Annotated in this window: 40 protein-coding genes; 21 read left to right on the top strand and 19 right to left on the bottom strand. The window is 69.6% G+C overall.

All coding sequences use genetic code 11. The features are described from left to right. From tap to JS521_RS09585, 10 genes are all read left to right on the top strand, one after another. Positions 1-1,932: telomere-associated protein Tap (gene tap / locus JS521_RS09630; protein ID WP_239487016.1), on the top strand; the 1,932-nt coding region annotated here is incomplete at its 5' end. 3 nt (positions 1,933-1,935) lie between these two features. Further along, the gene (tpg, locus tag JS521_RS09625; RefSeq protein WP_205082295.1) at positions 1,936-2,493 is read left to right on the top strand and encodes a telomere-protecting terminal protein Tpg; all 558 of its coding nucleotides are present in this window, start codon (positions 1,936-1,938) and stop codon (positions 2,491-2,493) included. A gap of 143 nt (positions 2,494-2,636) precedes the next feature. Beyond that, positions 2,637-3,413, top strand: a complete 777-nt coding sequence (locus JS521_RS09620) for a TnsA-like heteromeric transposase endonuclease subunit (RefSeq protein WP_239487015.1) — start codon at positions 2,637-2,639, stop codon at positions 3,411-3,413. After that, a complete protein-coding gene (locus tag JS521_RS09615; protein ID WP_205082293.1) occupies positions 3,410-5,662 on the top strand; it encodes a TnsB C-terminal domain-containing protein in 2,253 nt (750 codons plus the stop codon). Before JS521_RS09620 ends, JS521_RS09615 begins: the two co-directional genes overlap by 4 nt. Continuing rightward, positions 5,656-6,690, top strand: a complete 1,035-nt coding sequence (locus JS521_RS09610) for a TniB family NTP-binding protein (RefSeq protein WP_205082292.1) — start codon at positions 5,656-5,658, stop codon at positions 6,688-6,690. Before JS521_RS09615 ends, JS521_RS09610 begins: the two co-directional genes overlap by 7 nt. A gap of 110 nt (positions 6,691-6,800) precedes the next feature. Beyond that, positions 6,801-10,031: a helicase associated domain-containing protein gene (locus tag JS521_RS09605; RefSeq protein WP_239487014.1), complete on the top strand. Its 3,231-nt coding sequence runs from the start codon at positions 6,801-6,803 to the stop codon at positions 10,029-10,031. A 45-nt stretch (positions 10,032-10,076) separates the two neighbouring features. Further along, positions 10,077-10,307: a hypothetical protein gene (locus JS521_RS09600; RefSeq protein ID WP_134664173.1), complete on the top strand. Its 231-nt coding sequence runs from the start codon at positions 10,077-10,079 to the stop codon at positions 10,305-10,307. After that, entirely contained in the window at positions 10,304-11,281 is a 978-nt protein-coding gene (locus JS521_RS09595) for a hypothetical protein (protein WP_205082291.1), read from the top strand. The genes JS521_RS09600 and JS521_RS09595 overlap by 4 nt, the downstream gene beginning before the upstream one ends. A 227-nt stretch (positions 11,282-11,508) precedes the next feature. Further along, positions 11,509-12,210 carry a helicase associated domain-containing protein gene (locus JS521_RS09590; protein ID WP_443732176.1) on the top strand — a complete coding sequence of 234 codons (702 nt, stop codon included), beginning with the start codon at positions 11,509-11,511 and terminating at the stop codon, positions 12,208-12,210. Continuing rightward, entirely contained in the window at positions 12,210-12,599 is a 390-nt protein-coding gene (locus JS521_RS09585) for a hypothetical protein (protein WP_205082290.1), read from the top strand. The genes JS521_RS09590 and JS521_RS09585 overlap by 1 nt, the downstream gene beginning before the upstream one ends. A gap of 193 nt (positions 12,600-12,792) precedes the next feature. Here the strand turns inward: JS521_RS09585 and JS521_RS09580 are convergent, their stop codons facing one another. Continuing rightward, the gene (locus tag JS521_RS09580) at positions 12,793-13,617 is read right to left on the bottom strand and encodes a hypothetical protein (RefSeq protein ID WP_205082289.1); all 825 of its coding nucleotides are present in this window, start codon (positions 13,615-13,617) and stop codon (positions 12,793-12,795) included. A gap of 421 nt (positions 13,618-14,038) precedes the next feature. Here JS521_RS09580 and JS521_RS09575 point away from each other — a divergent pair, with 421 nt between their 5' ends. Further along, positions 14,039-14,434, top strand: a complete 396-nt coding sequence (locus JS521_RS09575) for a hypothetical protein (RefSeq protein ID WP_239487013.1) — start codon at positions 14,039-14,041, stop codon at positions 14,432-14,434. A 110-nt stretch (positions 14,435-14,544) separates the two neighbouring features. Here the strand turns inward: JS521_RS09575 and JS521_RS09570 are convergent, their stop codons facing one another. The 6 genes from JS521_RS09570 to JS521_RS09545 all read right to left on the bottom strand — a co-directional run bounded on the left by JS521_RS09570 (position 14,545) and on the right by JS521_RS09545 (position 18,946). Next, positions 14,545-14,943 carry a restriction endonuclease gene (locus JS521_RS09570; RefSeq protein ID WP_205082287.1) on the bottom strand — a complete coding sequence of 133 codons (399 nt, stop codon included), beginning with the start codon at positions 14,941-14,943 and terminating at the stop codon, positions 14,545-14,547. After that, positions 14,940-15,125: a hypothetical protein gene (locus JS521_RS09565; RefSeq protein WP_205082286.1), complete on the bottom strand. Its 186-nt coding sequence runs from the start codon at positions 15,123-15,125 to the stop codon at positions 14,940-14,942. Before JS521_RS09565 ends, JS521_RS09570 begins: the two co-directional genes overlap by 4 nt. Before the next feature lie 96 nt (positions 15,126-15,221). After that, positions 15,222-16,073 (bottom strand): helix-turn-helix domain-containing protein, encoded by an 852-nt coding sequence (locus JS521_RS09560; protein ID WP_205082285.1) that lies wholly within the window; start codon positions 16,071-16,073, stop codon positions 15,222-15,224. Positions 16,074-16,103: 30 nt separating this feature from the next. After that, positions 16,104-16,631 carry a DUF6879 family protein gene (locus JS521_RS09555; protein ID WP_205082284.1) on the bottom strand — a complete coding sequence of 176 codons (528 nt, stop codon included), beginning with the start codon at positions 16,629-16,631 and terminating at the stop codon, positions 16,104-16,106. After that, positions 16,600-16,791 carry a hypothetical protein gene (locus JS521_RS09550; RefSeq protein WP_239487012.1) on the bottom strand — a complete coding sequence of 64 codons (192 nt, stop codon included), beginning with the start codon at positions 16,789-16,791 and terminating at the stop codon, positions 16,600-16,602. The genes JS521_RS09555 and JS521_RS09550 overlap by 32 nt, the downstream gene beginning before the upstream one ends. Positions 16,792-16,975: 184 nt before the next feature. Beyond that, complete coding sequence (locus tag JS521_RS09545; RefSeq protein ID WP_205082282.1) at positions 16,976-18,946, bottom strand: AAA family ATPase; 1,971 nt, start codon at positions 18,944-18,946, stop codon at positions 16,976-16,978. Positions 18,947-19,207: 261 nt separating this feature from the next. On the opposite strand from JS521_RS09545, the gene JS521_RS09540 reads away from it, so the two are divergent. Together JS521_RS09540 and JS521_RS09535 are read left to right on the top strand one after the other, a co-directional pair. After that, positions 19,208-19,471, top strand: a complete 264-nt coding sequence (locus JS521_RS09540; protein ID WP_205082281.1) for a hypothetical protein — start codon at positions 19,208-19,210, stop codon at positions 19,469-19,471. 93 nt (positions 19,472-19,564) lie between these two features. Continuing rightward, a complete protein-coding gene (locus JS521_RS09535) occupies positions 19,565-20,062 on the top strand; it encodes a hypothetical protein (protein WP_205082280.1) in 498 nt (165 codons plus the stop codon). A 159-nt stretch (positions 20,063-20,221) separates the two neighbouring features. Here the strand turns inward: JS521_RS09535 and JS521_RS09530 are convergent, their stop codons facing one another. Together JS521_RS09530 and JS521_RS09525 are read right to left on the bottom strand one after the other, a co-directional pair. Next, positions 20,222-21,034, bottom strand: coding sequence for a P-loop NTPase family protein (locus JS521_RS09530; protein ID WP_205082279.1), 813 nt, complete (start codon positions 21,032-21,034; stop codon positions 20,222-20,224). Positions 21,035-21,137: 103 nt separating this feature from the next. Continuing rightward, positions 21,138-23,054: a pRL2-11 gene (locus JS521_RS09525; RefSeq protein WP_205082278.1), complete on the bottom strand. Its 1,917-nt coding sequence runs from the start codon at positions 23,052-23,054 to the stop codon at positions 21,138-21,140. A gap of 314 nt (positions 23,055-23,368) precedes the next feature. Between JS521_RS09525 and JS521_RS09520 the strand changes: the two genes are divergently transcribed. Beyond that, complete coding sequence (locus JS521_RS09520) at positions 23,369-24,463, top strand: hypothetical protein (protein ID WP_307847819.1); 1,095 nt, start codon at positions 23,369-23,371, stop codon at positions 24,461-24,463. A 14-nt stretch (positions 24,464-24,477) separates the two neighbouring features. Here the strand turns inward: JS521_RS09520 and JS521_RS09515 are convergent, their stop codons facing one another. From JS521_RS09515 to JS521_RS09505, 3 genes are all read right to left on the bottom strand, one after another. Next, on the bottom strand, positions 24,478-25,131 hold the full coding sequence (locus tag JS521_RS09515; RefSeq protein WP_205082276.1) for a hypothetical protein: 654 nt from the start codon (positions 25,129-25,131) through the stop codon (positions 24,478-24,480). Between the two features lie 333 nt (positions 25,132-25,464). After that, complete coding sequence (locus JS521_RS09510) at positions 25,465-26,472, bottom strand: recombinase family protein (protein ID WP_205082275.1); 1,008 nt, start codon at positions 26,470-26,472, stop codon at positions 25,465-25,467. 257 nt (positions 26,473-26,729) lie between these two features. Further along, a complete protein-coding gene (locus tag JS521_RS09505) occupies positions 26,730-27,347 on the bottom strand; it encodes an ABATE domain-containing protein (protein ID WP_372448568.1) in 618 nt (205 codons plus the stop codon). 84 nt (positions 27,348-27,431) lie between these two features. Here JS521_RS09505 and JS521_RS09500 point away from each other — a divergent pair, with 84 nt between their 5' ends. After that, positions 27,432-28,220, top strand: coding sequence for an MBL fold metallo-hydrolase (locus JS521_RS09500; protein WP_205082296.1), 789 nt, complete (start codon positions 27,432-27,434; stop codon positions 28,218-28,220). Positions 28,221-28,354: 134 nt separating this feature from the next. Beyond that, positions 28,355-28,771: an ester cyclase gene (locus JS521_RS09495; protein ID WP_205082273.1), complete on the top strand. Its 417-nt coding sequence runs from the start codon at positions 28,355-28,357 to the stop codon at positions 28,769-28,771. Positions 28,772-28,899: 128 nt separating this feature from the next. On the opposite strand, the gene JS521_RS09490 is transcribed toward JS521_RS09495, so the two are convergent. Then, a complete protein-coding gene (locus tag JS521_RS09490) occupies positions 28,900-32,031 on the bottom strand; it encodes a Tn3 family transposase (protein WP_205082272.1) in 3,132 nt (1,043 codons plus the stop codon). A gap of 146 nt (positions 32,032-32,177) precedes the next feature. Here JS521_RS09490 and JS521_RS09485 point away from each other — a divergent pair, with 146 nt between their 5' ends. Next, positions 32,178-33,011, top strand: a complete 834-nt coding sequence (locus tag JS521_RS09485; protein WP_205082271.1) for a hypothetical protein — start codon at positions 32,178-32,180, stop codon at positions 33,009-33,011. Positions 33,012-33,196: 185 nt separating this feature from the next. Here the strand turns inward: JS521_RS09485 and JS521_RS09480 are convergent, their stop codons facing one another. Beyond that, entirely contained in the window at positions 33,197-33,808 is a 612-nt protein-coding gene (locus JS521_RS09480) for a hypothetical protein (protein WP_205082270.1), read from the bottom strand. 87 nt (positions 33,809-33,895) lie between these two features. Between JS521_RS09480 and JS521_RS09475 the strand changes: the two genes are divergently transcribed. After that, positions 33,896-34,102 carry a hypothetical protein gene (locus JS521_RS09475; RefSeq protein WP_205082269.1) on the top strand — a complete coding sequence of 69 codons (207 nt, stop codon included), beginning with the start codon at positions 33,896-33,898 and terminating at the stop codon, positions 34,100-34,102. Between the two features lie 267 nt (positions 34,103-34,369). On the opposite strand, the gene JS521_RS09470 is transcribed toward JS521_RS09475, so the two are convergent. The 4 genes from JS521_RS09470 to mobF all read right to left on the bottom strand — a co-directional run bounded on the left by JS521_RS09470 (position 34,370) and on the right by mobF (position 39,007). Beyond that, complete coding sequence (locus JS521_RS09470) at positions 34,370-35,194, bottom strand: hypothetical protein (RefSeq protein WP_205082268.1); 825 nt, start codon at positions 35,192-35,194, stop codon at positions 34,370-34,372. Further along, positions 35,191-36,096 carry a sigma-70 family RNA polymerase sigma factor gene (locus JS521_RS09465; protein WP_205082267.1) on the bottom strand — a complete coding sequence of 302 codons (906 nt, stop codon included), beginning with the start codon at positions 36,094-36,096 and terminating at the stop codon, positions 35,191-35,193. The genes JS521_RS09470 and JS521_RS09465 overlap by 4 nt, the downstream gene beginning before the upstream one ends. Next, on the bottom strand, positions 36,093-36,317 hold the full coding sequence (locus JS521_RS09460; RefSeq protein WP_032769849.1) for a hypothetical protein: 225 nt from the start codon (positions 36,315-36,317) through the stop codon (positions 36,093-36,095). Before JS521_RS09460 ends, JS521_RS09465 begins: the two co-directional genes overlap by 4 nt. Positions 36,318-37,105: 788 nt before the next feature. After that, positions 37,106-39,007, bottom strand: coding sequence for a MobF family relaxase (gene mobF / locus JS521_RS09455; RefSeq protein ID WP_205082266.1), 1,902 nt, complete (start codon positions 39,005-39,007; stop codon positions 37,106-37,108). 1,035 nt (positions 39,008-40,042) lie between these two features. On the opposite strand from mobF, the gene JS521_RS09450 reads away from it, so the two are divergent. Then, positions 40,043-40,774, top strand: coding sequence for an HNH endonuclease family protein (locus JS521_RS09450; RefSeq protein ID WP_205082265.1), 732 nt, complete (start codon positions 40,043-40,045; stop codon positions 40,772-40,774). A 209-nt stretch (positions 40,775-40,983) separates the two neighbouring features. Here JS521_RS09450 and JS521_RS09445 read toward each other — a convergent pair whose 3' ends face one another. Further along, the gene (locus JS521_RS09445) at positions 40,984-41,796 is read right to left on the bottom strand and encodes a hypothetical protein (RefSeq protein WP_205082264.1); all 813 of its coding nucleotides are present in this window, start codon (positions 41,794-41,796) and stop codon (positions 40,984-40,986) included. Positions 41,797-42,293: 497 nt separating this feature from the next. Here JS521_RS09445 and ku point away from each other — a divergent pair, with 497 nt between their 5' ends. Further along, positions 42,294-43,229 (top strand): non-homologous end joining protein Ku, encoded by a 936-nt coding sequence (ku, locus tag JS521_RS09440; protein WP_205082263.1) that lies wholly within the window; start codon positions 42,294-42,296, stop codon positions 43,227-43,229. A 46-nt stretch (positions 43,230-43,275) separates the two neighbouring features. Further along, positions 43,276-43,995 (top strand): ATP-dependent DNA ligase (locus tag JS521_RS09435; protein ID WP_205082262.1); only part of this gene is annotated, 720 nt, incomplete at its 3' end.

Below are 43,995 nucleotides of genomic sequence, written 5' to 3'. Positions count from 1 at the left end.
CCGAAGTCGCCGCGCCTGGAGGCTTACCAGCGGCTCCTGAAGGGGTGGGCAGCGAAGTACCCCGCGCACACTTCCTCGGCCGCGCCCGCACCGGTCGTCGCGCCGCAGCCGGAGGTGCCCGAGACGTTCACCGGCTCGGCCGCCCCGGAGCAGGCGGAGGTTGCCGCGCCGGTTCAGGCCCCGGCCGCCCTGGCGGCGCCCGAACGTCCCGCACGTTCGGCGACGTCACGGCGTGCGGCGGCCAAGAAGGCTGCCGCGCCCGCCGTCGACCCGCGCTTCCCCCACGGCCCGCTCGCCGTGCTGGACGGCGACGGCTCCGCGTACGGCGCGGGCGGGATCGTGCTGGACTGCCCGGCGACCACGATCCCGGAGCTGGTGGAGTGGACGCTGCGCGAGTCCGGCCTCGGTACCGCGAAGCTGAACCGGTACGGCAAGGACTCCGACCCGCTGATCGTTCTCACCGCGGCCGCCGCCGTGAAGCTCGGACTGCCCGAGCGCCTGGAGGGCCACGAACAGCGCCGCTCCCTGCGCCTCCCGGAGGACCACCCCGTCGTCAAGCAGGTCGCCAAGGCGAAGTGGCAGCTGACCCAGCGGGGCTTCGGACCGTGGGCGCGGATCTACCGCAAGGCGCAGGGCCGCGAGCGGCAGTGCGTGCAACTGGCGATCCTGTCGTGGGACGCCCTCGATGAGCGGTCCTGGCCCGGTGTTGCCGAGATGGAGCCGGCCGACATCGCCCGTGTCCTGGGCGTGTACGCGATGCGGGTCATCACGCCGCGCGGCTCCACGGCCGTGTCCGGGCTGGAGCTGATGACGGCGCTGCGCCCGCCGACGAAGGCCGTGCGGGACGAAGAGACCGGGAACTGGATGTCCGGCCACAACGCGGGCTCGCTGGGCACCGAGCCGATGGACCCGGCGCCGCCGGAGGCCACCCCGGAACACCCCGTCGTGATTAACTCGGGCTGGACCGGCGGGTTCCTGAACGAAGAGGCCTACCAGTGGGTTCGGTCGGTGGAGACGCTGTCCGATGAGGAGTGCACACTGCCCTTCGCGGTCGGCCTCGACCTCAACACCGCGTTCCTCGCCGCCGCGGCCCGTCTGGTTGTCGGCCTCTCGGCCCCGGACCACTTCCACGCCCCGAAGTTCAATCCGAAGATCCCCGGGAGCTGGCTGGCCGACCTCAGCCACATCGAGCTGGACCCGCGCCTGCCCTCCCCGTTCACACCCGAGGGCACCCGCCCGGCGGGGGGGGCCTGGTACCAGACGCACACCCTCGCCTACGCTCAGGAGCTCGGGCACGACGTGCACCCGATCGAGGCGTACCTGCGCAGGGAGACCGGGGCGTACCTGGACCCGTGGCACGACCGGCTGAAGAACGCCTACGTCGACACCCTCGCCGACCTCGGCGTCACCAAGGACCTCACCGACGTGGAGTTCCTGGCGGCGATGGAGCAGCACAAGCAGAACGACCCGGCGCTGGCCGCTGTCCTGTCCGCGATCAAGGCCACGGTGAAGGGCGGCGTCGGGAAGCTCCGCGAGCGCCCGCAGGGCAAGTCCTACAAGGAGGGCGAGACGTGGCCGGCCCTGGCCCGGCCGACGTGGCGCCCCGACATCCGGGCCGCCGTCATCAGCAAGGCCCGGGTCAACATGCACCGCAAGCTCAACAACATGGTCAAGATGACCGGCCTGTACCCGCTGGCCGTGCTCTCCGACTGCGTCGTCTACCCCTCGCCGGGCGAGAGGCCGCTCGACTTCCTCCCCTACGCCGCCTCGGGCAAGCCGCAGCCCGGCGGGTTCCGCCTCGGGCCCACCCCGGGCCTGGCGAAGCTGGAGGGCGTCCAGTCGATGCTGTGGGCCGTCGACCTCATGGAGCAAGGCCTCAACCCGGCCCGCCACATCAAGGGCGGCGACGCCGTCCTGGACGAAGGAGAGTAACCGGTGGGGGAGATCGAGGACGCCATCGAGCGGGTTGACCGGGAGAGCTTCACTCGCCAGCCGCCCAAGACCCTCAAGGGCCAGGTCGGCTATCTGCTCAAGCAGATGGGCAGCGCCAAGGCCGTCGCCCAGGAGCTCGGTGTCACCGCCGACTCCGTCAACCGCTACCGGCGCGGCGCCCGCAAGCACGCCCGCGCCGACGTCGCCGCGAAGATCAACGACTCCGTACGGCAGCGCTGGCAGCCCATGGTGCGCAAGCGCCGGCAGAAGCAGGCCGCCGCATCCGGTGGGATCACGGTGGAGACCCGGGCCCGGTTCGGCTACACCTCGTCCGCCGGATCGACCGACGACGGCCGCTTCCGCCGCCTCACCGTGAAGCTCCCCGCCACGTACGCGCAGCGCCTCTTCGACGCTCGCAAGGCCGGTGCCAGCGACCAGGAGATGCGCGGCATCATCGCCGAGGGATTCAAAGAGATCTACTTCCAGGACGGCGGAGGTCGCGCCGCAGGACTCTCCGACGTCACCCTCAACGACATCGACTACCTCGACCTCGACTACTGACCTTTCGCTTGCATCCTGGCGTCAGCAGCTCGACGGATTGGACAGCCATCTCATGATGGCAATGGGCGGCCGTCCAAGACGTGCGGGATATTTCTGTCAACTTGGCAGCGGCGAAGTGGACTTGGGTTGGCTTGACTGTCTGCATGCGGGCAACGGATGGTGCTGTTCGAGGCGGAGGCGATACAGCCGTAGATGCCAGCCGGATCGACGTGTGCTTTCGAGACCCGTTGGAGCGCGCGCACCAGGTCCCGTGGTTCGAGGCTGCGCAGGACACTGTCTTCGAGGACTGTCCTGCCGTGCGGCCGTTTCCTGTCCGGTATGGGCGGCGCGTGGCTCCGGGCTGGTGGTGGTCGTCGACCAGCGGGCGGCTGGTGGCGTACGGGTCTGGTGTCATGCGGACCCAGCTCATGCTGTTGGACCGGGATTCGGCGGTGGTGGCGCTGGCCTGTCGGCCGGTGGAGCTGGTGTGGCGCCAGGGCGGCAAGGTCGTCCGGCATGCACCTCAGTTGATGGCCAGACTGGAGAACGGCAGTGGCCTGCTGGTCGACTGCGCAGGGCGTGGCGGGCCCTCTGCTCGGTTGGCTGAGCGGGCACGGGTGGTGGCAGGTGCTGCGGAGGCGGTGGGCTGGTGTTACCGGCTCGCGGAGCCGCCGGACCCGGTATTGACGGCCAATGTGCGGTGGCTGGCGGGCTACCGGCACCCCCGGCACGCAGCGGGGTCGTGGATGTCGGCTCTGGTGGAGGCCTTCAGCAGTCCACGGCCGGCGGTGGAGGTAGTGCGGGAGCTGGGTGACCCGATCGCCGTCTGGCCTGTGGTTTTTCACGCGTTGTGGACCGGTGTGCTGAGTGTGCGGTTGGACGAACCGCTGCACGAGCGTGCCGTCGTCTCGGCTGCACGGCGGGAGGCCGGAGCGGCGTGACGCGTGCGGTTGTCGAGGTCGGGGCGCGCGTTCGCTACGACGGGCGGGTGTGGACGGTCGTTGTGCTGAAAGGTGCTCGGGTCACGCTGGTGACCGACGAGGGTGCCTCGGCGGTGGTGCTGCTGCCGTATCTTCTCGCAGATCCGTCCTTTGAGGTGGAGGGCGGGTGTGCGCCGGGGAGGGTGCCGCCGTTCGGGCTGCTGGAGTCACTGCCGGTGGAGCTGCGGGAGCGGGCTCTGGCGTGGCAACGGCATCTGCGTGAGGTGGAGACCGGCTTTCCTGGTGCGGTCGGGCAGGGCGCCCCGCGTGAGCAGTTCGATCCGGCGACGCGGAGCCTGGCGCAGCGGGAGCGGGCGAAGGCCGAGGAGTTGACGGCGGCGGGCTGGGCGGCGAGTACGGCGACGGTGCGCCGGATGCGGGCGCGCTACCGCAGCGAGGGCTTGTGGGGGCTGGTGGACGGCCGGGCGGTGAGGGAGCGGTCGGCGGTGGGGCGGGCCGATGAGCGGGTGGTCGCAGCGGTCAGGAAGGTGTTGGAGGGGCAGCGGGAGCGGTCGACGGGCACGCTGGTGCGACTGCGCCGCCGGGTGGGGTGGCTGCTGGAGGAGGAGTACGGCGCGGGGGTGGTGGCTCTGCCGCCGGCGTCGACGTTCAACCGGCTGGTCCACGCGGTGGCCGACGGGCAGGGGCTGCTGGGGACAGCGGCGCAGCGGCGGTGGCATGCGTCGCGGCCGGCACCTCCGTTCATACCGACGGTGGCACTGCGGCCCGGCGAGCTGGTGATGCTGGACAGTACGCCGCTGGACGTTATGGCGGTGCTGGACGACGGTGTGACCGGCCGTCTTGAGCTCAGCATCGCGCTGGACGTGGCGACGCGCAGCATCTGCGCAGCAGTGCTGCGTCCGGTAGGCACAACGTCGGTGGACGCGGCGATGCTGCTGGCGCAGATGGTGGTGCCGACGGTGATGCGGCCGGGCTGGGACGCGGCACTGTCCATGCAGCGGTCGGTCATCCCGTATGAGCGGCTGGTGGCGTTGGACGCGCGGCTTGAGCAGGCGGCTGCCCGGCCGGTGATCATGCCGGAGACGGTGGTGGTGGACCAGGGCCGGGTGTACGTGTCGGCTTCGTTCGTGTCGGCGTGCGAGGGCTTGGGGGTGTCGGTGCAGCCTGTGCCGCCGGCGAACGGGCCGGCGAAGGGAAACGTGGAGCGGACCTTCCGCGCGATTGCCGACGGGTTCAGCCAGTACCTGCCGGGCCACACCGGTTCGGATGTCTCCCAGCGGGGCGCGGCCGCAGAACAGGATGCCTGCTGGAGTCTGGCGCAGCTTCAGGAGCTGTTGGACGAGTGGGTCATCTGTGGGTGGCAGGAGCGCGCGCATGAGGCGCTGCGGCACCCGATGATGCCGCGGGTCGCCGTCTCACCCAACGAGATGTGGGCGGCTCTGGTGGCGGTGACGGGGCATGTACCGGTGCCCTTGTCGGCCGACGACTACGTTGAGCTGCTGCCGGTACGGTGGCAGGCCGTCAACGACTACGGCATCCGCTTCGGCTACCGCACCTATGACCACCCCGGCCTGAACCCCTACCGGCGCCGCCGCTCCCCGCGGGCGGACAAGAATGGACGGTGGGAGGTCCACCACAACCCCTATGACCCTAACCGGGTGTGGGTGCGCCTGCCCGAGGGCTGGCTGGAAGTCCCGTGGGTCCACGCGGCGGCGGTCAGGCGCCCGTTCACCGCGTTCACCTTCGACCACGTCCGCCGCACCGTGGAACGCCGGCATGGCCGTGAAGACCACGAGGCGGTGATCGCCCAGGCACTCGATGCGCTGCTGCGCCGTGCCAGCCAGGGACTGGGCAGCAGGCGAGAGCGGACGGTAGCCGCTCGGGCCCAGGCTGCCGCGCAGATGACCGATCCCTCCCCCGCCACCGCCCCGCAGCAGTGGCCTGCGCCTCTCGCGCCGGGGGCCTCGTTCGGGCTGCCCGGCTCCTTCACCGTCCCGCTTCAGGATGCCGACGGCTGGGACACCGACGACAGCCTGGACGACATCGAGGACAACCAGGACGACGAGGACTACCTTCTCGCCGCCCTCACCGACGGCCAGGACACCGCGGCAGGCCACGCGGATGAGGCCGAAGTATCCGAGCCGACGGCCGAAACGGCCCGGGAGCAGGCCGCTGAGCAGACGCTGGACGCTGCCAGGGCGCGCAGCATGCGCATCTATGACCCGTACCAGGAGGCCCAGGCATGGTGACGACAATCCATACCGCCACCGCGCAGCACAGCACTTTCCATCCTCTGACCACGTGGGACGGGTGGCAGCAGTTCGTCGACACACCCCCCGACCCGATGCTGGACGTTGGCGACCAGGAGTGGACCATGGAGCAACGGGAGGACTACCACGCGCGGTTCGTGGTGCTGAAGACTCCCGCGATGGACGCCATCTCCACCGCGGTACGCCGTCTGCTGCTGCTCAACCGCGGCCAGCAAGGCGGAGCCAGGCGCGGCCTGATCATCTCCGGGCCGGCGACCACCGGGAAGACCACCGCGATGCAGCAGCTCGGGCGCACCGTCGAACTGGCCGACCGGCACCGCCACCCGAACCGGGAAGGGCGGCTGCCGGTTTTGTTCATCACCGTGCCGCCGTCCTCCACCCCGAAGATGCTCATCAGCGAGTTCGCCCGCTTCCTGGGCCTGCCGACGTTGGAGCGGATGAATCAGATCCAGATCACCAACGCTGTGTGCGAGCTGCTGTGCGAGATGGGCACCCAGCTGGTCCTGGTCGACGACGTGCACCTGATGGACACCCGCAGCCGGGCCGGCGCAGAAACTTCCGACCAGCTGAAGTACCTCGGCGAGCGGATCCCGGCGACCTTCGTCTACTCCGGCATCGACGTCGAATCCTCGCCGCTGCTGACCGGGGTACGCGGCTCCCAGCTCGCCGGCCGCTTCAAGATCGTGCGCAACCAGCCCCTGCGCTACGGCAGCGCCGCGGACAAGCAGATCTGGCAGGACCTCGTGCACGGTATGGACAGCGCCCTGCGGCTACGCCACCACCGGCCCGGCACCCTGGTCACGCACGCCGCCTACCTGCACGCCCGCACCGGCGGCCGCATGGGCAGCCTCTCCCACCTCATCCGCGAAGCCGCCCTGGTGTCCCTGCTGGACGGCACCGAGAAAATCACCAAGAAGCTGCTCGAAGAGATCGAGCTCGACACCGCCGCCGAACAACGGGCCCGGGCACCGCACCACCGCCGGACGCCCCCGCAACGCCAGCCCTAACCGGCCGCACCTGCATCAACCGTCCCCGTCGTCTCGCTCCCGCGCCCCCGTTTGGCCGCTGCCCGGATGCCGGTACATCCGAGCCCGTCAGAAACGACCTCATCTCCCTGATGCACGACTTTCCTCCACCACAGCCGCAGCCGCAGCCGCAACGTACGGCTGCGGCACGTTCGGGGCGGGTACGGCTCGCGCCGCTGCAGGGCGAGACGAATCTGTCGTACCTGGACCGGCTGGCCGACCGCTACCGGCTCGGTGTTAGAGACCTCATCCCCGCACTCCTCCAGGTCGGCGGAGGTCTGTTCAAGGGCTACCGCACGGACGGCGAGATATACCTCAATGCCGAAGCCCGCGCCCGCATCTCCGCGTTCTGCCGCGTGCCCGAGGAGATCCTGCAGCGGGCCCTGCCCGCCTGGACCGCGCAGGAACCTCTCTCTTCGGGCGGGGCGGGCGCAGCCGGGCGGTTCCGCTTCGGGGCCGTGGTGCCAGCCGCGGGAGAAGGCTGCCGGCCGTGCACGGCCGCACGCACCGGACGGGCCAAGCCCGCCCGGCTCTACCTGAAACCGCACACCCGCATCTGCCCGCGCCACCGGCGCTGGATGCTCGGAACCCACTGGATCGACGGTGCACCAGCCGAGACCGAGCAGGTCGACCTGGCGGGACTGCCGCAGATGGTCGCGGCGCACCGGCGGCATCTGGATCTGCTGCGCCATCGGCCGGACGCCGCCCGCGCGTTCGAGGTCGCGCACGCCGTGATCGTCTCCTGGTGGGCGCAGCAATGGCCCGAGGAGGAGCAGTGGCCTCACCGGGTACGCCAGCTCACGCCGCAGGGGGCCGATCCCGGCTGGTGGCGGCTGCTGGCCAGGGACGTGGTCACCTACCCGGAGACCGTTGCCCTCGCCTCGGTGCTCACCGATGAACGCACCAGGCAGCGGCTGCTCGCCGACACCGGCGGGCATCTGCCTCACACGCTCGCTCACGTGCCTGGTCTGGTCGGCGAACTGGCGCGGGTCACGGGGCGGCCGTGGCTCGTTGAGCGGATCGCCTCGACCTCAGCCGGTCCCTTGCTGCTCTGGGCGCAGCACTGCGTACGGGCCGATGCGTCCACAGCCGTCACCGACCGGCTGTGGACGCTGCACATGGCGCACCGGCCCCGCCCCATCGCCCGCGAACTCACCGCCTACCGCGACGCCGCACAACAGCCGGAGAAGACGGCGGGCGGTACGCGGCTGCACCTGGGGCTCCGGCACAGATCGGATCAGGCGTTCACAACGGGGCTGGCACACGCCCGTGCCTACGCCGCGGTACACGGCCATCTCGCCGCCCCGATCCACAGCCGGTTCGACGGCTTTGCCCTGGGCCGATGGCTGTCGAATCATCGGAAGTTCCCGGCGATGCCGCCCGAACACGTCGCGGAACTCGAGGCGCTGGATCCGTGGTGGCGACCACCGTGGACGGTGATGTGGCAGCGCTTCTACTACCAGGCCCGTGACCACGTCCGCGCCCGCGGACCCTTGCGGCCCGACCGCGGCTTCCCCGCTACCAGCTTCGGCCTGGGCGAATGGCTGTACAGCCAGTGCACCGGCTACGACAGCCTGCACCCCGCACAGCAGCGCCTCCTGGCCGACATCGGCCTCACCCCCGAGGCTGTACGGGCGGCCAGGCCCCGCCGCAAGAACATGGCCACCCACTTCCAGCGGGCCCTCGCCTGCGCCAGCACCTACGCCGGCACGCACGGCACGCTGGTGACCGCGACCACCGACACCGTCCAGGACGGGCTGAAGCTGGGACAGTGGCTGGCCAACCAGCGCAGCAAAGACCGCGCCCACCTGCACCGCCACGGCACTCCCTCGCCCCGGGCCCAGGCGCTGTCGGCGATCGACCCCTGGTGGAACCCACCCTGGACACTGGAATGGCAGCGCTCCTGGCACCAGGCACACACCCGCGTTGAGGGCGGTCACCTCCTGGACGCCGCAGCCGGGTTCCCCGGCACCACCCGCGCACTCGCCACGTGGCTAACCACCCAGTGCGCCCAGTTCGACACCCTCCAGCCCGACCAGCAGGATCTGCTCGCCCGCATCGGCATCACCGCGGACCGGGCCCGCGGCGCGGCCGCACGGCCCGCCGAGAACGAGGCCGACTTCGCCACCGCCCTGGGCTACGCCCGCTCCTACCACGCGGCACACGGCACCCTCGCTGCCGCGATCAGCACCGTCCACGACAGGTTCCACCTCGGACGGTGGCTGCGACGGCAACGCCAGCACGCCCGTACCGACGCCGGCCGGGGCACGCCTCCATCCGCCCAGACGAAGGCCCTGTCCGCGGTCGATCCGTGGTGGTGTCCGCCCTGGAACCTGGCGTGGCAGCGGGCTTGGCAGCACATCCACGACCAGGTCCGGGCCGGCCACCGGCTCGACGCCGACCACCACTTCCGCAGCTTCGCCCCCACCCAGCGCGCCTGGCTACGCTTCCAGCGCACCCACTACGACGACCTCCACCCCGACCAGCAGCGCCTCCTGGCCGACATCGGCCTCACCCGCGAGAGGGCCCGCACCCGGCCCATCGCTCCCTACGCCGAAACCGCCCTCGCCCACGCCCGTGCCTACGCTGCCGCCCACCACACCCTGGCTGTGGCCTACTCCACCGTCCACGACGGTTTCCCCCTCGGCCACTGGCTCAACGACCAGCGCCAACAAGCCCGACGCGACACCACCCCCAACGCCCGCCACCAGGCCCTCACCGCGATCGACCCGTGGTGGAACCCGCCCTGGGACCTGGCCTGGCAACGCGCCTACACCCGCACCGCACAAGCCCGCCCCGGGGGCCCGCCGGCCGACGTACGCACGTGGATCACCGCACAGCGCACGGCCTGGGATCGTCTACGCCCCGAGCAGCAGAAGCTCCTGACCGAGGCGGGTATCACGTCCGGCAGCGAGAACGCCGCTGGCCAGCGGTGCAGGACCAGCCGCGTCTATCCGCCGAGTCCCGGACTCGACCACGCACGCACCTACGCCCTGGCCCACGGCCACCTTTCCCCCAGCGCCGACACCCACCACGACGGCTTCCCTCTGGGCCGCTGGCTGGTAGAAACACGCCGCAAAGCCCGACAAGGACAACTCGCCCTCACCACAAGTCGGGCCCTTGAGGACCTCGATGCCTGGTGGAACCCACCCTGGCCCCACACCTGGCAACGCACCTACCAGCAAGCCCGCGCGCACCACGACACCGGCCAGGACCACTCCCCCACCCTCCATCGATGGACCGAACGCCAACACACCCGCTGGACCACCCTCCACCCCCAGCAACAACACCTCCTCACCACCATCGGCATCGTTCCCGTATGAACCGACAACACCACCGCTGTCAGACCCATACGGAACAATCCCGCCATGGGCGAATCCCTCACGACACAGTTCCTCAGCGCGGACCTCGATACGGCCTGCCCCGCCTGCGGCTACCTGATGTGGGTCCGCTACTCAGAGGTCGTAGCCCAGACCGCCGTGACCTGCCCCTGCTGCTACACCCACATCTGGCTGATCGACGAGACCGGCAGCGCACAGAACGCAGGCGACGCCATCCAGCAGCAGATCACACAAGCTCTGAAAGGCCTCTTCCGGTGAAATACCAGCAGCGCCTCCAGGTCGCCGTACGCGAACGCCTACGCAAACTCATGACCGCTCCCTACATCAGTGCCGGCCACGAAGTCCATCTCGCCGTCACCTGGATCAACAGCCAACCCGCCCTTCGAGGCATCCTCGAAGAGGCGTCCCGAGCAGAGCCAGGCGTCGACCGAGACCGGTTCCGTACCGGGCTTACCGGCAACGCCCCGTTCATCTGGCCCAGCAGGACCGAAGAAGGGCGCGCGACACTCATCTGGGACCTGATGCAGGCCATAGCAAAAGCAGACGCAGACGACCCATCCGCCGGGTGGCGGACAGCGAGCGCGTACAGCAGCGAAAGACGCCACCAGGACAGCTGGCGGGAGTTCGCCGAGGATGTCCTGCAGCCTCTGTTCGACTTCCTCAGTGAACGCGTCGGTGCCGAGAGCAGCATCCTGCACACCCTCGAGCGCTACCGCACACGCATCGAATGGTTCGACCGCGAGGAGCTATACACGCGCTTCACCGCCGACACCGCCAACGGCGAAGAGGTCTACAACCTCGACCTGCAGCGCTTCCTCTTCCTCGAAGGCGACCACATCACCCACGCCAAACCGCGCTCAGCCTCCGGCGAAGCCGACCTCGTCGGGGACCTACACGGCCGTGACCCCCTGGTCTGCGACGGCAAAATCTTCGACGGAAAGAGCCGCGGCAAGAGCTACCTCGTCAAAGGCGTGCACCAGATCATCAAGTACGCCCACGACTACGGGCAGCACACCGCCTACCTCGTCATCTACAACATCACCGACAAACTCCTCGAGCTGCCCACCGACGGCACCCCCGGCGCATGGCCCCCATACACCGAACTATCCGGTGTCCGCGTCCACTTCATCCACGCCCGCGTCGCGCCACCCGCCACCACCGCCAGCAAAGCCGGCAAAGCCACCCGCGTCACCCTCACCCGAGACGACCTCACCAACCCCGACACCACCTGAGCCGTCCCATCAAGTAGCAGCTCACTGAAACTGCACGCCGCTCGATCAACCTGCGCACCCACGTACGCAACAGGCCAGGAGGACACCGACCCGCCCAGCCCCACAATCCGAGCACCCCAGGCACACGAACATCACCCACAAGAACTGAGAAACCCCAGCTCACAGCCACAGCAACAACTCAGAAAAACTAGGCGACGACACGCGCGCAGCGGCTGGAGAAGCTGGGCATGGTCTGGAATCTGGCCGATGAGCGGTTCCAGGAGAACCTGGAGGCCGCGAAGGCGTACCACGCGGACCATTGGACCCTCTGCGCTCCGAGGTCCGCCGCTGCTCTCGACAGGCCGGTAGGGCAGTGGTTGAGCAATTTGCGCCGCCCCGGTGCGCTGGAGGACCACCCCGAGTGGAAGACCGCGCTGGAGGCCGTGGACGCGCACTGGAACCCGGCGTGGCCGGCGGAGTGGCAGAGGCACTACGCCGCGCTGCGGGAGCTGCTGACGGATGAGGACGACCGCTCCGAGGTCCTGCCCGGCTTCACCGTCCACGGCATGGACGTGGGGAAGTGGCTGGCGAAGCAGCGTCAGCACGCGGTCTGGGCGGGGCTGATGGAGGAGCAGCGCGAGCTCCTGGCGGCGGTCGGCGTCGTACCGCTGCCCCCGGAGCAGGCGGAGCCCGCCAAGGCCCCCAAGAAGGCTGTGAGCGCCTTCGAGAAGGGCGTGGCGGCCCTAGAGCAGTACAAGGCCCGCGAAGGCTCTCTGAGCGTCCCCAGAGGCCACGAGGAACGGATCGTGGTCGGCGGCCAGGAGCACGTCGTGAAGCTCGGAGTGTTCCTCAGCAACAGCAAGAGCCGCCGGGCCAAGCTCACCGCCGACAAGCTCCAGGCGCTCGCCGCGGTCGGGCTGGAGTGGGCCGTGACGGAGGTGGCGGCGTGATGACCGCAGCCGGGAAAGATCAGCGGGTGCAGGAAGCTGTACGGCGGCACGTCCGCACCAGGGCCTTCGCGGACGCTGAGAACGTCTTCACGGCGGTGCTGTCCGACCCGGGGGTGCGGGAGGCGCGGGACCGGCTCGAGGCGGCGGAGACGGAGCTGGGCCCGGAGCTGGGCGCCCGTCTCCAGCCGTTCCAGGACCGCTACGACCAGGCCGTGGCGGAGGGTGACGCGAACGGGCTCGCCGGGCTCTGTGGGTGCAAGCACGGCCGCTGGGGGCGGATCTGCGTGCTGCCCGACGGGCACGAGACCTCGATGGAGGAACCGCACTGGGGCCGCAACAGCGAGGGCCGGCCAATCGCATGGGTGGGCAGCGCACCCGACGACTGGTAGGCAGCGGCGGTGAGACCGACGACAGGACCCCGGGGCGCAGGGCGGCCCGGGGTCCTTCGCTGTCCGGGGTCGGGGTCCCGGATCCAGGCTCTACACGCACTGAGGTGCGATGCCCGAGGGTTCTGACCTGCGGCATCGAACTGGAGTGCGTGTAGAGCCTGGGACTTGGGCTGCTCCCCCTGCCGCTAGGAGCTCAGCTCCAGAAGCTTTCGATCTTGTCCGTGCGGCAGAACTCACGGCTCTCTCGGGGCGTGAGTTCGTGCGGGAGTGCTGCGGCTTTGATGCTGGCGGCGACTTCCTCGGTCAGGAGGCCCTGGGAGTGGAGCTGTTCGACGAGCAGGTCCAGCGCTTTGGAGGTGGCGACGGTCTTTTCCAGGGTGCGGCTGAACTGGGGCTGGTTGATCCCCGCGTAGCCCAGCGGAGGATCCGGCTGATCTTCGTCAGCGACAAGCGCCAGGTTGTGGAGTCGGGTGTCGCCTTCGCCTTGTTGCCACAGGCAGCGGCCGAAGCGCATGCGGAGCGGGGTCTCACTGACGCCGCGGCGAACGACATCAACGTAGTTGTCTCCCGCCGTGACGAGCAGTTCCTCCAGGCGCTCGCCTTCTTCGCCGGAGACCTCGGTGATGAGAGTTACCAGGAGCATCCCTTCGGTGAAGTCCTCGTTGTACTTGACCGGGACGAGGGTGAGCCCTGCGACCTCCACGGCGGAGGCTTTCAGCTCTTCCACTTCTTGGAGCTCGACTCGGTGGGTGTATACGCGCGGCCGGGCGTTGTCGGTGTACGAGAAGCTGTGGTCGCCCACCAGCCAGGAGGTGCCCTCTCCCTGGAGGGGTTGTCCGGCGGGAGCCGCGGCGGCCTTGAGCTCGCTTTCAAAACCGTCTTGCAGATCGCTCGGCACACGCAGCTCAAGCTCCACGCGCCGCAACTGTCGTCCGGTGTGGGGGGAGGTTGCAGGCGGCAGCTCGTCTGTCTCGAACTGCCTGTCGGAACCCAGGAGATGAAGAGAAAAATCAGTCATGTCACTACTGTCCCAGAAGGTACTGACAGCCGGTTGGCCATGTCGTGACGCCAGGGCCGCACAGTCGTTGAACAGCGCGAACCCAACCGGGCCCCGGGGACGTCATGGCTGATCCCCCCCGGGGCCCGTGATGTGTCCGGCTCCGGGCCGGTCAGTCCTTTTCGGTCTCCGGGCCGGTGCTCCCGGCGGCCTCCTCTCAGGCGATGGCGTGGTCCAGAAGGGACCGCATCCGCGACAGCTCGGCGGTCGTCTCCGCCGACGCACCCGGCTGGTTCTTGGTGGGCGTCCCCGTGTTCGCTTCGTCGATCGGAAGTTGTGGGCAGGCCTGGACGGGGGTGGTGGCCAGGGCCAGGCTGTGTGGATGAACGACGAAGACGCAGCCCCGGGGGAAGACAACCGTGCGGTTAAAGTGGCCCTCTACATGGAAACGCTCCAGGCCCGGATGGACCCGGACCAGTACAGGGCTCTGGCACACGCTCTGCACGAGGCGTTCCATCTGCTGGCTCAAGGCCGCGAAGGCACCATCGGCTCCGAGGACGACTCCATGGAGTTCACGCCCGAGATGCATCGGGAGTTCGCAACCGTCCTGACGATGCTGCTCACCGGCAAAATGGACCAGCAGGTCGTCGATGTCCCCGGATCCGACGGCCACTCCGGCTTCGTCCTCATGGACCCTGAAGAGGCCGACGACCCTGCCAAGGTGCAGGAAGTCCGCGACTTCATCGACCAGTGGAGCACCGAGCGCGAAGCCGTGGACATCGAGCTGGACGGCATCGCGCGGGTCAGCAACCCGAGCGCCGAAGACCACGGCGGCTGAGCACCTGTCGGCCAGGTCACCGGTGGGCAGTCAGCTCCTTAGCGGTGGGCCGGTCGGCAGGATCAGGTGTCAGGCACGCGGTGATGGTGTCGCGCCTGGGTACAGCGGGATCAGGGGGTACTGACGGGCTCGGGGGCGGCGCCGACGAGGCGGTCCAGGCGCTCGTAGAGAGCGCGGACGAGGCGGGCGCGGCCTTGGACACAGCGCACGGTGCCTTCCACGCGGACCGCCAGTCGGCGGTCGGCTTCGTCGAGGACGACGTCGGCGAGCGCGCGGGCGGCGTGTTCGTCGGGCAGCAGGTCTGCGGCGCGGCGGACGTCGCCGGCCACGGCGCGGGCGGCGCCGGTGAGGAGCAGCGCGATCTGTTGGAGGTCCGCGGGGGCCAGGCCGGGATCGCCGGTCCATCCGAACACCGCCTTGATCAGGCACTCGTGGGGTGCCCGGTCGAGCGGGAGGTCTGCTTCGAGGTGTCCTTCGGGATCGTGCAGGACCAGGTGTGTGCTGGTCATCGGTGCCTCGCCGTGTCGTCGTGGCCGTCGGCCTGGTCGTCCGTGGCCTGGGTGGTGTGGGCGAGGAAGCGGGCGTAGCCGCGATCAGCGCGTTCCAGCAGCGCCGGAGAAGGCCGCCCGAAGCCGGGGCGCTGGAGGCTGGGGCCTTCCGGTTCGGGTCGGGCGGGTGTGGGTGCGCTCATGGGCACCGCCTTCTGTTGCTGGGTGCGTCAGTGTCGTTCGACGCTACGGAGAAGGCGGATTGGTCCTCAACAAGATTGCGGGTAATTGCGGCAGGTTCACTCCAGGGCGTCGATCGCGGCCCGGATGAGGGCGCGGGCGGCGTCGCCGTACACGGCCATCTCCGCGAGGCCGGCGAACGCCCTGGCGTAGTCGGCAAGCTCGCGCGGCTGCGTCACCTTGATCTCCGCCGTCAACGTCTCCACCACGGCCATGGTGTCGTCGTGGACGTAGAACGCCTCCAGCGGCCACACGGTGCGCTGCGCGGTGAACGGGATGATCCCCAGCGAGACGGAGGCGAGCGGCATCACGGCCAGGAGGTGGCGCAGCTGCCCACGCATCGCCTCCGGGTCGGCCGTTTGGTAGCGCAGGACGGACTCCTCGAGGAGGACGACGTAGCGGTGGCCGCCCTCGTAGAGGAAGCGGGAGCGGGCAACGCGTGCGGCGACGGCTTCGGCGACGTCGTTCGGTGTGCCCTGGAACGCGGTGATCTGGTTCATGAGGGCGGTCGCGAACGCCGGGGTCTGGAGGAAGCCGGGCGGAACGTTGGAGAGGTAGACCCGGCAGTGGCGGGTCTGCTCGTGAAGGGCGAGCCAGTCCTCCTGGACCTGGCGCATGCCGCCCTGGTGCAGGCGGCGCCACTCCATGTACATCGAGTCGACCGCGCGGGCGGTGGCGATGAGGTCGTCGGCCTGGTCGTCCGCGCCGCACGCCGAACACCAGGTGCGGATGTCGGTGTCCGAGGGGGCGACTGCGGCCTTCTGGATGCGGGTGGTCTTGGCGGGGTGCCAGCCGCACCGGGCGGAGATGTCCTTCCCGGTGAGGCCGGCGTCCTTGCGCAGGTGCTGCAAGCGCACGGCGAGCGCCTCGCGGGCCGCCTGTGCGCTGGAGGAGGGGGAGGCGGTCGTCATGAGGTGCGTGGCCCTTGGGTTGTGCGTCGGTCAGATGCGGTAGTCGGCGTGGTCGGTGGCCAGGTCCCACACCGTACGGAACGCCTCGGCACACAGCTTGATGGCCTGCGGGTCCTTGGTGTGGTCAGGTTCCAGGGCCTGGCCGTCGCCGGAGAAGATGTTCCAGCGCACGATGCGGTCGTCGATGAGCCAGAAGTCGTTGCCGGGCAGGGCGAGGGTGGAGGCGTGGCGGCGGGGCAGCCAGCGGACCTGTTCGCCGGCGCGGAGGTTGGCGTCGGTGATGGCGTGCTCGAAGCGGATGTAGTCGGTGACGGGCTCGGATACGATCCGGGCCCGCCGGACTGTCACCCCGCAGGCGACGGCCCGCTCCACCAGCGGCAGCCATCCGCTCCAGTACTCCGAGTCGTCCGCCGGCACGCTCCCGTCGCGCAGGAAGGCGTCGTAGACCTCCCGCTCCTCCCCCACGGCGTAGACGTCCCGCAGCTCCAGGTGCAGGGCGTGCCGCTGGGCGGAGTCGAGGAGGTCCTCAAAGCTGGGTGCCGGCGGCTTCTGCGGCATCGCACGCCTTCCTGATCTGATCCACCATCCGCACCGAGATCCGGATGACTCCCTCGTCATCCGCCGGTGGACTGTCCTGGCTGCACGCGGCCCGGGTCGCCGCGTCGGCGAACTTGCCCTGCAGAACCAGTTCCGGCCCCTCAGCGGCCTCGGTGTCCACCCACACCGCCGGGCAGTTCCCTCCGCCCGAGTTCGGGTCCGTGCCGAAGAAAAGTAACGCCATGATCGCCTCCGAAGCGAGCCGGTTGCACGTAGTTGCATGACGACCGTCCCGCGCGCAGGGCTCTCGGTCAAGACGGGACCCCAGGCTCCTTCGCGCCCGGGGCCCCGTGCTGTCAGCACGTTCAGGCGGTGAGCTTCGTGAAGACCGCCTCGAAGCGGTCGAGGGTGTCGTCGTCGACCTGCGCGAAGAAGCCGTCCCTGTCGCTGGTGAGCTGGTGCGCGGGTCCGACGTGGTCGAAGTCCCGCGACTTCTGCTGCTTCTCCCGGGCGATGCCGATGCGCTTGAGAATCGGGAGGGGATTGTCAGGGTTGATCAGATCGGCTTCGTGGACGGTGACTTCGGTCGCCCTGTTGTAGAGCCACAGGTAGTCCTTGGTGGAGAACAGGTCCTCGATGTCGGCAGTCTCGGGGAGTCCTTCAAGTTGGCCGATGATGGTGATGTGGGAGGCGTCGACGTTGGCGGCCTGTGCAGCGCTGAGGACTTTGGCGGTCACCTTGGTGGTCTCGGCGCCGTCGATGAGCGCGCGGACTGACAGTCGGCGTCCCATGACGGCGACGAAGGCGGGCATGTTGCCGATGCCGCCGACCGGGATGATCGACAGGCGGGGGTCGAGGCCGGTGCGGCCCTTGCTGATCAGGTGGTCGGACATGCGCATGAGGAAGACGAAGTCGCTGCTGCCTTCCACCGCGAGGAGCGGGCCGGCACCGAGGAACAGGTGCTGCGACACGGAGTATCCGAGCGCTGCCTCCACCGGCAGGATCGTCTTGGGGTCAGCCGACAGGCTGACCGGGGTGATGACGACACCGAGGCTGGCGTCCGTGCGCGTGGCCTGGTCATGGATGGCGCGCATGGTTTCGTACCGGGTGGGGTCGATCATGTGCTGGGAGTGCGTGGTGTAGAGGACCTGCTGCTTGGTGCCGAGCTCGCCGTAGATGTACCGCAGGAAGTCGCCCTGGGCTTCGCCGTGGAGGCTGGTTCCGGGCTCGTCCAGCAGGACCACGACACGTTCGCTGCGGTCACGGTAGGCGCTGAACGCGGCGAGGAACGAGAAGAACCACTGGAAGCCGGTGGAGCGCGTGGCGAAGTTTGTCTCCACCCCGTGCCGGTCGTCGCGCAGCTCGATCTTCAGAATGCGGTGGTGCGGCTGGGGCTCGCCGTTCGCGTCGTTGGGCATGGCGACGAGGTCGGTGTCGAAGGCGACGGTGAGCGCGTCGTTCTGCTTCCAGTACTCGAAGACCTGGTCGCTCAGTTCCATGCTGGCGGCCTGGAGCTCTGCCTTGCGGCTGACGTAGTTCTCGTCGAGGAAGTCCTCGGGGCCCTCGCCGGCCAGGCGCAGCAGCGACAGGATCGTCCCGTCTCCCCTGTATCGCTTCCCGGCGTTCCTGCGTTCGGCCAGCGAGTGCAGGTCGCACTCCCCCGGCAGCAGCTCGTAGGTGGAGAAGTAGAAGAACTTCGGGATGAGGCCGATCAGGGACTGGAGCTGGTCGTCGTCCATGTCGTCTTCCAGGAACAACTTGTACTTGACCAGGGCGGAAGGGACCTTGTCCAGCACCTTGGCGCGGGCCGTCTTCTTGCCGTCCTTCAGCTCCTTGGAGCGCTCCTTGACTGCGGCCCCGACGTCAGCCATCGACGTCAGCTGCAGGAGCATCGCGCGGTCCTCATCGTCGTCGATGCCGCTCTCCTGGATCACCTTCTCCAGCACGTGCTCCAGGGCGCAGTCGAATCCGACCTGGAGCTCCCCGCCGTACGTTCGCGAGGCCACCACCCGGACCTCGGCCGGCGGGCGGAGACCCAGCTCGTTCTCAATCGCGTCGAGGTCGCTCTCCTCCAGCGAGAAGACGGCGGTGACCGGTGCGACCTCGTCCAGATTCTTGGACCGGCGGTCCCGGGCCAGGTGGCGGCGCGGATAGTCCGTGGTGAGGCTGAACTCGTCAGACTCGTTCGCCGGGTTCAGTCGGTGCAGCGCCTTGAGGATTGTGGTCTTACCCGACTCGTTCTTGCCGATCAAGCACGTCACCCCGGGATCGACCGCCATGGTCTGCCTGTTGGTGAAGTTCCGGAACGCGTCGATCTCTACCGTGTGCAACAGCATCGGGCTTCCATCCATCCCCCGGGGCCTCATTGCCCTGGTCGATCAGCCGACGGCACCGCACCTCACAGAAGACAGGAGGCCGCAGCCGTACGACAGTGGCTTGATCCGCCAGTATGCGCGCGGCCACTGACACTGGTCCTGCCTTTTCGCGGAGCACAAGGGCCGGGCCGGTGTAGGCGCACCCGGGCCGCCCGGGCCCCTCCCTGGTGTCGGTCCCCGGAAGCGGTCAACCAGTGCCCGGTGCCGCGCCAGACTGGTCGGATGACACAGGCACCCCGGGTGTATGGCACCGAGCACGACGGTCCTGCGACCGGGCCGCAGTCCGGCCACACGTATCGCGAGCTGACCGGCGGGCCGCTGGACGGGCAGTTGATCGAGGTCACCGGCTGGACGGACGAGCAGATCACCATCGGCGCCTACCTGATCACCCCTCACAGCGCGTACGGGCCGGGCGGGCGCGCCTCCTACGCGCCGACCATCAGCCGCCCCGACGGCCCGTGGGTATGGGAGGGCGACGTGCCCTGACCAGCCGCCCCTGCCACGCCCCCTGGGGGAGAACGGGCCCGCTCGGCGGTTCTGGGGTGGTAGCCGTGGGGGCGTCCGGTCGTTGAACGGGGTGTGAGTCTCCCTGAGCAGGTCGTATCGCTGTCGGACGCCTCCATTGAAGTCTGGGAAACGGCTTCGGCCGACGGCTGGAGCCCTTCGGCGGCGCTGGACACGCTGGGTTCGGTCGAGGTGCTGCTGGACGCGCTCAATCGGCTCGGGCCCCCGGTGCAGAACGCGCTGGCACCGGCGCTGACCGCGACCACGGCGGTCCGCGCTCTCATCGCAGCATCACTGCTGCGAGAGGACCACCTCGCCTCCCAGGCACCCGTACGCCAGCCGAAGCCGCAGGGGCAGCACCGTCAGCCCGAGTACTGGGTCCACCGCGACATGCGGGTGGCGGAAACGCTCTGGATGAACGCCCAGGAGGGCCGGGGCGGCGAACTGGCGGACATGTTCGCGGCCCTGCCTCCCCAGGCGATGATCGAGGCGATGAACCGCCGCGGCCTGCCCCAGCACTGGCGTCCGCTGCTGGAAGAACTGACCCGCCACTACGGACCTCAGACGCCCTGACCGACCCAGATACTCCGACACTGGACGGAGCTTCCGGCCGCTCACGTCGACAGATCGCGTGACGCCGGGGCGCGCGGTCGTTGGACAACGCGAACCCATACCGGCCCCCGGGGATGTCATGGCTGATCCCCCGGGGCCCGTGGTGTGTCGGTCGTTCGGTCAGGCGGTGGGGTCGTCCGGGTCGGTGAGCCAGGTGACGACGTCGGCGTCGGTCATCCGGATCGCCTGTGTCTCGTCGACCTCGCCGTGCTGGATGACGTGGAAGTGGCCCTGCTGGGGGTGACGCTGCTTGGGGGCGGGTCCGGCGTCCGGGGCGAGGACCTGCCAGGTGTCGGTCGTGAACCGCGCCAGGATCACCGTGGCGAACAGTTCGCGGGCCGCGCTCCTGAGGACGGTGGCCTGGGGGCGCCCGTCGAAGATGACGTGGACGCGGGCCGCGCGCCCGACCCAGAGCGCTTGCTCCAGGGCGGCGATGGCCGGTGACGTCTTCGGGTCGTCCTTCTGCCGGAAGGTCTCCCAGTAACGGGCGAGGCGGGGCAGCGTGGTGTTCGCTTCGTCGATGGCGACGATCAGGCGGGGCACGGTGTCCAGGTCGCCGTCGAGGTCGAGGCGGCGCTCCAGCTCGGTGGCGAGGTGGACCAGGGCGTCGTGGATGCCGGCGATGTTGCCGCGGTGGGTGACGGTCGGCAGGGCCTTCGCCCACAGGTGGGAGATCCGCTTGGTGTCCAGGACCAGGGCGTGGGCGCCCTGGTGGAGGAACTGGGCGGTCAGGGAACGCAGCATGGTGGTGCTGCCGCCACCGGCGGCGGTGCAGACCAGGACGTGCGGGGATTCGCCGTCCAGGTCGACGGCGATGGCCTGTCCGGTGGTGCTGATGCCGATGAGGGCGGTTCCCTCGGGCATGGCCTCTATCTGCTGGCGCAGGTCCGGGTCGGCGAAGCTGAGCATCGTGAGGAGCGCGGTCTTCTTCATGGGGCGGTGTTCCATTCTGTGTGGTGCCGGGGAGAGCCGGGGGTTCTTCCGGGTCCTGGGGATCGTGTCGGTGAAAGCGGACAGGTCCGGATCGAGGGGCGGGTCAGATTTCTGGCCCGCCGTGGTCCCGGGGGTCGTCGAGGTCGGTGGTGCCGGTGGGGGCGCGGGGCCGGTTGCGGGCCCACCTCTTGAGGTCGTGGACGCTGTAGAGGAGTTCGGTGCCGCGCTTGGCGGCCGAGGTGGGGAAGGTCGGGTCGTTGGCGCGGGCGAAGCGCAGCGCGGCCAGGGTGATGCCGGGCAGGTGGTGCTCAGCGGCCTGGCGCAGTCCCACCGCCTGGTCGTCGTCATCAGGTACCGGATCCGCGGGCGGCGTCGCCGGGACGGTGACGGGCTCGGCGGCCGGGTCGGGGGCGACCGGCGGCAGGGCCGCGTCGCTGCTCCAGGCGTCGGGGGGCGGGGAGACGGTCGGCGGGGCAGGTTTGTGGAGCACGGGCGGGCCCGGGTGCTGCGGTTCGGCCGTGGTCGTCTTGCCGGTGCTGGCCCACTCGTGGGCTTCGGCCTCGGTGAAGAACAGGACCTGCGTCTCGGTGGCGCTGCCGCCTGTGACTACCTGAGCGCGGCCGGCGTGCTTGGTGGACTTCGGTGCGGGGTGGACTTCAGGGGCGAGCATCCGCCAGGCGTTGACGCTGTAGCGGGCGAGGATGCGGGTTGAGAACTGCTCGCGGACCTCCGGGCCCCCCAGGGCGCGGGCGGTGGCGGACTGCGCGACCAGGAGGACGTGCATGCGCAGCTGGCGGCCCATGTAGAGGATCTCGTTGAGGGCGTCGACGGCCGGGGAGACCTTCGGGTCGCCGGACTCGCGGGTCTTCTCCCAGTAGCGGGCCAGCTGCTTCATCGTCGCGTTGACCTCTTCGAAGAGGATCAACAACCGGGGCCCGATGTCCTTGGGGTCGGCGCCGATACCGAGGTCGTCGGCGACCCGCGTACGGCGCCGGCCTTCGATGCCGAGGGCGATGAGCTGGTCGTGGATGTCGGCGATGTCGGCGCAGTAGGTGACGCCGGGCAGGCCGCGCGCCCAGGGGTGGGAGATCCGCTTGGTGTCCAGGACGAAGACCCTGCTGCCGTTGTGGAGCATCTGGCAGGCGATGCACCGCAGGATCACCGACTTGCCGCCGCCCGTGGAGGCGTTGACGAGGATGTGCGGGGATTCGGCGTCCAGGTCGACGGAGACGATCCGCCCGCCGGCCCCGAACCCGATGATCGGGGCGGACTCCTTCGCCTTGGCGACCAGGTCCCGCGTCTTCTGGTCCTTGAAGAGGGACAGGGCCGGGGGCTTGCGGGTCTTCTTCACCAGCACGTACGGCTTGCGGCCCTCGGGGTGCCAGGAGAACGTGACGCCCTGGAGGGCAAGCTTCTGGGTGATGAGGTCGGCCACCACGTCGCGGGAGAACCCGAGCCGGGTGGGCAGGTCGATACGGATCTGAGCGTCGTCGTCGGAGAAGCTCTTCGGGATGTGGAGGTAGCGGCGCGGGTCGGTCTGCTCCGCCAGCCCGAGCGGCTGGTGCAGGGCCTCGTGCAGCGGGCCCACCCACTCGCGCATCAGCTCCCGGCGCTCACGGGTCAGGACCATGTACGTCGCAGTGCCCACCGTGAGGACGGAGGCCGCGCCGATCCCGGCGGGCTCCAGCGCGGCGAGCGCCGCCTCCCGGTTCTCCCACAGCCCCGTGAGCTCCCGCAGGGTCTCGCGGGTGGCGTCCAGGTCCCGGGTCGTCAGGTAGCCGCTCTCCGCGAGCCCACCGCAGAGGGTCAGCCGGAAGGACAACCGGCGCCACCCGGGCTTGTAGGAGCGGCGGCGGACCTTGCCCTCCACGGTAGGCAGGACCCGGGTGCCCGAGCGCCAGAACGTCGCATCCGTACGGCGGACCCCGTCCAGGTCCCGGCCGGCCAGCATCCGGGCGAGCCCGCGCGCGAAGGTGTCGGCGGACTCATCCACCTGCTTGTCGAACTTCGTCCGTGCCATGGCGGTGCCCTTTCGGTCTGCGTCCCGGCACCTCACACCCGGAACCGGACACCGACCGTAAAAGCGTTGGCCTGTGCATAAGTTCTGCCGATTCATCAGCCCTGAGCTGGCTGCCTGTGGACGTGACGGCGAGTGGCAAATCAGCAGGTTGTCACCACTCTGTTCCCAGGTGAGCAGTCCCCCTTTGTCAGTGACACCAGCGACAATTCCTTCCGACAGCGCTGCAGGGCGGGGGATGCGTGAGCATGCAGACAGATGACTTCTTCCACGGCACTGAGCACGTGGACTGGCCTGACATCAGGCCAGGAGAATGGGTGTCCCAGCTGTGGGAGCTGGATGTTGAGCTGGTGGAATCCCTGCGGTTCGGCCCTCTGTCCGCCCACTCGGACCTGGACGTCGCCGTGGCCCTGACCCGGTTGCTGCACGAGGACTTCGTCTCCAGGGGCACTAGCCACGACGAGCGCATGAACGACGAGGAAGTCGTCCTCGCCGTCAAAGCGCATCGGGCGGTTCTTGAACGCTTGGGCCTTGAGCCGCCAAAGCTGCCGTTCCGCCATCACAGTGGCTTTTTCGACTACTGGCGCAGGAACAACATGTCCGGGGGCGGCGGGTGGCAGGCGCGCCGCGAGTGCGTCGAAGAGCTGCTGGGGCCGACCAGACAAGCCTTGGAGGACCTGCAGGAGGCCGAGTACGAGCAGCAGTTCAAGAAGGGCCCCCTTGGCACCTTCAAGAACCTCATCTTCGCGGCAGTCGGCCCGAAGCCGCAGATCGTGTTGCGGGACGCGGTGAGCAACGAGGTGGAGATCGTCCGGAACGCCGACAACTGCCTCGTGTACAGGGACACCCTGCCAGTACAGGGCCTGACCTGGCGGCAGATGGTCGCCTGGTGGCAGGCGCACCACATGCCAGACGCCGAGGAGCCGGAGGCCGCCGACGGCCTGTACCGGCGGTTGTACCGCTCACTGGATTCCCTGCCGGAGCAGACGGTCCTGCGGACGTACTGCGCCCGCTACGCCGAACCTGACGGGTTCGAACTGCCCGCGCTCATCCCGCAGGTCTACCTGCACTACGACCCCTACACCCGCAAGAGCAGCGGACACAGCGGTGCTCTTCACCGCGAGCGCATGGACTTCCTGCTGCTGGCCCCCGACCGCTCCCGCATCGTGATCGAGGTCGACGGCGCCCACCACTACGGCACCAAGAATCCCGCCGGCGCGGACGGCCGCATCATGTACACCGCCTCGCCCAGGCTGTACTCGGAAATGGTCGCCGAGGACCGGCGTCTGCGGCTGGCCGGTTACGAGATCTACCGCTTCGGCGGCTGGGAACTCACCCGGCCCGACAGCCCGCAGCTCATCTCCGACTTCTTCACCGAGCTCCTCACCCGCCACAAGAAGCCGACGCTGTAGAGGGGCGCGGCGCTTCAGTAGCCGGCCGTGCCCATGGCCTCCATGTACTCGATCTGCCAGTTCTCGTACTCACCGAGATGAGCCGAGTAGCCGCCCCACAGCAGGTGCGCGAGCTTGTGCAGCTCGTTCACCTGCTCGTAGAAATTGACGTTCTGCTGCACAGGCCGGGCGGGTGCACTGCCGGTGCCGTGGCCGACCACGGCGTACCGGTAGGTCTCCCCTGACGCATCCTCGCTGTCCAGCCATTTGAGCTGACTCCAGGAGCCCGGATCGATGCGCTGTTCCACCTTGGGCAGGTCCAGCAGGGCCAGGTACCGGTTGAGACAGTCCGCCAGTTTTCGGATGTTGTGGGTGTGCAAACGCTTGTCCAACTGGTCGGAGCTGAGGTCTTCTTCTCCTGTGTAGCCCTCGCGCAGCGCGCATTGAGCGGCCTTGCGGATCAGCCACTTCAGCGACAGTTCGATGCTGTGTCGGTAGTTGTAGAGGATCGGGAGGGGCATCCGGTCGTCCGGGCCGTGGACGATCCAGTGTCGGGCAGCGGTCTCGGCCACTCTCAGATAGCCACCAGCGAGCGTCAGATCGTCCTCGCTGACACCGCCCCAGACGGCAATCTCGGCATTCGCCCACCGGGGCCGGGGCAGACTCAACCGGTCCTCTGCTTCGTCCATCCCATCAGCATGGCAACCACCCGCCTCATCCACTACTGCCTTTGGCAATTGCCCAGGGCTTCAGTGTCCCTGGGCACCAGCGAAGCGTCCGCGAGACCAGCGTTAAGCCGCGCCGCTACGTACCAGCAAGGCTGCCTGCTCACATGGACCGCGGATGCAGGGCCAGCCATCAGTCATGGGCTCGTCATATCGGCAGAAGGAGAATGCAGGGGCACCGGGCGCTCCTGTGCCGGAAGATGCTTGAACGAAGGCGGGAGGCGGCCTTGGGGCACAGCGGTACAGCGGTTAACGCTAAGCCGGTGATCTTGGGATCAGGGCTGGTCGTGGGCGGGACTACCGCAGCTCGGCGTTCGGGTGGGGCTGAGTCTGGAGCCGTTCGCTGAGGTCGATTTCCTCGGGGGTGAGCGGGTCCTCGGGCCGGCGGATGCGTACGGGCTTGGGCCGCAGCGGCAGACCGTCGTCGGCCGCGGCTTCCTCGGCTTCCGCGAGCGCCCGGTACAGCGAGGCGACCGACGGGGACTTGCCCGCGTTCTTCCCGGTTTTGATGGTCAGTTTCTTCGCGATCTCGGGGACGGGGATGCCCTTGTCCTTGAGCGCGACGGCGAAGGTGAGCATGTCGTCGTCGATGACCTTCGGGCGTCCGCCATGGTTGCCCTTGGACGCGGCGATGACCTGGCCTTCGAGGGTCTTCTCCCGGATGTAGTTGCGCTCGATCTGCCCGGCCACGGCGAGGACGGCGAAGAACATGGCGCCCATGCCGTTGGGGTCGTAGATGCCGGTGAGCGGCCCGGTGAGGAGTTCGAGCTGGATGCCGCCGGCCTGGAGCTCGGCGGACAGCGTCATCAGCTCGGCCGCGTTGCGCGCGAGGCGCTTGAGCTCGTGCACGGTGAGGATGACCGGGGTCTCGGGGGCGGCCTCCTTGAACTGGTGGGCCAGGGCGAGCGCCTTTTCCAGCTCGGGCCGGATCTTCACCCGGGTGCTGATCTGCTCCTGGAAGACCTTGTGGCACTCGGCCCGGTGGAGGGCTTCGAGCTGGCTCGCCAGCTCCTGCCGCGCGGTCGAGGTCCTGGCGTACCCGATCCGTACCGGGCGCTCGGTGCGGGGCGCGGGCACGACGGCGAACGCCGGGCCCTGCTTCCACGCGCGGCCGGGGTGCCGGTCGGCGGGGACGAGGACTTCGAGTTCCTCGCGGAGCGCGGGGACGAGGACGAAGCGTGGGGTGTGGTACTTCGCTGCGGTCTTCCCGCCGCGGGTGCGGCAGGCGGAGCCGGCGGGCGCGTCACAGTTCGGGCAGTCGTGACGTTCTACCGCCAATGCGGCCCGATCGGGCGTGAGATCCATCCGGGAAGTCTCTCAGAAGTGCCTCGCACAACGTGTGGGTTTCGAGAGGGCTTTTGCGAACGGCGACCTGCGGAAACGTGATCGCTGCGGGGGCTGTCGCAGAACTCTCACAGATGAACGTTTGCGAGAGAGCCCGAGTCAGAGCGGTGATCTCCAGCGATCAAGCGCCCGGCTGCCGGTCGACCACCGGAAGCAGCCTGCTGAAGGTGTTTCGCGTGGCCACCGGGCGGTCCGCAGGAAGGTCCTGGGGTGGTGCGTCAGCCCGAGGCGCCGCTGCGCCGGGCGTAGGCGCGGGCGGCACGGACACGGTCGCCGCAGCGGGTGGAACACCAGTGGCGCCGGCCGTGGGTGCGCAGGAGAAACCGGTCGCAGGGGGCGGAGCCGCAGGCGGTGAGGATGTCGGCGTCGGGGCCGGTGAGCAGGTCGGCGGCGTCGGCGGCGAGGGTCGCCAGTGCGTGGTTGACGGCCTGGTCGGTGGGGTGCGCCTGGACGCGGCGCAGCCCCTGGGCCCCGTCCCAGGTGAGGAGGGGGGCGGTGGGCACGGCCGTGAGGGCCTTGTTCACCGCGTGCAGGGATTCCTCGGGCGGGGGTGCGCCGTCCACGCGCGCGGTGAACAGGGCGCGGACGTGTCCGCGCAGGGTGCGCATCCGCTGGGCGCAGAACTCGTACAGCTGCACGTCCGGGGTGGTCAGGTCGTGGGCGGTGAGCCAGCGCATGGCGGTTTCCGGGGCGGCGAGCAGGTCGTAGCTCTGGCTGGCGGGCAGGGTGGCGGCGGTGTCGGCGAAGTCCAGGGAGCGGTACCGGTCGGCACCCGGCGCCGGGGGCAGAGCGGTCGGTGCCACGTCGGTGGCCAGGGTGTCGTCCATGCCTCTCATGGTACCGCTTGCATTTTTCCGTGACACCTGCCTAGCCTGGTGTCACGTTAACCGCAGGTTTTTTTCGTGAGAAACGGAGACATGATGTCCCAGCTCAACGCCAGCCAGTTCCCGGTCCGCACGTTCGGCGGTCCGACCGCCCTGTTCGAGTACGGCGGCCTGCACTTCCTGACCGACCCGACCTTCGACGGCCCCGGCGACTACGCCTCGCACGGCCCGACCATGACCAAGACCGCCCCCTCCACCACCACGCCCGCCGAGCTCGGCCCCGTCGACGTGGTTCTGCTCTCCCACGATGAGCACGCCGACAACCTCGACACCTCCGGCCGCGCCCTGCTCGCCGACGTTCCCCTCACCCTGACCACCCCCGGTGGCGGCGAGCGCCTCGGTGCGAAGGCCAAGGGCCTGGCCGACTGGGAGACGGTCGAGCTGGAGCGTCCGGGCGGCGGCACCGTCACGGTGACCGGGGTCCCCGCCATCCACGGCCCCGGTGCGCGTGAGGAGGTCGAGCCCCTCGCCGGCCAGGTCGTCGGCTTCGTCCTGACGGGGGAGGGCCTGCCGACGGTTTACGTCAGTGGCGACAACGCCTCGCTCGACGCGGTCAGGGAGATCGCCGAGCGCTTCGCCCCGATCGACACCGCCCTGCTGTTCGCCGGTGCCCCCCGCTTCCCCATGGTCTTCGACGGCAACCTGATCGTCCTGGACAGCGCCCAGGCCGCCGAAGCCACCCGGATGCTTGACGCCCGCCGTGTCGTCCCGGTCCACCACGACAGCTGGGCCCACTTCACCGAGGGCCGCGACGAGCTGAAGGCCGCCTTCGCCGCCGCGGGCCTGACCGACCGCCTGGACCAGGACTGGGCGCAGCGCGCCTGAGCCCGGCCCGCCACTCAAGGAACCGGGACCTCGGGCCGGGGGGGGGACTCCACACACGCCGAGCCCCGGCCCCGGCACGACCCTTCGCGGCGTCCCGTGCGCCGTGCCAGAACGACAGAGAAGGACCCGATCACATGTCCACCGGTACCAACGCCGGCCTCGTGCGCCGCTTCTACCAGGCCCTTCAGCAGGGCGACTACGACACGCTCACCGGCATGTTCCACCCGGACTTCGTCTTCTACTCCCAGATCGACAGCCCCCGGCCCGGAGTCGCAGGGTTCATCGACGCGGAGAAGAAGCACCTCGACGCCTTCCCCGGCAACCGCCTGACGGTCCTCGACACCGTCGCCGAAGGCGACAAGGTCGGCGCCTACGTCGTGGTCGAAGGAGACCAGGGCGGCGACTACTACGGCATCCCCCCGCGCGGAGCGCACGTACGTTTCTCCATGTTCAACCTGTTCACGTTCAAGGACGGGAAGATCATCGAGAAGCGGGCCCACTACAACCTGGCCGACATCATGGACCAGCTCACGACCGGCTCCGCCGCCTGACGACACGGGCCTCGACAGGGCCACACCCTGCACCTCTCCACCGCCGCCCGCCGACGGCACCCGCCTGGAGCGAAACGCTCCCACCCGGACAGCGATCCGGGCCCCGGCGGGAGACGCCAAGAGCTCCTCTACTCCTCGTCGTCCTCATCCAGCCCGAGCCCGGCCGCGTCCGGGTCGCGCAGCGGGCGCAGGGCGCCGGCGGCCGGGGTGGAGGCGGTGAAGCTGTAGCGGCCGAGCACGTTGAGGTTGCGGTGCTTGAGCGGAGAGAGCCGGGCGATGTCCTCGTCCCTCAGCTCGTGTCCCTCGGCGCGGAGCTGGCCGACGGCGGCGTCGATGTACTTCGTCGTCCACAGCACGATGGCGTTGAGGACCAGGCCGAGAGCGCCGAGCTGGTCCTCCATGCCGTCGCGGTACGCCTGGTGGATGGTGCCGCGCTTGCCGTGGCAGACGTCGCGGGCCAGCTTGTGGCGGGACTCCTGCACGGTGAGCTGGCGGTTCATCTGCCTGCGGTAGGTGTCGTCCACGGGGTCGACCATTCGCATCAGGTGCTCGGTCTTGGCGATCCGCCCGTACTCGGCGAACGCCTGTCCCAGCGGGGTGGGGTGGCCCTCGCGGCCGAACATCCGCAGCAGGTCGTAGGCGCGGACCTGGTTGGTGACCAGGGAGCCCGCGACTCGGAGCATGTCCGGCCACCACGTCTCGATCTTCTTCAGGTTGACGCGGTTGCGGGCGAGCGGCTCCAGCACCCCGTACGTCCCCGTCTCCACCCCGGGCATCGTCGCCCGCCAGAACCGCTGGTCGTCCAGGTCCTTGAAGCGGGGGCTGAAGTTGTAGCCCAGGATCTTGAAGATCCCGAACACGATGTCGCTGTAGCTCGCGTTGTCGGTGGCCACCATCTCCGGCTTCACGCCGCCGTCGAGGTTCAGCAGCGCGTCCAGGATGTGCAGGGAGTCGCGCGGGGTGCCGGGGACGACCATCTGCCCGATGCCCGCGACCTGGTCGTTGACGGCGTTGAGCCAGGTGATGCCGCGCTTGAACCCGAAGTACTTCGGGGAGGGCGCTGCGCTGATCGTGCGGACGGGAACGACGAAACGCAGTCCGTCGACCGAGGCCAGCAGCCCGTCGCCCCAGAACTGCACGATCGGCACCTCGGCCTGGGCCTCGATCAGAACCGCGTTCGCCGCGGCGATGGTGTCGGCGCGCAGGTAGAACTGGTCGACGTGGACCAGGCGGGAGCGGGTCAGCGCTTCGTGGCCGGGGTTGGTGACCGGGGTCATGCCGATGTTGCACGCCTCGCTCACCAGCAGCGCGACCACCGAGGTGGTCAGGTCCTTCATGCGGGTGGTGCCGTCCCCGAGGTGGACAAAGGCGTCGAGGAACACGGTCCAGGAGTGGACCTCGAAGAGCAGGTCCGGCAGGTCGATCTTCGGGAGCATCTTCTCGACCCGCCCCCGCAGCCAGGCCAGCGACTTCGGCTCGCCGAGCGCGCCGAGCTTCTCCACGTTCAGCTTCACCCGGCCGTCTCGCTGGACGTCGAGCGACACCTTCGCGTCCTTGCCCGCCGACTCCAGGCGCTCGGCCATCTGCTTCCAGCCCGCGTCCAGGGCCCGCACCAGCTCCGCCATGTGCTCGGTGACGGGCATGTCCAGGCTCAGCCCGGCCAGCACGTCCTCGCACACCGCGTCCCACGCCGCGCCGTCCAGGAGCCGGGCCCGCGGGTCGGACCACCGGTGCGAAGGGGAGGCGAACACGTTGCGGTTGTTCAAGGCCCGGTGCAGCTGCTCCAGCACGCACACCACGTACGCGTTCCGGTCCACCGACCCCTGCGGCAGATCGGCGTTCGCGTAGACCGCCTTGCGCCACGCCGGCGGCACCAGCTTCTCGTCCACCTCGCGCGGCAGCAGCGGCTTGTCCTTCACCCGCCGCCGCGCCAGCGCGGGCAGCCGCTTCACCCCGGCGAGCACCCGCGCGCCGCCGGTCGACGCCGCCAGCGCCTTCGACTCGCCCAGCAGCGCCAGGAACGGGCGCACCGTGTTGTAGCGGGTGGTCAGCGCCGCCCGCATCGCGACGTCGGCGGAGTCCTCGTCCTCGGGCACCAGGGATACCACGACGGCGGCCGCGGTCATCACCGCCTGGCGCGGGGCGACCTCCTCGACCGCCGCCCACAGCGCCGCCGTGTCCAGGTCGGCGCCGTGCGTCTCGACCAGCTCCAGCTCCTCGAACAGCACCTTCGCCGCCCGCGCGAGCGTCCTCGACGCCTTCTCCAGCTGCGGCAGCGTCGACAGGCGCTCCTTCTCCGTCGCCCGCCTCGCGGTGCTGAGCAGCCGGGTCGCCATCAGCACCTGGAACAGGTCCAGGGCCTCGTCGATGGCCTTCGCCTCCAGGTGCCGCATCACCGCGGTGAGCATCGCGGTGCGCTTGGGCTCCTCGGCCCGCTCCAGGCTCGCCGCCTTCGACCCCAGCCCGTACCGGGCCAGCGCGGCCAGCCGGTTCGGCGGGACCTGCGACAGCCGCACCCGGCCCAGACCGAACGCGCCGATCTCATCGACCCGCTCCAGCGACCGCGCGAACGCCGTACCCGTCGTCCGCGTCGGCGGCCGGCGTAGCCGCTCCAGCTCCGAGAACCGGGCACCCTCCGGCACCGCCAGCGTGGCCACCAGGTCCCCGGGCAGCGCCGCGTCCGCCCGGTGCGCGGCCCTGGCGACCGTGGCGTGCAGCCGCTTCTCCGCGACCGCCCGAACCTCCGACACCTTCCGGGCCAGCACGCTCACCCCGGGCAGCAGCACCCGGTGCCGGCGCAACCAGCCCACCGCCTGGTTGAACAGGGCCACCGGCCCCTCGGCGTGCGTCCACGCCCGCCCGTGCAGGAACGTCCGGAACTTCCGACCCCACTCCGCATCGTCGTACTCGTGGTACTCGTACGCGTCCCGGATCTCCCACGCGTGCTCGTACGCCGTCGGCTTGCGCTCGGTGTACTGCTTCACGCACGAGGAGTCCTCGATGCCGAGCTGTTCCCCGAGGTACTCCACCACCGCCCACGGAACGTCCAGCGGGTCGTCCGGGAGGAACCGGCCGATGTAGCGCACGGTGCACATCTGGAGAGCGAACCCGAGCCGGTTGTGATCACCGCGCCGCTTCGCGACCAGCTTGCGGTCCTCGTCGTCGAGGAAGAAGAACCGCTCCAGCTCCGGCCGGGTCGGCTCCTCGTTGAACTTCCCGTACGAAGCCGCCTGCTCGTCGGTCAAGAACTCCACTGGCATGGACCTGACGCTAACGACGCCCGCAGCCGCTCAACGATCTTCCGCCGAACACCGGCGCCAGACCGATCTGCTGTGCTAGAAGCCCATGATCACCGGCTTAGCGTTAACCGCTGTACCGCTGTGCCCCAAGGCCGGGAGGGGCCTCTATGACGAATGATTTCGACGCGCGACTGGCCGCGATTCTGGACGCGGCTACCCAGAACATCCGCCGGACGATGGCTGCGTCGATCAGGCCGGCACCGAAGGTGGTGCTCCCGATGCCGCTGCGGGAGACTCTGGCCAAGGCTGTCGCGCCTCTGCTGCCCGTGCTGGAGCGCTTGGACGCGATGATGCCGGAGAACTGGCGCGGCCAGCACCTGGACTACCGGGACATGGTCCGGCTGATGCAAGAGGGTGTACCTCTGGCGTGGGTGCCTCCGGCTGACGTCATCCGGCAACTGCTCGCAGCCGACGGCGCCTCTTCTCGCGCACAGGTCATCGACGACAGTCGGCCGCAGATCCTCACGTCCTGCCGTGAAGCCCTCGTGGATGTCACGGACGAGCGGCTCACAGCACAGCGGGAACTGCTTGAGGAGTGTGCCCGAGCCATCGAAAACGGCATGTTCAGCAGCGGCCAGGCACTGGCCGCGAACGTCTGGGACACCCTCATGCGCGGCATGGCCTTCGCCAACCCCGAGTGGCTCACCAGAGGCCGCTGGAGCTACCGGCAAATCAAGCGGAGTGTTCCCAGCGTCGAAGCCGAGGAAGACGCCGCGATCGGAGAGTTCCGAAGGGCCGCCATCTTCCTGCCGCTGGCAAAGACTCTGGAGGAGTTCTTTCACCCCCAGGCCGTGCCATCCATCTTCAACCGGCACGCCACCGCCCACGCGGCAGGCACCGTGCAGTACACCGCCTCCAATGCCTTGACCGCGCTCATGCTCGCTGTCAGCGTCCTGCGTGAGATCGATGACCAGGCCTACGTCGTGCACATCCACGCCTGAGCAGCGGTGCTGGCGGCCGGTGTTCCGTCACCATCGACAGCGCGAGCCCGGCCCGGCCTCCATTCCGGGCCGATCCTGCCGACTTCGCTGCGGCTTCGACAGCGTAGCGAGCCAGCTGCCCGCGTCCCTGCGGCCGGGGCCGGGGCCGGGCGTCGGTGCGTGACGGCCGGCCCGGTGGGCAGGGGTCAAGCAGTGCCCTCGGTTGTAACGGGAACTTCCAGCGGAACGGTCCAGGTAATGCCCTTGGACCTGGCGGTGATGCTCAGGCGCAACGGCGCGTTCGCGTAGTCGCGGCGCCAGTCGTCCGCGGTGTCCGCCGACCACGACGGCGGGGTGGTGGGGGTGAGGCCGTAGCGCGTCCACTCGCCGATCGCTAACTGCTGCGGGGCGACCGTACGGCCGGTGTCGTCGCGTCCGTCCGCGCTGAACTTCCACGGCCCCCAGATGTGAGCGCGGACCTCTTCGGGAGTCGGGGTGCCTGCGAGGTGAGGTCCGTCGCCGCGGTGCGGGTTGTCGTTGCGCAGGGAGGCGGTGATCTCGATGGTGCCGTGGGACAGCAGGCCGGGCGGGCCTTCGAGGTGGACTCGCAGCATGGCGGTGGAGCGAGCCTCGTTGGCCACGACCGTGCAGCGGAAGTGCGGGGTGAAATCGGCGTGCAGGCGCTGCTCCTCGATCCGGGACAGGGTCTGCGCGGCCCCGTTGGCGTTGCGCGCGGCCCTCCAGGAGCCGATGGCGGCAACGGCAGCGACGACCGCGACGGCCAGAGCCAGGGCCGCGATCGTGTCGGTGGTGGTCATGAGGCAGGACGCTATCGCCACCACCCGTCACAGGTCAGCGCCCTGGAGATATGGCCATCAGCGGGGGACGTCATCCAAGGCGAGGCGATGAGCGCACTGCGACCCGGTGACATCACCGACGAGATGATCCAGGCCATGGACGCGGCCAAGCGGCAGGGACTGCAGAAGGACCTGCGCGCCCTCGCCGCGAACATCCGCGCCGACGCCGAAGGCCGCTACGACAACGCGGAACCCGGGAGCGGGCCGGGGTCGAGTGGACGCTGCTGGGGCTCGAGAACACCGCCGGCCATCTGACCGAGGGCACCCCGGGCGCCGAGACCGGCGGCCGGGGTCAGGGCGTGTCGCCGGAATAGGCGAAGCCGTCGCCGATGTACAGGACGGGCTCGATGAAGGTCATGGCGATGGTTCCTTTCCGCCCGGCCCCGCCGGTCTCCAGGTTGGAGACGCGGTCGCGGGACCGAGCGGGCGGGAACGTAGAGCACCGAGTCCCTTAACGACGCCTCTGGCCATCGTCCCCGGGGGTACCGGCCGCGGCACCCTGGGGTGCCGCGGCGGATAGGTTCAGCGGGTTGCGGCTTCGTCTGCGTGGCGGTCGCGCCGCCACTGGTGGTGGTCGCCTGGCCGTGGCCGGGGACGGGACTGCGAGCGGGGCGGAAGGCCGCTGGGGCGAAGAGAGCGGTGGGCTGTGTTCAGTCGGTCGCGGACCTGGTGGGCGAAGTTCGGTCCCGGCAGCGGGATCTCGCTGTCAGGTTCGCGCAGGTAGCCGCTGGCCACGGCGACGGGCATGTAGGCCATCAGCTCCAGGACGACGGAGGAGCGCTGACGGGTGACGTGCCGGGCCAGCTGCCTCAGGACACGCAGCAGGGTGGTGGTCGAGACGACTTCACCGTCCCGCAGAAGGGCAGGGAGGCCGGGATCGTCGGCGCAGCGGATCTCGGTGCGCGCCGCGGGGGCGCGCGGTACGGGTTTGCAGGTGCCGGCCTCATCGGTCTGGGTGTGCCACCAGCTGGCGACGTGAGTCTCGCCGAGGGCGAGGTGGTGGAGATACAGGCAGTAGGCGGCGGCAGGTTGTCCGGCGCCTGCGGCGTACTGCCACCAGAAGCGGGCGCCGTCGTCGGTGTCGCTGAGCTGGAGTACGCAGGCCAGGACCAGGGCGGCGCGGGGTGCGGGGATCTGGTCGGTGACGAACTCGCCAACGGCGGTGGCCGGGGTGTGCCGCACCACGGTCTCGCACAGCGCGCGCAGGTCGTCGGCCGCCGACCCGGCCGTCTGCCTCGGAGTGACCTCCCCTCGCCGGTTCGTGTCTCGGGTGGGGACGGTGTCACGCGGAACGGTGCGGTCGGAGGCGAGCAGTGCCCGGGAGAGGACAGCGTCCAGTGTGGTCATGGGGTAGGTCCTTCGGTCAGGTGCAGCTCGGTGGTCTCGGTGATGAAGCGTCGGGCATGGCGTTCGTCGGACCGTACGGCGGCAATCGGTACTCCGAGGAGTTCGGAGGTCTCCCGGATGCGGAAGCCGCACAGGTGTCGCAGCACCATGACGTCCATGTGGTTGTCGGGCAGCCTGCTGATCGCGAGGAAGAGCTCGATGCTCTCCGCCAGCTGGTCCGTCTGCGCCTCGGGGTCGGTCTCCTCGCGGAGGACGAGGGTGTCGAAGGCGCTCTGCGCGAGCAGCGGGCGGTCGTCGCGGTGAGCAGCACGGGCCTTGACCGTGGCGCGCAGGAGGTTCCAGGCGTAGCGGCGGATGTCGGGGCTGGCGAGGGCCTCGTCGAAGCTGAGCCAGAGGATCGCGAAGGTGTCCTCCACCACCTGGTCGCGGGCGTCGCCGGTAAGGAAGACGTCGGCATAGCGGATGTAGCCGTCTTCGACGGTGGCGCGCAGGGCGCCGTGGGCCAGGGGCGGGCGGCCGGAGCCGGCGGTGGTGACAGCGGGCCCGCCTTCGCCGGAGCGGTCGATCCAGTCGCTGTTCTTGCCCACGTCCAGGGCGGCCTGCTGCCACAGCCGGTACAGCGGCCAGCTGGGGATGTCCAGGACGGCAGCGACGCGGTGCATGACTTCCCAGCGCGGGTAGTGCCCCACCCCGCGCAGGAGCTCAGAGAGCTTCGACTTGGCAAGGACGACGTGGAGGCTGAGTTCGGCCAGGGTGTAGCCGCTGGCGAGGTAGCGGTCGCGGGTCGGCTCCAGCCACGCGGCGTGGGTGGAACCGACGGTGGGGGCGATGGGTCCGAGCTTGCGGCCGGGACGGACCGGGGCCGGCCCGGAGGCCGATCCCGGTGCGGGGAGCGTCGTCACAGGGTGCCGTCCTCGTCGTCGGGCGCCGCCGCAACCCGGCGTCCGGTGGTCGGCGTGGTCCGGGCGCGGTAGCCGCCCAGGACCTGAGTGACGGTCAGTCCGAGGACCGGGGCCAGTCCGGCAATCAGGGCCGCGTGGCCCATCGCCGCCATCATCAGGCTCCATGCCAGCACCGCTACGAGCGCCAGCATCATTGCCGCCGCTATCTGTTTCCTGCTCATCACCCATCCTCGGTATCGGGAGTCGGCCAGGCGCGGCATCCGGAAGTGCCACCGCGCCATGAAGGGATCTCCGTCAACGAACGGGTGCCGAGCCGCCGCTGACGGATCCTCAGCATGGACCCGCTCCCATCGATAACGCGACGTGATCATGAAATTACGGAACATTAGAAATCGCGGACGGTCAGTCACGAGCGCGAAACGGACCACTCCGGGGCACGTCCAGCACACCGGGCACGTCCTGTGGGTGAAGTTCCCGGTTTTCCTTGCAAACCGGTCCGGTCCGTCGTCCCATGGGGGAGGACACCTCGGTGTCGGTCCTTCCATCCGGAAGAACGGTGCGCCCTCGTGCCGAAAAAGAGGGAATCGCGCCACCTGCTCTGCCCGGCCTGTCGTATAGGCCGGGCAGAGCAGCGCCCCTCGCACGGAGGGGAAGACGAACGTAGCGCAGCCCACTGACACCGCTCCGCCCGTGCTGTCTTCAGCGTCGGCCGCAGCCCGCCCTGGGGGGGCAGGACGCGACCAGCACGCAGCCGTGACCGGGCCCGTGGGCTACCGGCGGTGGCCGAACAGTCCGCGGCTCTTCTTCGCGTCCTCTTCGGCCGCCTCCCGCACTGCGGCCTCCTCTGCCTCGCGGCACGCAGCGCGCTCAGCCTCCGCCCGGTCGACGTCCTCCTTCCTGCACGGCCCGCACAGGTTGTCTCCGGCGCTGCGCCATGAGGTCTGGATGACCGACTGCTAGCGTTCGTCGGTGAATTTCGTCCCGCCGACGCGCGCCGCCCCGGCCCCCTTCACAGGTCGGGGCCGGGTCTCCTGCTCTGGTCGGGCTGCGCCGTGTGGTGCTGTTGCTGTGCGTCAGCGGCCGGGGCCTGCTTCGCCTGGTGCGCGTGCTTGGTCTGGTCCGCCTGCTCTTCGACCGTGCGGCCGCGGGCCTCGGCTGCGCGGGTGAGGGCGGCGAGGTGGGCGAGGTTCCGCGGCGAGGTGATCCACGTCTCGGGGTCCGTGGTGCGGCCCTCCAGGTACTCCTGGGGCATCGCGGCCTGCTGGTGGGCGTGGATGGCGGCGGCCCGCTGCGCCGGGGTCTGAGCGGCAGCCCGGCCGGGATGGTCGACGCCGTGCGGCGCCGCCTGGTCGTGCTCGTGGTCGCCGGCGGGTGGGAGTGCGGCCGACGCGGTCGCGGCCGGGGCTTCGTCCTGTGCGGGTGGTGCGGTGAGGGCGGTACGGATCGCGTTCTGCAGGGCGAGGCTGGCGACCTTGGCCCGCTCGTACCGGGTCGACTCCCGGGGCGGTTTCCCATCGGTGCCCGCGATCCACCAGCGGCTGGGCGAGGTGAACACGGCTGTGTAGGAGAGCTGATCCGCAGCCGGGGCCCGCCGGCCCTTCTGGGGCACGGTGAGCTGACGGCCGTAGCGCTTAAGAGCCCGGTCGGCGATGTAGTCGTCGATGCCGGGCACGTAAGCGCGGCCGCGCAGGGTCTCCAGCAGATGCCGGCGCGCTTCGGCCAGGACGTGGCGGCGGTAGAAGACTCCGCGCACGGTGAAGACGACCGCCGCGACGTCGACCATGGCGAGCGCGGTGTCCACCCAGGGGCCCACCCGGGCCCGGATCGCCGCCCCGGCCGACCGGCACCGCTGAAGAAGCCCGTCGACCATCCGCTGCCCGAACTTCACAAGCGCGGAGACACGCCACCACGCGAGCAGCTGGTCCAGCGGGCGCGGCGTCTTCTTGTCCGGGCGGGTCTCCTGCGCCGCCCACCACGCCAGACCATGGCGGGCGCGCTCGCCGGGCAGACGGCCGTGCTTCTTCACGTAGTCGTCGGTGACGCCCTCGAGGACGTCCTCGATCCGGCGGCGGCGGGTGGAGGACCAGTCGATGAGCTCCTGGTCGACGCCGGCTATCTCCATCACCGGGCGCAGGCCCGGCGTCACGACCCTCGGCACGGTCGCCAACCCGAGCTCCTCGCACACCTCGGTCGTCATCTGGAGGGTGTACAGCGTGTCGGCGGCCACGATGTTCTTGTAGAGCCGGGTTGTGTCCAGCGCGTACCAGGAGCCGTCCGGGCGCTGTGCCCGGTTGGCGATCAGACAGTGCTCGTGAAGGAGGGGGAACCCGTTCCTGTTGTCGTAGTGCCTGAACGCCGCGACGACCAGGGCCGGGGCTTTCGCGCGCCCCCGGCCGGACGCCCACCGGGTCTGTGCGACCTCATCCTCCAGCCAGCGCAGCGTCGTGGCGACGGCCCGCTCGTGAGCCCGCTCGATGACCCGGCGCGTCGGTTCGTCTCCCAGCGCCCACAGCACGACCAGTGACGCCTGCGGCCGGAACACGAAGTCCAGGGCGAGCAGCGGGGTCTGCTTGCGATGCTCGATCTCCTCGATCGGCTGACCCAGGACGGTGGCCCGCCGCGCCCTGGCCGGGTCGACGCCGTCGTCCAGGAGCTCGCGCTCCATACGGTCGGCGTCCGGGTGCCGGCCCTCCCCCAACAGCGGCTTCATCTGCCGTTCCGTCACCACCTGCCCGTCGCTGAGGCCCAGCGCGGCCAGGCCGCGCCCCCGCCACACCCCGGGCGGCAGCCCGGCCATCTCCTGGGCGTCCTCCAACGACTGGCCGACGGAACGGTGCCCGTCCCCGAACGCGACCCCGCGCACGTAGTACCGCCAGGCATTCCGCCGCTGCACCTTCGCAACACTGATCATCCCGGCAGCGAACACCGGCCCTGACCTGCAAAAAAGAGCAATCCCGTGGGGCGGGAGAGTTCACCGGAACTCCACGGCCGATCCCGCAGGGCGGGCGACGGCGACAACGTCACGCCCGCCCCGCGGGTGCCTCCGAGGCCATGCAATTCCTGCGCGGTGCCCGGTCACATGCGCCTCAGCGGCCCCGAGAACCGCCAGCGGACGCCGCTATCGCCACGACGCGTACTCCTACGTACCGCGCCCCCACCGATCGCCCGAAGAAGCCCCGTCCCAGCACCACGTCACCGACCACCTTCAACCCGAGTAGGACCGCCGCCCCCGGCATCTCCGGGGGCTTCTTGCTGCCCGGAGGACCGACGTGCCCACCTACGAGACGCTGCCCCGCTTCACCCGCGACCTGGAACACCTCACCCCGGACCAACACCGCCGGGACCTGGGAGGACGTCCAAATCCTCGTCCAGACGCTCGACGGCGAGTACACCTACTTCGAGCCACTGTGGCACCAGGCCGTCCAAGCCTCGCCCGAATCACCTCCAACACCCACGCCTCCCCCGCCAGTCGCCGACCAGGGCCCCGCTGCGCGCGTCGAGGATCTCATCGCCGCTTTCGGGAAGGTCCTGGGCAACACCAGGAACCGCCTTCCCTCTCCCGGACGCCCGCTACCCACACCCATTTCAGGCGCGACCACCTGGAACTGGTAGTCCGGGACATGAATACTCAGGCGCAGGAGATGGCAGAGCAGCGTTGGTGTACTTCCTCCGTCAATCCGGGCCCGGGACCGAGGACAAGGCCGGCCTCGCTTTGGTGTCGGCCTCAGCCCCGTACGCAGCCATACGGTCGGCATCCGGGGCAGCCCCGAACCGGCGACCCCGTACGGGCGGTCTCAGCGTCCCGCCCGTACGGGTGATAGCCGAACCATCGCGCAGCGCGCGCAGAGCGGGCCATGCCCGGCTGAGAGCGATGTGACGCGACATCACGAATGTCTGTGAGCTGGAAGTATGAGCTCACATCAGCCCCGATCCGCTGGAGAACTCCGTGAAGCTGCGCCGCCTCGGCTCCTTGTACGCCGCTGTACTCATCGCCGGTGCCCTGACTGCCTGTTCCGCCGAGACGGTGGAGGCTGACGACGCCAAGCCCACTGCCACCGCGTCCGGGAGCACCAACCCGTCCGGTGCGCCCGGCGGAACAGCGGAGGAAGCCGGGCTCCCCCTGATCGAAGCCATCGGGTCGATCCCCGTCACCGAGGAGCAGCGGACCGGGTACGAGCGGGACAGCTTCAAGCACTGGGTCGACGAAGACGGCGACTCCTGCACGACCCGGGCGGAAGTTCTGCTCGCCGAGGCGGTCACCGCGCCGGAGCAGGGTGCCCGGTGTTCGCTGAGCGGGGGCAGCTGGCTCTCGTACTACGACGAGGTCGAGGTCACCGACGCGCGGAAGTTGGATATCGACCACATGGTCCCCTTGGCCGAGGCGTGGGACAGCGGCGCACACGCTTGGACGCCGGAGCGCCGTGAGGCGTATGCCAACGACCTCGGCGCGGACAGGAGTCTGGTGGCGGTCACCGCGAAGACCAACCGGTCCAAGGCCGACCGGGATCCGGCCCAGTGGATGCCGCCCGCCGAGTCCGCGACGTGCACGTACCTCGTCGACTGGACCGCCACGAAGCTCCGCTGGGCCCTGGCCATGGATGAAGCCGAGAAGGCCGCACTCCTCAACCTCGCCGAGCCGTGCACCGACTCCGTCGTCGAGTACGAGCCGGCCTCGTAGCTCCCTTCACCGAGGGGGCGAACTTCACCCCCTCGGTGAAAGCAGATTCGTCTCTGGACCGTGCGGGGTGGCCGCAGCTTCAGTAACAGGCACGAAGGAAATCGACGAGCAACACCTCATCGAGTCGGGCTTGGTGGTGCTCGACATCACCGTGGACGACGACGAGACCGCGCACCGGGTCGTCGTCGCGTCGGGCCAGCACGGGGAAACTAGTCGGCTGCGGCGACACCCGCGTGCCTGGCCTCCATCGCGGCGATCACCCGGTGCTGGGCCAGCCGTCGGGCCTGCCTGAGCTTCGATTCGGCCAGCAGGAGGGGTATGAACCAGATCCAGCCCCACACACTGTAGGAAACGACCCCGCTCAGCACCAGGGCCTTGTTGGTGGCGAAAACCAGCACAAAAGCCGTGACGTACGCGGCCGCCCGGTGACGGATCACGAGCCGCAGCGGGGCCCGCCACGGGCCGGCCAGCAGCTCCAGAGCAGCCGCGGCCTCGGCGGCCCGCACGTCTTCCGGGTCGGCTGATACCTGGGCGCCCTGCTCCAGCGCTTCAGCAACATCAGCACTATGGGACGTCAGGGCTGCTCGATCTCTCCTGGCAGCCGCCGTCCTCTCCCGTACGTCCTGCCAGTAGCCTCGCCCTGCCCAGCCGAGCGCGTCCTCCACCCGTGCCGCCTCAGGCGACCCCGCCGGTGCAAGGACCGCGATCCGCTCCTTGAGCCGTTCCACCCGGGCAGCGCGTCCGGGGTACGTCCACGTGTCAGCACGCAGGCACAGTTCCAGGTAGGAGACAAGGAGTCCGAGGTCGTCCGGCCACTGCGCAAGGCCGGCCTCGTAGGCCTTCTCCGCTGCGGCATCGTGGTCGTCCTCGTCCTCCGCCACGTGCGCGAGACCGAGCCACCGGTAGAGCACCGGATCGGGCCCGAGCTCCTCCAGACCGGACTCCGCCGCCCTCCGAGCTTCACAGAATCCACCCACCGCGAAGAGCTCCTCGCAACGGTCGGCGTATTCGTCACGCGTCATGCATCCCACCCCAGTCGATCAGGAGCTCCACTCTCAGCTGCACAAACGCTCTGGTCAAGGCGACTTCCACAGGGGCCATCGCTCAGGCAGAAGCGCGACGGCGAGGTTCCGTGCCTTTCGGCTCAGATCTTCACGAGGCGGCACGGTGCCCCGACGTACTGGGGCCGCGGCCTCGAGAACTTGTTGGCTGTGCGCCGCCTACACCTGCTCCCACCCCGCGGCGTGCCCGGCTCGGCCAAAGCCGGACCCACCCGCTTCGTCGCGGCCCCAGCCCCCGAGGGCACGCGAGGCGAGAGGTTGACCGCAGGAACGCTTCCCCTAGCCGGCCGCTCCCCCAGACATCGGAACGTGGACCGGTCACCTGCTGTCGGCACCAGGGTGGAGATGCGGGCTCCCCTGCCCCGCGTGAGGATCAGGAGTACGACGTAGCAGCCCGAGCGCTTCAGCTGGGCGGCTCCCTCGCCGAGCAGCGGCGCAGGGTCCTGGAGGTGGAAGAGATGCCGCGACCGTTGTGGGCCGGTGCCATCAGCTTCGGGCTGGTCACGATCCCCGTGAAGATCGTGTCCGCGACCGAGGACCACGACGTCCACTTCCACCGGGTGCACCTTGCGGACATGGGCCGGGTGCGGACGCGGAAGGTCTGCGAGCTCGACGACCAGGTGGTGCCCCAGGACGAGATCGGCAAGGGCTACGAGATCGCGAAGGACCAGACAGTCCCGGTGACGGACGAAGAGCTGCAGCAGATGCCGCTGCCGACGGCGAAGGCGATCGAGATCGCCGCGTTCGTCGACGCCGACACGATCGACCCGGTCCGCATCAGCGACTCCTACTACCTCGCCGCCGACGGGCAGGTCGCCGCCAAGCCCTACACCCTGCTACGCAAAGCCCTGGAGCGGTCCTCGAAGGTCGCGGTGGCCAAGTTCCAGTGGCACGGCCGAGAGCGCCTGGGCCTGCTCCGGATCCGGGAAAGGGCGATCGTGCTGCACTCCATGAAGTGGCCCGACGAGATCCGCAGCCCCGACGAGCTGGCCCCGCGCGAGGCCGAGGTCAGCGAGGAGGAGATCGAGCAGGCACTGCAGCTGGCCGAGCGGATGACGATCGAGGACCTGTCCGGATTCCACGACGAGTACCGCGAGGCCCTGGAGGACATCATCGCCGCGAAGGCCGACGGCAAACCCCTCCCTGCCCCGGCCGACGACGGGAAGCAGGACAAGGGCGAGGTCGTGGACCTGATGGCCGCCCTGAACGCCTCCGTCAAGGCCGCGAAGGAATCGCGCGGCGACGACGGCGAGGACGCCACCGTGCACGAGATACGGCCGACGAAGAAGACCGCCAGGAAGACGCCTGCGAAGAGGACCGCCGCGTCGAAGCGTTCCACGGCGTCGAAGAAGACGACGAAGAAGACGGCCGCGAAGAAGCGCAGTGCCTCCTGACCCTCCTCCTGCTGCTGCGGGTGCCGTGCTGCCGAGGATCGAGCCGATGCTCGCAACCCCCGGCCCTCTGCCATCGGCGGGGGTGGAGGACCGGTGGGCGTTCGAGGTGAAGCAGGACGGCCAACGGGCCATGGTCTACCTGCCGGGCGACGGCACCATCCTTCTGCACGCTCGTTCGGGTACGGACATCACCGCCGCCTACCCCGAACTCCTCCCCCTCGCCGGGGCACTCGGAGCCCGCAGCGCCGTGCTGGACGGGGAGATCGTCGCCCTCGACGATCAGGGCCGCAGCGACTTCGAGCGCCTCCAGCAGAGGATGGGCCTCGCCGGCGCCCCGGCCCGGGCCGTGCGTATGGCGGGCCGGGTTCCCGCGCACCTGATGCTCTTCGATGTCGTGCACCTCGACGGCCGGCTCCTGACCGGACTGCCGTACGCGGAACGACGGGCGCTGCTGGAAGGTCTCGGGCTGGCCGGGCCCGCCTGGTCGACGCCCGCGGCGATCACCGGGCACGGGGCTGAGGCGTGGGAGATGGCCCGGGAGGCCGGGCTGGAAGGGCTGATCGCGAAGCGGCTCACCTCCCGGTACGAAACCGGGGCACGCTCGAAATCCTGGGTGAAGATCAAGGTCCACCGCATCGCCGACGTCGTGATCGGCGGATGGGCCCCCGGACGCGGACGGCTGACCGGCCTGCCCGGAGCCGTCCTGGTCGGCGAGCGGCACGACGGACTGCTGCACTACGCGGGCAGCGTCGGCACCGGCTGGAGC

The organism is Streptomyces durocortorensis (assembly GCF_016901035.1).
Lineage (GTDB): Bacteria > Actinomycetota > Actinomycetes > Streptomycetales > Streptomycetaceae > Streptomyces > Streptomyces durocortorensis.
The sequence above is the reverse complement of the archived record's forward strand: the minus strand, read 5'-3'. Positions and strand labels throughout refer to the sequence as shown.

Bases quoted from the DNA above. Each gene is read 5' to 3' on its own strand.
- JS521_RS09475 (WP_205082269.1), top strand. From the start codon at position 33,896: ATGAGCGCACTGCGACCCGGTGACATCACCGACGAGATGATCCAGGCC.
- JS521_RS09575 (WP_239487013.1), top strand. From the start codon at position 14,039: ATGGAAACGCTCCAGGCCCGGATGGACCCGGACCAGTACAGGGCTCTG.
- JS521_RS09525 (WP_205082278.1), bottom strand. From the start codon at position 23,054: ATGGCACGGACGAAGTTCGACAAGCAGGTGGATGAGTCCGCCGACACC.
- JS521_RS09460 (WP_032769849.1), bottom strand. From the start codon at position 36,317: ATGAGCAGGAAACAGATAGCGGCGGCAATGATGCTGGCGCTCGTAGCG.
- JS521_RS09540 (WP_205082281.1), top strand. From the start codon at position 19,208: ATGACACAGGCACCCCGGGTGTATGGCACCGAGCACGACGGTCCTGCG.
- JS521_RS09495 (WP_205082273.1), top strand. From the start codon at position 28,355: ATGTCCACCGGTACCAACGCCGGCCTCGTGCGCCGCTTCTACCAGGCC.
- JS521_RS09470 (WP_205082268.1), bottom strand. From the start codon at position 35,194: ATGACCACACTGGACGCTGTCCTCTCCCGGGCACTGCTCGCCTCCGAC.
- JS521_RS09605 (WP_239487014.1), top strand. From the start codon at position 6,801: ATGCACGACTTTCCTCCACCACAGCCGCAGCCGCAGCCGCAACGTACG.
- ku (WP_205082263.1), top strand. From the start codon at position 42,294: ATGCCGCGACCGTTGTGGGCCGGTGCCATCAGCTTCGGGCTGGTCACG.
- JS521_RS09570 (WP_205082287.1), bottom strand. From the start codon at position 14,943: ATGACCAGCACACACCTGGTCCTGCACGATCCCGAAGGACACCTCGAA.
- JS521_RS09555 (WP_205082284.1), bottom strand. From the start codon at position 16,631: ATGCCGCAGAAGCCGCCGGCACCCAGCTTTGAGGACCTCCTCGACTCC.
- JS521_RS09560 (WP_205082285.1), bottom strand. From the start codon at position 16,073: ATGACGACCGCCTCCCCCTCCTCCAGCGCACAGGCGGCCCGCGAGGCG.
- JS521_RS09545 (WP_205082282.1), bottom strand. From the start codon at position 18,946: ATGCTGTTGCACACGGTAGAGATCGACGCGTTCCGGAACTTCACCAAC.
- JS521_RS09600 (WP_134664173.1), top strand. From the start codon at position 10,077: ATGGGCGAATCCCTCACGACACAGTTCCTCAGCGCGGACCTCGATACG.
- JS521_RS09505 (WP_372448568.1), bottom strand. From the start codon at position 27,347: ATGAGAGGCATGGACGACACCCTGGCCACCGACGTGGCACCGACCGCT.
- JS521_RS09445 (WP_205082264.1), bottom strand. From the start codon at position 41,796: ATGACGCGTGACGAATACGCCGACCGTTGCGAGGAGCTCTTCGCGGTG.
- JS521_RS09565 (WP_205082286.1), bottom strand. From the start codon at position 15,125: ATGAGCGCACCCACACCCGCCCGACCCGAACCGGAAGGCCCCAGCCTC.
- JS521_RS09585 (WP_205082290.1), top strand. From the start codon at position 12,210: ATGACCGCAGCCGGGAAAGATCAGCGGGTGCAGGAAGCTGTACGGCGG.
- JS521_RS09510 (WP_205082275.1), bottom strand. From the start codon at position 26,472: ATGGATCTCACGCCCGATCGGGCCGCATTGGCGGTAGAACGTCACGAC.
- JS521_RS09490 (WP_205082272.1), bottom strand. From the start codon at position 32,031: ATGCCAGTGGAGTTCTTGACCGACGAGCAGGCGGCTTCGTACGGGAAG.
- JS521_RS09480 (WP_205082270.1), bottom strand. From the start codon at position 33,808: ATGACCACCACCGACACGATCGCGGCCCTGGCTCTGGCCGTCGCGGTC.
- JS521_RS09515 (WP_205082276.1), bottom strand. From the start codon at position 25,131: ATGGACGAAGCAGAGGACCGGTTGAGTCTGCCCCGGCCCCGGTGGGCG.
- JS521_RS09610 (WP_205082292.1), top strand. From the start codon at position 5,656: ATGGTGACGACAATCCATACCGCCACCGCGCAGCACAGCACTTTCCAT.
- JS521_RS09620 (WP_239487015.1), top strand. From the start codon at position 2,637: ATGCGGGCAACGGATGGTGCTGTTCGAGGCGGAGGCGATACAGCCGTA.
- JS521_RS09485 (WP_205082271.1), top strand. From the start codon at position 32,178: ATGACGAATGATTTCGACGCGCGACTGGCCGCGATTCTGGACGCGGCT.
- JS521_RS09500 (WP_205082296.1), top strand. From the start codon at position 27,432: ATGTCCCAGCTCAACGCCAGCCAGTTCCCGGTCCGCACGTTCGGCGGT.
- JS521_RS09530 (WP_205082279.1), bottom strand. From the start codon at position 21,034: ATGAAGAAGACCGCGCTCCTCACGATGCTCAGCTTCGCCGACCCGGAC.
- mobF (WP_205082266.1), bottom strand. From the start codon at position 39,007: ATGATCAGTGTTGCGAAGGTGCAGCGGCGGAATGCCTGGCGGTACTAC.
- JS521_RS09590 (WP_443732176.1), top strand. From the start codon at position 11,509: ATGGTCTGGAATCTGGCCGATGAGCGGTTCCAGGAGAACCTGGAGGCC.
- JS521_RS09580 (WP_205082289.1), bottom strand. From the start codon at position 13,617: ATGACTGATTTTTCTCTTCATCTCCTGGGTTCCGACAGGCAGTTCGAG.